The following is a 57,671-nucleotide window of genomic DNA, read 5'->3' as shown; positions in this document are numbered from 1 at the left end:
CAATGACGTCGAAGTGCTCGACGGTTTGTTCCCCGGCGATGAAGTCGCGACCACGGGAAACATTTTCTTGGCGGCCCTGTTCGAGAAGGAAGCGGCGCAGCATGCCGCACCCGCGACGGCGGAAAAGACGCCAACGCCCGCGCCCCCAGCGCCCGTCAAGTCGGCCTCCATTGTCGTACAAGGAATGGTCGAACTGCCGACATTCCGCAAGTTGTTCGCCTCGTCCCCCATCGCCGGCCGCGTAGCCGAGATCCTGGTCGAGCATGGTCAGCCGGTGAAAAAGGGAGACATCCTCGGTCGGGTGCAAAGCCTGGAGTTGCGGACGCTGGAACTCGACCTGCTGTTGGCCCGAGTGCGGCTTAAGCTCGCCAAGCAATCGCTCGACCGTTATCAGCAACTCGATCTGAACGGTTCGATCGCCGAGAAAGATCTCTGGCAGTCGCAGACCGACTACAACACCCTGCGCAACACAGTCGCCAGCTTGGAACACAAATTGGCCCTGGTTGGGCTGTCGGCCGACGACATCGCCGGCATGGAGCAAGTTGATCTGTCGAGTGAAGACGCCAAGCATGAGATCACCGGCATCATGCCGGTTCGCGCGCCGGCCGACGGCTGGATTGTCGACTTCACGCTGGTGCCTGGCCAGATGATTCACCCCAATGTGTCGTTGTTCGAGATTCACGACCTGGCCCGCGTCGAGGTGCAGGGTTTTGTCTACGAGAACGACGCGCCGCACCTTCGCGCCGGGCAAAATGTCACGGTCACCATTGCCGCCGACCCCAGCTACGTCGGCCACGGCCGCGTCTTGCGCACGGCGCCGGTGGTCTCGACCATTGAGCGCGTACTGACCGTCTGGACCGAATTGGACAATCCCCAGCGGCAGTTGAAGGACGGCATGCTCGCCCGGCTGTCGATTGAACTTTCGCCGCCGCCCCCTACCGCACCGCGATAAGCCATGTTGAACCATGTCATTGCGTTTTCGTTGAAGAACCGGCCGCTGGTCCTGGTGGCGGCCGTGGTGCTGATGATGTTTGGCGGCTACCAAGCCGTGCAATTGCCGATCGACGTATTCCCCGATTTGAATCGCCCCACGGTCACCATCTTGACCGAAGCGCCGGGGCTGGCCCCCGAGGAAGTCGAAACGCTGGTCACCTATCCGATCGAATCGGTGATGAACGGCGCAACCAATGTGCGGCGCGTTCGCTCGGCGTCGGGTGTGGGGCTGTCGGTCGTGTGGGTCGAGTTCGATTGGGAAACCAACATCTTCACCGATCGGCAAATCGTCAGCGAAAAGCTGCAAACGGTTCGCTCGCGCTTGCCGCGCGAGAGCACCACGATCATGACACCCATCAGCAGCATCATGGGCGAAATCATGCTGGTCGGCGTGCAAGCCACCGGCGAGACCACGCCCATCGACCTGCGCACGCTGGCCGACTGGACGATCCGGCCGCGGTTGCTCTCGCTGGGCTTGGCCCAGGTGATCGTGATGGGGGGCGAGCAGAAGCAATATCAGGTGCTGACGTCGCCGGAGCGGCTGGCCGAGTACAACGTCACGCTCGACGAACTGACCCGGGCCATCGAGAAATCAAACATCGTCACCGGCGGCGGGTTCCTAATGGGGCGCTCGCAAGAGGCGCTGATCCGCATTGTGGGGCGCGCCGCCACTCTGGAAAGCTTGGAAAACACGGTCGTTCGCCACGGGCACCCGGCCCCGATCACGGTGCGGCAGGTGGCTGAGGTTCGCTTTGGTGGGCCGGTCAAGCGTGGCGACGGGGGGGTGAATGGCAAGCCCTCGGTGATCCTCTCGATTCACAAGCAACCTGGCGCCGACACGCTTAAGCTGGACCAGGCGATCCGTGACACGCTGGCCGAGATTCAGCAGACCCTGCCGTCCGACGTGAAGATCGACACCGAAGTCTTTCGCCAGGCGAACTTCATTCGCACGGCCATCGGCAACGTCGAAGAAGCGGTTCGCGACGGCGCGCTGTGGGTGATTGTGGTCTTATTCTTGTTCTTGTGGAACTTCCGAACCAGCATCATCACGCTAACCGCCATTCCGCTGTCGGTGCTGATTACCGCCCTGCTGTTCCACTATTTTGGCGTGTCGATCAACACAATGACCCTCGGCGGGCTGGCGGTGGCGATCGGCGAGTTGGTCGACGACTCGATCGTCGATGTCGAGAACATTTACCGTCGCTTGAAAGAGAACCGGCACAAGTCGAAACCCGACAACCCACTGAAAGTCATCTTTCTAGCCTCGGCCGAAATTCGTAACAGCGTGGTCTATGCCACGTTGATCGTGGTCTGCGTCGTGTGTCCGTTGTTCGCGCTCGGCGGACTCGAAGGACGGATGTTCGCGCCGCTGGGGTTGTCGTACCTGGTCACGTTGTTAATGTCGCTGGTGGTGTCGCTGACCGTGACGCCGGTGTTGACCAGCTACTTGTTGCCCCAGGCCAAGATGCTGGAACATGCCCACGATCCGGTCCTGATTCGCTGGATGAAATGGGTCGACGAGAAACTGCTCCACTGGACGTTGCGGCACGCCTACTGGGTGCTGGGAGTGACGTCGGTGATGGTCGCCATCTCGGTCGGTTGCCTGACGCAGATGGGTGGCGACTTCATGCCGCCGTTCCAGGAAGGTTCGCTGACCATCGGCGCCACCGCCCCCACGGCGATCAATCTGGCCGAGGCGAATCGCCTGGGCGCGTTGATCGAAAACACGCTGCTCGATGTGCAGGGCGTGGTCAGCGTCTCGCGCCGCACCGGGCGCGCCGAGCTCGATGAACACGCCGAGAACGTCAACTATTCCGAACTCGACGTGGTGCTCGTTCCGTTCGAGACACCACGACCGGGGTTCTTATATGCGGCATTGCGCGCCGTACCGGGTTTGCATCGCTGGGGCGTGGATCATTTCGACCGTTCGCGTGATGAAGTCATGGCGGAGATACGGGATCGGCTTTCTGAATTCCCCGGCGTGTCATTCAACATCGGCCAGCCCATTTCGCACCGGCTCGATCACATCATGTCGGGCATCCGCTCGCAGATTGCCGTGAAGGTCTTCGGACCTAACCTGGACGTGCTGCGTGCCCAGGTCGTCCGAGTTGAACGGCTGATGAAAGACGTGCCGGGCGTGGTTGACTTGCAGGTCGAGCCCCAAGTCGAAGTTCCGCAGTTGCGCGTGACGGTCAAGCGCGAAGAAGCGGCTCGCTATGGCCTGGCCCCGGCCGACGTGGCCCAGGCGCTCGAAACCTCGCTGCAAGGCCGCACGATTTCCCAGGTGCTCGAAGGGCACCGGACGTTCGACCTGGTGCTATGGTTCACGGAAAAGGCCCGCAACGACATCGACACGATACGTTCGACGCTGATTAGCACCCCAACCGGCGCCCGCGTGTCGCTCGACAGCGTGGCCGAGGTGGTGAACACGACCGGTCCCAACACGATCAATCGCGAAAGCGCCTCGCGCAGGATCGTGGTCCAAGCCAACGTCTCGGGGCGCGACCTGGTCGGCGTGGTCGACGATATTCAGCGCGCGGTCAGCAAAGAGATCATCCCCACGCTGCCGCCGGGCTATTACATTCGCTACGACGGCCAATTCGAGGCCCAGCAAGAAGCCGACGTCCGCTTGAAAGTCCTCGGCACGCTCGCCCTGGGCGTTGTGATGCTGCTGCTCTATAAGTGCCTGGGAACCTGGCAGGCCGCGCTGCAGGTGATGGTGAACATTCCCTTGGCGGCCATTGGCTCGGTAATTGCCTTGCTGCTGACCCATTGGCCTTCGGCCGCAGCCTTGGCAGCCGCGGCGTGGTGGGAGTGGCCGTTGGTCTGGGTGCGTGGCTGTAGCTTGTCAATCGCCCACTGGGTCGGGTTCATCACCCTGGCCGGCATTGTCTCGCGCAACGGGATCATGATGATCTCGCATTACATCCATCTGATGCAGCACGAAGGGGAAAAGTTCGACGAGAAGATGATCATTCGCGGCAGCCTCGAACGACTGGCCCCGGTCTGGATGACGGCCCTCGCGACTGGCATCGGGCTGATTCCGCTGGTTCTCGGCGCTGGTCAGACGGGCAAGGAGATTCTCCACCCGCTGGCCGTGGTGGTGGTCGGCGGGTTGATCAGTTCGACGCTGTTGGACCAGATCGTCACGCCGGCCCTGTTCTGGAAGTTCGGCCAGAAGATCTACGAGCACCCGCCGGCCGAGGACGCCGCTCACAAGGCGCTCGAGACAGACCTGCACCAGTTGGCGGCCCAGTTCGAATAATCGGCCTGCGGCGGTGGCCGAGATGGCAACCGCTTGCGGAGCGCGCCGTGCCCGGCTAGGCTTCTGCGACCGAGATGATTTCAACCTGCTGAACTTTGGGGAGATTTATCGATGGCCAAGAAAGCCGCCGCCAAGCCCGCCGCCGCTCAAGCTGAAAGCTCGTTCGTGGACCTGATGCTCGTCGCCGCCGAGTTCGTGCAGCGCTGCGGCGGTCTGGAACACGCCAAGAAGGCCCTGAACGACGCCAGCGAATTCATCCGCCACGCCGGCAGCGCCGACCAGGCCAATAAGGCGCTGGAAGTCCTTGAGAGCCTGAAGGCGAAGATCGGCTAGACGGCTGCCGCGAACTGACGCCGGCTGTCTCCCAAAGCTCGAATGACGAAGTCCGAATGACGAATGGGGGCGCTGCCGCGCTCGGATCGTTCTCGTCGGTCGCCCGTCAATCACTTGAATAGGACGGCTTGTCGTGTGTTGGCGGCCAGAATGGGCGAGGCAAGTCATCCGCTGCAAGTTGAATTGCCGTCAACCTTTCGGCCACGCGGGCAATTGTCGCCCCACAAACGATTGCCTCTGGCAGGCGATCTGCCCAAAATGATGGGCAGACGCTCCCTATTGAATGCACCCTGGACGGAGTTTCATGCCATGATTACTCGCTTGGCCCTTGCCGTCGCCGTGGTCTTATCGTTGTCGCCGTTGGCCGTCGTCGAAGCCGCCTGTGATTGCGGCCAGCCGGCCGTGACGTATTCGCCCATCACGACCTACGCGCCGGTCGTTTCGTACTCGCCCGTCACGACAACCACGCCCGTGATCAGCTATTCGCCGGTCACCACCACTGCGCCGGTCGTCGCTTATTCACCGGTCACCACGACAACTCCCGTCGTCACCTACTCGCCCGTTTCGTCGAGCGCTCCGGTGGTGACCTACTCGCCGGTTACGACCAGCACTCCGGTAGTCACCTACTCCCCCGTGACCGAATCGACGCCGGTCGTGACTTACTCGCCCGTATCGACCAGCGCTCCCGTGGTCACGTACTCCCCAGTAACATCGACGACACCGGTGGTGACCTATTCGCCCGTCACGACGACCCCGGTGGTCACTTATTCGCCGATCGCAACTACAACCCGTGTCGTCACTTACTCGCCAGTGACAACCACCGTGCCAGTGGTTACGTATAGTCCTGTGACGACCTACACGCCGGTGACGACGTATTACGCGCCGGCCTACTACGTCGGTCCACGGTATATCCCTGGCGAGCCGGTGCGGAACTTCTTCCGCGCGATCGTGCAGTAAGCTGGGGGAACATCAACCACCTCGGCCCCCTGTTATGTTGTCTTCGACAAAACGATTCCTGCGAATGGGGGCCGGCGTCGTCTTCGTCGTGCTTGGCGTCATTGGGTTGATCGTCCCGATCATGCCCGGCTGGGCGTTTTTGATTCCCGGGTTGATGCTGCTGGGCATCGATCCGCGGCGAGTCAAGCACGGCGTCGACCGGATCATCGCCGGCAACGGCTGGCTCCGCCGCATTGCCGCCAAGCTCGGGTATCATCCCGCCAACCACGAGCACCCCGACCACTCGCCGCCGCTAACGATCAGCGAACGTCCGCAGTCATCGGCCTAAGCAGTGAAAATTGCACGTTGTCGGTCCCCCGCTTGATTCTCGCGGCAAATGCGGCCAAGCTAGGGGCGCTTACCCTGGCGTTGCCCCAGGCCCGCCGGCCCGAGTGACTGCGCCCCCACCTCACCGTTTCTCTCCCCCCTCGCTGAAAAAGGACTCTCCCATGCGTTCATGCGTCGTTGTCGCCACGTTGGCCGCCCTTAGCCTTGCCGCCACCGGCTTTGCCGCCGAGTTGAAGGTCGGCGATCCTTCCCCCGAGTTTTCGATGCAAGGTTCGGACGGCAAGCTGCACAAGTTGTCGGACTACCGCGGCAAGCAGGCCGTCGTGATTGCCTGGTATCCCAAGGCGTTCACCGGCGGTTGCACCAAGGAGTGCAAGTCAATGCGCGAGTTCGGCAATGATTTGCGCAAGTTCAAGGTCGCCTACTTCACCGCCAGCTGCGACACACCCGAAATGAACAAGGACTTTGCCAAGTCGTTGGAACTCGATTATCCGATCCTCAGCGACCCGACCAAGGCCAACGCCGAGGCGTTCGGCGTGTTGGGCAAGGGCGGCAACGCGGCCCGGGTGACGTTCTACATCGACAAGGACGGCAAGATTGCCGCCATCGACAAGGGCGTAAAGACGGAAACTCACGGCAAGGACATCGCCGCCAAGCTGGCCGAGTTGGGAACGTCGACGAACTAGGCGAGCGCGAGACGGAATAGCTTCTTACACCTCTCCCTCCCAGGGAGAGGTCGCGGAGCGAAGCGCAGCGGGTGAGGGTCGAGGCGTTGCAGGCCAGTAACGTCTCGACCCTCCCCCCTGCCCCTCCCTGAAAGGGAGGGGTGTTTGTTTTCTCATGGCGCGCTATTTAATCTAAATGCGCGCCTTAGTTATTTCGCGTTCACGAACTGGTCGATGAATTGCTGCTCGGTCAGCACCGTCACGCCGAGCTTTTGAGCCTTTTCGAGTTTGCTTCCCGCCTCGGCGCCGGCCACCACGAAGTCGGTCTTTTTCGACACGCTCGACGCCGCTCGGCCTCCAAACTCGGCAATCAGCGCCTCGATCTCCTGACGCGAATACTTTTCCAGCGTGCCAGTTACGACCAGGGTCTTGCCTGCCAGCGGCTGCGGCCCCTGCTGGGCCGGGCGATCGGCGGTCATCTTGACACCGGCGGCTTGCAGGGCGGCAATCTCGTCACGGCCAAAGTCGCTGTGCAAGAACTCATGGACGCTGCCGGCGATCACCGGTCCCACGTCCGGAACATTGCTCAACGTCTCGATGTCGGCCTTCTGCAAGGCGTCGATCGAGCCAAAGTGCTGGGCCAAGACCGTGGCCACGCGAGCGCCGACGTGACGAATGGCCAGGGCATTGAGCAGCCGGGCAAGCCCGCGCGATTTGCTCTCTTCGATCCCCGCCAACAGCCCCTCGGACGACTTTTGCCCCATCCGTTCGAGGCCCATCAGTTGCTCAAGCTTCAACTGGTACAAGTCTTCGTAGCTGGTAACCAGTTTGCTGGCCACCAATTGATCGACCAACTTGTCCCCCAGCCCCTCGATGTCCATGGCGTTGCGCGAGGCATAGTACCTAAGCCGTTCGCGCCACTGGGCCGGGCAGCTTCGGTTCGGGCAGCGGATATACACACCCCCTTCGTCCTTCACCAGCGGCGTTTCGCACTCGGGACAGCGCGTGGGAAATATGAATGGCTGCTCGTCGCCGGTGCGGAGATGCTTTTCCACGCGGACCACGTGGGGAATGATTTTGCCCGCCTTTTCGACCACCACCTGGTCGCCGACGCGGATGTCCTTACGCTCAAGCTCGTCGGCATTGTGCAGGCTGGCCCGGCTGACAATCGTGCCGGCCAGGCTGATCGGTTGCAACTCGGCCACCGGTGTCACGGCCCCCGTCTTGCCAACCTGGACGCGAATCTCGTTGAGCCGGGTCGTCCCCTCGTATTTCTCGAACTTGTAGGCCACGACCCAACGCGGGGCCTTACTGGTCGCCCCCAACCGATCGCGCTGTTCGAAACGATTGACCTTCAACACCAGGCCGTCGATTTCAAAGTCCAACTCGTGCAGCCGTTCGATCAGTTCTTCGCAGTGATCAATCGCCGCGTCGATCGACCGAAACGATTCAACCATCGGCGTCGGAGTGAGGCCATAACTGGCCACCTCGGCCAGGAATTCCATGTGGGTCGTCGCCTTCAACCCCTCGACAAACCCCACGCCGTGACAGAAGAACCGCATCCGCCGCTCGGCCGTTACCCGTGGATCGAGCATCCGGATGCTGCCCGCCACCAGGTTGCGCGTATTGGGATAAGCCGGCTTGTTCCGTTCGGCTTGCAACTGGTTCAAGCGCACCAGCTCGGAATTGGTCATGTAGACTTCGCCGCGCATTTCCAGCTCGCGCGGCGGCTTGCCCGACAGTCGCAGCGGCACGTCGATAACGGTCCGAATGTTGTGCGTGATGTCGTCGCCGACCTGGCCGTTGCCACGTGTGACGGCACGGACCAGCAAACCTTCTTCATAGATAATCGAAACCGCCACCCCGTCAATTTTCAGCTCGACGACCCATTCGATGTTCTCGTCGGGCAGGAGCTTCGCCACCCGCTGGCCGAATTTGCGCAGCTCGTCGACGTTGTAGGTGTTTTCGATCGAGAGCATCGGCACCCGATGGGGCACCTGTTCGAGCTCGGCCACCGGCTCGTCGCCGACACGTTGCGAGGGGCTGTCGGGCGTCACCAGCGCGGGATGCTGGGCCTCGAGCTCCTTGAGCCGATGCATCAGCTTGTCGTAGGCCGTGTCGCTGAGCTCGGGCTGGGCCTCGACGTAGTATTTGCGATCGTGATACCGGATTTCCTGGCGCAGTTTCTCGATTTCGTGCGAAGCGTCGCGCGTCATGGCTGGCAAAGTCGGTTCCGCGGGTCGGTACTCGGCCAAATCCGCCCAAATCGACTTGGGCCTGGCTGGCAAACCGTTGTATCACGCCGCCGGTGGGCAAAACAGCAGCCCGGCCTTGACGATTCTTGACGCGACTTGGCGCCAGAAACCGCGATTTCGCCGGCCGTGGCTAGGGCTGACGCCGTTGCCAAAAATTTTCCGTTCCAATGGCCAAAATCGTGGCCACGGCCAGGACCGCAAGCTCGATGCCGAGCAACAGGCCCCCGTGCTCGTTGAGAAATTGCCAGGCGCGCGAGGGCTCGGCCCCCACATCAACGCCCCGAATAGCGCGATACGTCAGCACGCCATAGGCGCACGCGGTCAACCCAAACGCCGCGCCCGAGAGGACCACCAAGGCGTAGAACGGATTCAGTCGGCGGCGTTCGCTGGACATGGCAAAAGACGCGGAAAATCGCGGGCGTAATTCGATGTTTTGCGCAGACACGATTACAGATCACGCGCTCTCTTTGTCCGCGCGTGCGCATGAAAAAACCTCGAGGGACGACTCCCAGCGCCGCCTTGATCTCCAACAAGGAGATCAAACAGCCGTCGTCCTCGAGGTCTTCATCGCCAGCCGAGCGGCAAGCCACTCAGCTAGCGTTTCTAAATCTAGTAAATCGATTTCAAAATGACAATACCTGCTTGGCTAACTGCGCGCACGATCCGTCGAAATCGTTGTGGCACCCATGCGTCTGGCAACCAGGGACGCGAAGTGCGATCCGCGCGCCTCGAAGTCGGTGAATTGATCGAAGCTCGTGCATGCCGGCGAGAACAAAATGGCGTCGCCTGACTTTGAATGGGCCCAGCACCAATCGAATGCCTCGTCCACGGTCGCGACTCGTTGATGCGGCGCGTTGGTTAGTAGCGATAACTGCTCGACGATCGTCTCGGCCGCTTCGCCATAGGCTACATATCCACGGCAATGCCGGTTAATCGCCGGAACAAGGGTGTCGAACGCCAGGCCTTTGTTGCGCCCACCCAGAATCAACCAGCCGGGCCAGTTCAAACCGTCCAGAGCTGCGACTGTCGCCGCCGGCGTGGTGCTTTTCGAGTCGTTAAACACCGCTCGCCCTTCGACGTCGGGCAACCGCTGCATCCGATGGGGCAAGCCCTCGAATTGGGCGAGCGCCGAGCGAGCCTTAGCGGGGTCGGCCCCCAAGCGCTCGGCTACCGCTCCGGCCAAAGCCGCGTTGCCACGCTGGAACCTGCCGGGTGTCCTCAGCTCTGGCACGTCGTCATCGGGCCAGGGGCTCAGATATTTGCCGCCTACTGCCTCACGCCACGCGGATAAAGCAGGATCGTCCAACGCAAACGACGCGAAACCATCGTCGGGTAGATGGTCTAGGAGTCGTCGCTTGGCGGCGTAATAGGCTCCGGTCGAGCGATGCCAATCGACGTGATTCGGGGCCAAGCTGGTGACGATCGCACCTTGCGGCCAGCGGGTCTGGTCGCCCAGCCAGGCCAGTTGAAAACTGCTTAGCTCCAGCACAACCAAGTCATCGGCCCCAATCGACGACAAGTCGCCAAGCAAGCTCCGTCCGATGTTCCCTCCCAGCCAAGCCCGGCGTCCGGCGTCCACCAGGGCCTGGTGCAGCATGGTACAGATCGAGCTCTTGCCGTTGGTGCCGGTCACACCCACGACGGTGGCCGGGCAGCGTTGGAGGAACAGCTCGATTTCCGATGTGATGGGAATGCCTCGTTTGCTGGCTTGGGCCAGCAAGGGCGTGTCGCGCGGCACGGCCGGATTGACGACAATTAGCTCCGTATCGTCGAGCAACGCTTCGTCATGCCCGCCCAAGGCATAACGCTCGACCGGCAACGCTCGCAGCCGGTCCAATGACTTTTCTAGCGTCGCGGCCGAGGCCAGATCGGTAATCGTCAGCCGCGCCCCCTGCCCCACCAGAAACTCTGCCGCAGCCAGCCCACCCCCGTGGGTTCCCAGCCCCCACAGCGTGACACGTCGTCCCGCAAGGTCCGTAATCTGGCTCACCGACGATTCCAATGCGCTACGAGTTTCGGTCAGTTTGTCGCGGCCCTGCCTGAATGCTGCCGCCGCTGATCGTAACCAAGTCCCCCTCACTCGCCAAACCAATCGCTAACAACGAATTATCCGGACAACAGGGCAAGTGAGCAGGTTGCGGTGGTCGAAAAGTTCGCTGGACACCTCGTTTGTCGGGATGAACAATTAAACGGTTGCGGTAGCCTGTATCGGCGTCGCCGCATCTACCAGGAGCTTCCGCGCCGTGGCCAAACTGCCATCGATCTTCGCTGTTTGGCTGCTGTTGAGTGGTGCGCTCGCGACGGGGGCCGAGCCGATGGCGCTCGATTGGGGCGTCATTCGCACCATCCCCCGCACCGAAGCCGAGATCATCGAGGCCCATCGGGCCGCCGAGGGGATGAGCTGCGAACAAGTAGCCTCGGGCGAGGCGTTGGAAATCAACGACTTCCGGCACAAGCCGGTCTATCGGCTGCAAATCGACCAGCAGGTCGTGCCGACCGAGTTCGACGCCTGTCGGCGGACGTTCATGAGCCTGGGAGCCAGCATGCTCCCACAAGATCAGGCCCGGCTGCCGTTCCTAAGCGGCAGCCGCATTCTGGACACGGTCAACGGCAACTATGTCAGCGTCCAGGTTCGAGTCCACCGGCACGGCCCAAACGGCGCGCCCCATCTGTACTACAAGACTTACGCCGCGGTGGCTCTGTATAGCAACGGCAACCGCGCCCAGGACTTCAACGACATGGTCCGCAACTCGGTGCGCGACGCCCGCAGCCTGGGGCTGTACGTCAAGCCGGGCGCCGAGGTCACGGCCGAGGCCCTGCGAACCCTGGTGATGGTCAATCGGAATCAGGTGGTGACCACGCCGATCGATGTTTCGCCGCCGCGCACGCGGCCGAACTACGAGATCGGTTTCTTGCGCGCGACGCCGACCGCCGACGGCGACTTGGCGATTCATACGTTTATCACCACCGAGCAACGCACGAACCTGAACTACATGGGCATTTACAAGACTCCCACGAACGTCGAAGAGTGCAGCATCAAGAGCTTTATCTGCTTCACCGACTTCGGCTTTGGCAACATCATGCCCACGGCCCGGGCGTCGCGCAGTTCGATCGTGCGGGCGACCCAGATTTGGCCAATGGCCGCGCTCGACGCCTACGCCAAGCAACGCTGGTCGGGTAGCGCGTTCGATCACCTGAACGAAACGCTCGACGCAATCATTGCCGGCGAGGTTCCGGCCGCCAAATAAGTTCCCCGATGCGAGCCGAATCCACCCCCACCGCTTTCCGCTGAGTTCTCCCGGCTCATGTCGTTGCCGACTCCCACCATTTCGACCGGTTCACCGCTGGGGCACCTGTCGCCACCATCGCCGCCGACGATTGACGTGGTATTCGTCGATCTGGACCAGACGCTAATCGCGTCCGATATCTCGGCCGAGGCGATTGTCTCGGGCCTGCGGCATCAACCGACGGCTCTGTTGGGACTGATCGAGACGTCTCGCCGTGGCCTGGCGCCGGCCAAGCGGTATATGTATCAGTTGGCGTCGATCGACGTTCGCAATCTCCCCTATCGCCAGGAAGTGATCGACTACCTGCGTCAGGCCCGCGAGAACGGCTGTCGCGTCGTTCTGGCCACGGCCAGTGACCAATTGTGGGCTAACCAGGTTGCCGAGCACCTCGATCTGTTCGACGACGTGATCGGCAGCGACGGCACCCGCAACATCAAGGGGCCGATCAAGCGCGACACTCTGTTGAAATACTGCCAAGAGCGAGGCTACGCGAACTTTGCCTACCTGGGAGACAGCCGGGCCGATCTGGCCGTTTGGGAACGGGCCGCGCTGGCCGTGACGGTGACCGCGTCCGATGCGGTGCTGGGCCAGTTGCTGACTCGCGCGACGCCGGTCCAGATTCTGCTGCCCCATCGCTCGTCGCGCCCGGCGCTGATCGAGCTATTGCGGCCGAAGCAGTGGATCAAGAACGTGTTGTTGTTCCTGCCGTTCTTGTTGGCTCACCAGATGGGTGTCCTCGACAAATGGCTGGCCGCGTTCTGGGGAGCGCTCAGTTTTTCGCTGTGCGCGTCGGCGGCTTATGTCCTGAACGATGCCTTCGACATTGAAGCCGACCGAGCCCACCCGCGCAAGCGCAACCGCCCGCTGGCCAGCGGGGCGTACCTGGTGGCCAAGGCGTTGCCACTGGCCGCCGGTTTGCTGGCGGTGGCATTTCTCATTGCGCTCGTTGCCCTGCCCGTCAGCTTCGCTGGAATGCTGGTCATCTACATGATTCTGGCGGCGGGATATTCGTTCTGGCTTAAGCGCAAGGTAATGATCGACGTCATCTTGCTGGCCAGCTTATACACCCTGCGGATCATTGCCGGCGGCGAAGCGACCAGCGTGCCAATCTCGGAATGGCTGCTGGCCTTGTCGCTGTTCCTGTTCACGTCGCTGGCGTTTGGCAAGCGTTACTGCGAGTTGTCACAACTGGGCGAGACCACCACGACCTCGGCTCGGGCACGCGGCTACTCGATTGGCGACCTGTCGCTGCTCGAAGTCCTGGGGCCTTGCAGCGGGTATCTCGCGGTGCTGGTGCTGGCCCTCTACCTGCAAAGCGACGTGGTCAAGGTGCTGTACCATCACCCGCGGCTCTTGTGGCTCGAATGCCCGCTGTTAATGTATTGGATCAGTCGCTTCTGGATTCTGGCCAAGCGGCAGCAATTGCACGACGACCCGATTGCCTTCGCATTGGGGGATCGTACCAGCCTGCTGGTCGGCGCCTTGATGGCCGCGGTCGCCGTAGCGGCGAGTTGGGGCGGCTAGACGTTGTTTGCGCTTGCGGGACGCGCCGCCGTACCGGGGATGTTAGATGGCCGAAACCTGGTTGATTGTCAGCGCCACGTCGGGCCTCGGCCGGGCACTTTGCCACGTAATGGCCGCCCGGGGCTGCGCGCTGGTCATCACCGGTCGCCAGGTGGACACCGTTGAAAAAATCGCCGCCGAGTTGCGCTCGGAGCACGGCGCGACCGTCTGGCCCGAGACATTCGACGCCGAGGATGATGGCCAACACGCCGGCCTGGTTGACCGCGCATGGCAACGCGGCCGGGGACGCCTGGACGGAGCGGTGATCTGCCACGGGCTGTTGCTCGATCAGCGCGAATGCGAACAGTCGAGCGACCTCCTCCGGCGTTCGATCGACGTCAATTTCACCTCGGCGGCGGTCCTGCTGGATCGGCTGGCCGAGCGAATGATCCCCCAGCGATCCGGCACCTTGGCCGCCATTTCATCGGTGGCCGGCGATTGCGGTCGGCAGAGCAACTATGCCTATGGCGCGGCCAAGGCCGGCCTGTCGGCCTATCTACAAGGGCTGCGCAATCGGCTGTTTCGCCACGGGATCCATGTCCTGACGATCAAGCCCGGGTTCGTCGACACGCCGATGATTCACGGCCGCGTCAACGTCAAGAGCCCGCTGGTGGCCTCGCCCGAGCGGGTGGCTCGCGATATCGACCGGGCCCTCCGCCGCCAGCGCGACGTCCTGTACACTCCTTGGTGGTGGCGAATCATCCTGGGTGTCATCTGTGCGTTGCCCGAGTCGATCTTCAAGCGGCTGCGATTCTGAGCGATGAGCGAGTTTGTCCAACAGCGTCATCAACCGTTCAGCCCGTTGGATCAGCCGCGCGAGCTGATCGTGGCCTGCGCGCCGCTGCGCAGCAATGTGAATCTGTCGCGCATCGTGCGAACCGCGGGGTGTTGCGGCGTCACGCGCGTCGTCTGCTGTGGCCAGGCCCGCGTGATCGGCAAGATTGCCCGCGACGCGGTCGACGACGGCAGCGACAGCCCTGATGACGCTTCGGGCGTCCAACTCGACGTTCATCGCACGCTGCTGCACCCGCTGCTGGAGCTGAAGCGCGAAGGTTACCGGCTGGTCGGGCTGGAACAGACCTCGGCGTCGAAGTCGATCCTGGAATATCAATTTCCGCGCCGGGCTGTGCTGGTCGTCGGGAACGAGCGACGGGGCATCGACCCCGAGATACTGAGCGTCCTGGACGATGTGGTCGAAATCCCGGTCTGGGGCCCGCCCCATGCGTTCAACGTCGCCACGGCCACGACGATCGCGCTGTACGAGTACTGCCGCCAGTATCCCCGCGGGTAATGCTGTCGGACGCCCTGGCGATGGTTCGCTCGGGGCGGTTCATCTGATACATTAAGCAGCGCATCGTCGCTTCGACATGGAACCCCTCACGCTGCGCCAGCCCGTCATGCCTTCGGAACATCGCGTTTTCTTCCGCCAGTTCGTTCGCAACTTTCAGACGACCGGCTCCTTGGCGCCGAGCAGCCGGACGCTGGCTCGGGCGCTGACGCGGTTCGTGGCCGAGCATCCGACGGACGGAACAAAGCGAGCCATTCTGGAAGTCGGTCCTGGCACCGGGGCGATCACCCGCGAGCTGGTGAAACGACTGGCGCCGAACGACCACCTGACCCTGGTCGAGCTGAACGACGAGTTCGTCGCTCATTTGCGGCATCGCTTCGACCACGAGTCAGCGTTTCAGGCGGTCAAGCACCAGGCCACGATCGTCCACGACCGGCTTGAAAACCTCCCCTCCGGCTCGGAGTTCGAGGTCATCGTCTCGGGGCTGCCGCTGAACAACTTCCCGGTCCAATTGGTGCGCGAGATTCTGACGGTCTATCGCCGGCTGTTGCGGCCGGGGGGAACCCTGTCTTTCTTCGAATACATGGCCATTCGCCCGCTGCGGGCCCGCGTGGGCAGCCGCCAGCAGCGCGAACGCCTCGCCGGAATCAGCGACGCCCTGCACGAGCTGTTCGCCGCCGGGCGAATCCGCTGTGAATGGGTCTGGGGGAACCTGCCGCCGGCCTGGGCCCATCACATCCGCCTGGGCTAACACGTGCTAGCGCCCTGATTTCTGGCCACGATTGTTGGCCCATTTTACCCGGGCCGACTATAATAAGCTGTCGGTCGCCGGCCCCTATCGGCAAAGCACTTACGACATTCCGCGCGAATTATGTCGCGACGGAGCCGAAGGCGAGTCGCGCACCGGTCTACCCCAAGAGAGCGCTGGAGGATGCGGCGATGACGCGTTGGTGGGCTGCCTGGACGTTATTGATCGTGGCCGCGCTCGCCCCCTTGGGCCTGCGTGCCGAAGACAAGCCCGCCGTCGGCGACAAGCAACCCGCCAAGGCCGCGCCAGCCGCCGCGGACGCCAAAGCGGACAAGAAGCTTGGCGAGAGCGAATACTACGAGCTGTACCGCATCCTGGCCGAGACGATGTTCCAGGTCGAACAGAACTACGTCAAGGAAGTCGATCGGCGCGAGTTGATCGAGGCCGCCATTCGCGGCGTGCTCGACAAGCTGGACCCGTACTCGAACTATATCAGCCCCGAAGAAATCAATCGCTTCAAGACATCCGTCGAAAGTCAGTTCGGCGGCATTGGCATTCAGGTCACCATGGAAGGGGGCCAGCTCAAGGTGCTGAGTCCGCTGGTCGGCAGCCCCGCCTATCGGGCCGGCCTGAACGCCGGGGACAGCATTCTGGAAATCAACGGCAAGTCGTCGGCCGGCATCACCATGGATGAGGCCGTCAAGCAGTTGAAGGGAGAGGCCGGCACCGAAGTCCGCTTGACCATCGGTCACGCGGGGGGCGGCAAACGCGAAAAAGTTAACATTCGCCGCGAGATGATTCGCGTCGAGACCGTACTTGGCGATCGTCGCGACGACCACGACCAGTGGGACTACATGTACGACCCGCAACAGCGGATCGGCTACATTCGCATCACCGCTTTCAGTCGGGAAACCGTGCAAGAAGTCGAGCGGGCGCTCGATCAGCTCAAGAAGCGGCACGTCCGCGGGCTGGTGCTTGACCTGCGGTTCAACCCCGGCGGGCTGTTGAAGGCCGCCACCGACATTGCCGACCTGTTCGTCGCCGATGGGTTGATCGTGACCACGCGGGGGCGCAACACCGCGCCGCGCGAGGTTCACGCCCACAAGGACGGCACCTACGACGGGTTTCCGATGGTCGTGCTGGTGAATCGCTATAGCGCCAGCGCCAGCGAAATCGTCTCGGCTTGCCTGCAGGATCACCACCGCGCCGTTGTGATGGGAGAACGGACCTGGGGCAAGGGGAGCGTGCAAAACGTGATCGACCTGGAAGGGGGCAAGAGCGCCCTGAAGCTGACGACGGCCAGTTACTGGCGTCCTAGCGGCAAGAACATCCACCGCTTCCCCGAGGCCAAGGAAAGCGACGAATGGGGCGTGCTGCCGGACAAGGGCTACGACCTGAAGCTCTCCGACACGGAGCTAAACTCGCTGGTCGCCTATCGCCGGCAGCGCGACATCCTGCTGGTGAATCATCATCAGGCCGACGATGACGAGCCGGCCGACAAGGCCAAGGACGATGCCAAGGACGCCGCGGCCGACGAGAAGAAACCGGACGATGCCAAGAAATCGACCGACGACAAGGAAGCCGATAAAAAGTCGGAAACCGAAACCAAGCCGGCCGTGAAGGAAGCTGAAAAGCCCGCCACGAAGAAGCCGGCCGAAGCGGCCCAGAAGCCCGCCAGCGACGGGGGCGGCAAGTTCATCGATCGGCAATTGGAAAAGGCGCTCGGCTACCTGTCGGATGAATTGGCCAAGGTCGACAAGTAAGCCGCCAATCTCCGCGGCTCGCCCCCTCATAAACGGCCGCACACTTGGGTAGCCCGGACAACTTGTTGTCCGGGTCGCGCAAGCGACAAGAGGGAACTGATTTCGCTTTCCTCGCCGCGTCGGGCCAACCCCCAAACCTCTTGTTGCGGCGCAACCCCGTCGCCTTATCCTGTTCTCATTCGCTTCCCATCCTTCTCGTTTCTCCGACTAATGTTCCTGCTGGCCCTCGAAACAACCTGCGACGAAACCGCCGCCGCGGTGATTACCGATCGGCTGGAAGTGCTGGGCTCGGCCGTCTCGTCCCAGGAGGCCCTGCACGCCCGGTTTGGCGGCGTGGTGCCAGAGCTTGCTTCGCGTGCCCACGTCGAAGGCCTGCTGCCGATCATCGACACCGCGCTGAAACGGGCCGCGGTCAGCTTGAATCAGATCGACTGCGTGGCCGTGGCCAATACGCCCGGCCTGGCGGGCTCGCTGCTCGTGGGGCTGACGGCGGCCAAGACGTTGGCCCTGGCCCTGGGCGTGCCGCTGGTGGCGGTGAATCACGTGCTGGCCCATATCTATGCCTGTCAGATCGCCGCCGGCCGCAGCGTGTTTCCGTGCGTTGGGCTGGTCGTCAGCGGCGGGCACACCAGCCTGTTCCGCTGCGACGCGCCGCTGGAATGGGAGTTGATCGGCTCGACCATTGACGACGCCGTGGGCGAGGCCTTCGACAAGGTGGCGAGCCTGCTTGGCCTGCCCTACCCGGGCGGGCCCTCGATCGAACGAGTGGCCACGGCGGGCGATCCGCGAGCGTTCCGCTTTCCCCGCTCGCGGGTCGATGACCGCGGCGGCTTCGACTTCAGCTTCAGCGGCCTGAAAACCGCCGTCCGCTACGCCGTGGCCGGGCCCAATCAGCCTTGGCCCGAGCGGCTGGAGCCGGCATTGGTGGCCGATTTGGCGGCCAGCTTCCAGCAAGCGGCCATCGAGGTGCTGGTCGATCGAGCGGTCGAGGCAATGGCCCGGACGGGCATTCGCCGCCTGTGCGTCGGCGGGGGCGTGGCGGCCAACAAGCTGCTGCGCGAGCTCTTGGCCCAGGCGTCTCGCGAGCAGGAGTTTGAATTGCACGTCGCCCCGCCTGCCCTGTGTACCGACAACGCGGTGATGGGGGCGATGGCTTGGGAACGGTATCGCGCCGGGCTATTCGAGAACCTGGACCTCGACGTCATCCCCGGCCTGATGCGGCCCCGGAAGCCGCCGGCGAAGAGCAGTTGAACTCTCCCCCCTGCCACTCTTCCAATCAGGCCGCGCAAGAAAAAACCCAGGGGGTGGAACCCCTGGGCTTGGAAATGTTGCTGACTGTACTGGCAGCAGCCCAATGGTTTACGAGCCGAAGCCTGACGTTGAGCCACCGCTGGTGCCGCCGGTGCCGGCGGCATAGTTGAACGTGTTGACGACCGGCACGCTCGAGAAGAACGGCACCGACGTAACACGCACGTAGCGGCGATCGGCCGACACGACCACCGTGGTGTTGAAGTTCGAGCCGGTCGGCAGCGTGATGATGACCGGCTGGTAACCGACCGCGCCACGCAGGCCGAACAAGCCCGTGCTCGCCCCGGCCAGGAAGTCCGTCAAGGCATTGTTGCTGCCGGCGGCGTTATTCACGTTGCCCAACTGCTGGGCCAAAATCGCCTTGCCAACAGCCACCTGGCCGGCGATGGCATTGGCGACTTGCTCTTGTTCGAGCGGGTCGGTGCGACGCCCTTGTTGCAATTCAAAGGCCGCGCTCGCTTCGCCATTGACCAGGCTGACCACCTTGCGCGAATGCTTTTCCTGGGGCGTGCCCCGATGCGTGTAGTAGTCAACCGTCACGCGATCGACCGTCGGTTTGCCCCACACGCGGCGGAGCATCATTTTGTACATGCCGTTGAAACCCTGCGGGCAGACGTAGGCTTCGCTCGACATCCCCTCGGTCGAGGCGCTGGCCGCGTCGTTCGCCGAGGCGCCGACCATCACACCGCCGCCGGTGGTGCGTGGATTGCGAAACGAACAGACCGCGCCGGTCGGTTCTTCGACCAGCAAGTCCATGTCCGCGTCGCCCGACCAACTGACCACCACCACGCAATCGCGGGCGGCGGCCTTCTCGACGTCGGCCTTGAAGGCCGCCGCGGCTTCGGTCTTCTTTTCAGCCCGCAGTTGTTCGTAAGCCGCCAGGGCCACGCGCTGGGCGAACTCGGGAATCTGCTGTTGCGACTTGGGCCAGGCCTGTGAAAGGATGCCGACCGTGCTCCAGCGAATGCCTTCGATGTCGTTCAAGCGTTGGGCCAATGCTAACCCCTGCACCAGCGGCTCCGAGCGTTGCGGCTCCAACTCCGACGCCTGGCGGAACAGCTTCAACGCCCGTTGCTCGATCGGGCGGTTGCCCGGCATGGTGCGGACCATGTATTCGGCCACGAACAGCAGGTCGCTGGGCCGATTGGCCAGATCGACGGCCGACATCAACGCCCGTTCAATATCTTGGGGCAACGCGCCGTTGGCTTGCATGGCCAGCCCCAGCGCTTCGTACATCCACGGCTGGGCCTGATTGTTTCGTAGGGCCGCATTGATAATCGCAATCACCTGGTCCGCGTGACCGGTGATCATCAGTCGGCGCACCGTTTCACGAACTACGGCCGGCGATTCCTCGTGCGAACTGAAGTACTCGTTCCAAATCTTGTCGATGTCAGTGCCTTTGACCAGGTTCAACTCGATCGGCTTCACGGGAGCCGCGGGGCCAGCGGCCGCTGGCTGGGCCGCGGGGGCCGGCTTGGCCTGGGGCAGAGCCGCGATCGGAGCTTGGGGCGCCGCGAGCTTGGCCGGAGCCGCAATGGGCTTCGCGGCCTTGGGGCCAAGCTTCAGATCGTCCTTGACGTCGAAGAAGCCACCACCGCCCCCCATGCCGCCCCCCATGCCGCCACCCATGCCGCCGCCCATGCCGCCACCCATGCCGCCGCCGGCGCCACCAATGCCGCCACCCATGCCACCGCCCAAACCACCCTGCAACGGGTTGGTCACGCGGATCGGAATCACCAGGTCGGCGACCGGGTACACCTTGGTCGTCAGCAGCGTATCGGCTTCGGTCTTGGTCGTGATCAGCAACACTTCGTCGCGGATCACGTAGGTCAATTCCAGTTCGCGCAACATCAATCGCAAGGCCGAGCGGAGCGAAATGCCGCGCAGGTTGCGAGTGATTGGCGTATCGGTGGCGACGCCGCCACCTTCCAGCGCCTTGCGATCGAGCTGAATTTCGATCTTGTGCTTGTTCTTCAAGAAGTCGATCACGTCGGTCAGCGGCGCTTCGATAAATTCGAGTTCGGTCGGCTCGTCGAGCGCGTTGATGATCTTGACTTCGTTCGGCTTGCTTTGCGCCAAGTCGACGTTCTTGTACTTCTTGCGGCGCTCGGTCAGCAGACGCCAGCTATCCGGATCGGGATAAATCACCGACGGCTCGTCCGGGGTCGGAATGCTCGATTCAACGATCGAGTTCAACATCGCGGCGGTTGCTTCACGGGATTCGTACTGAATGAACCAAGCGCGATTCGTGCTATTGATCCGACGCGCGGTCAATTGGGTTTGGCTCAGGAACGGCGGGCCGGCCTTCGGCTCGTTCTGGCGAATTTCGTCCGCCTGGGCCGAGGCTTCCTGATAGGCCCGCTCGTCCAACAGCGAATTGAACCGCTCCATCAACTGGCTCTTGCGGTTCTGAAAGTCGCGAATCTCGCGGTTCAGTTGCGCCCGCTGCTCGGCTTCGGCGTCGGCGGCGGCCCGTTGGATGTCGCGTTGATCCTTGGCTTCCTTTTGACGCCGCGTTTCACGCAGCGCCGATTCAAGTTGATCGTTCAACTGCATGCGCACTTCGGCCGGCAGCTCTTGCGCCCGGCGGACTTCCTCCAGCTTCAGCCGCAACATGTCGGCCGCCTGGTCGGGATTGGTTGCCATCACGCCACGTGCCGCGCGCAACGTCGCGGTTACTTCGGCTTGAACCTTGCCAGCGAACGCGGCCCGATTCTCGTTGACCTGCTTTAAGAACTCGGCGTCGACATCGGCCGCGGCGGCCGGAGCGTCAGCCACCGGGGCTTCGTCAGCCTTGGCAGCCCCCGGCTCGACCGCTTCGTCGGCGTTGAACTTCACCAGCCGCAAGTCGCGCTTGCCGCCGGTGGCGTCATTGCCACCGCGGTCGAGCGCCGCACGCACTGCGGCCGCCTCGGGCTCGTTGGCGTCCAGCCGCAACGCCTCGGCCGTCAGACGACGAGCTTGTTCGACATTGCCGGTCACCGCCGCTTGCTGGCCCAGCCGAGCCATCGCGTGGGCCTGGGCATGAACCAGGGTCCGCAGCGTACGCAGACCAGCAGTGCCAACCAGCGGCAAACTGAGCCCCGCGTCACGCTTGCCCAGGTTCGTTACTTCCGACAGGTACGAGTTCTCATCGCTCGAGGCCGAAGCCTTGATGTCCCACTTCATGTCGACGCGCTGACCCTGCACTTCAAACGTGCCCGAGACCGCTCCACTCGGCGCGGCCCCCGCATGCCCCACCAGGACCGACTCGCGGTCATAGCGAAGCGGCGACAGGTGTTGCGGCAACGTCTCGCCCAAGCCTGGGGCCAACTTGACGTCCACCGGCCAAACAACCGGCGCAGTGACTGATTCGGTCAAGAACGCGCCGACAGCGCGAGGAGCAATCGAGTCGTCATCAATGGCGATGTTGCCACCTGTTTGGGCAGCCAACGCGCCGAGCAGCCCGCTGTCGACGCGCGGCCCGACGGCGAACGAATGGATCGAAGTCCGCTGAGCAATCGAGCGATCGACCATCGACTTGAGCCGGCTTGAACCGACGATCATGGCGTTGCTGACGCCGTCGCCGATGTAGACGATCGAGCGTTCGCCCGAGGCGCTGGCCAGGTTGTCGAGGCCGCTCCTCAGGGCCGCTTCCATGTCGGTCGAACCGAGCGGGACGCGGGCCTTCAACTGGGCAATGGCGTCATTCATTTCCGCGCTGCGCGGCGCGACGAAACCTTTGGTGAGCGGATAGGCGTCGAGGTCGACCGCCGTCAATTGCACGCGCGTGTCAGCCGGCAGCGAGGCCAGCATGGCGTTCAGGCTGTCGAGCCCCTTGTCGCGGATGGCGCCGATCTGGCTGGCCGAGGTGTCGAACAACACAACCACGTTGGGGCTGATCGATTTGGGTCGCGCGCCGTTCGGCATGAAGGCGGCCGAGTAGTACACGTCGCCGTCGGCTTTGTTGTAGACGTCGGCCGGCGCGACGCCGTCGCCGTGGTAGGGAATCGTGACTTCCGCACGAGCAGGCTGCGCAAGAGGCGCGGCGCAAACGACGGCGACAAACAACGTGTGTGCCAAGCGATTCCAACGCCCGGTCCAAATCTTCATGGCTAGCTCCGCGCTTGAGAACACTCGAACAGCATGAGAATGCAAAATGCCAGCAGCCCGGCCAAGCGAGAGTGCGGCGCAATCCAACCATAGCTCAAGATCAATCGCCAACGCATGTTGCGCGGCGGCGAGCCTGGAGGACGTGCCTGAAACTCTTGGCCAGAACTGGCGAAAAAGGGCTGTAAACGCTTACAGTCTATTCACCTTCGTCGCGAATTATCAAGAAAAATCCCGTTGAATACGGCGTGCCAAAGGCCCGGCCGCTCGGCAATCGCTAGGGCCGTTTTGACCGGGTTTTAGTACATCCGCTTTGACCACTTCAACCCAACTGCCACCCACCCAAATTGGTGGCACGCAAGGCGATCAGAAGCGAAACACGTCTGACTTCACCCTTCCAGCCCTTTGGATGCCAGCCGACGTGACGAAGTTCCCAGCATCGGCCACAGATGGTGTAGGATGGAACCCGGTCAGCCTCGATGCTGGCTCCCTCCCTGCCCGATCGGCGCATTCCAGGTGAACCCCGGCGCGCTGATACCTGTCGTACTGCATATGACATCCGCCTCTTGTCCAACCCAGCCTGTGCGAACGCGGCGAAAACCGCGCGCGGCGGCCCCCGAGGCGCACGATCGCCCCCGGCTGGGGCGCGGTTTCTGGTACACCTACCTGGCAAACTTCGCCATGATGGTGGCCGTCAGCGTGCTGTACCGATACCACGATTTCGTAACGGCGGTCGGCGGCGACGAAATGCAGCTTGGCCTAATCGTCGGGGCCGGCATGGTCGGCGCGACGCTGATGCGATTGTGGCAAGGCTCGGCCATCGATATCTATGGCACCCGAGTGGTCTGGATTGTTTCGGCCGGCGCGTTCATCGCCTGTAGCCTGGGACACCTGCTGGTCGACGACGCCTCGGGCGTGGCCATTTTCGCACTGCGAATCGGCTGGCAAATGTCACTGGCCGGGTTCGTGGGGGCGAGCATTTCGTTCGTTTCGGGCCTGGTCTCGGCGCAGCACACGGTGGAAGTGGTCGCCACGCTCGGCACATCGGGCTTTCTGGGGACGATCGTCGGCAACACGCTGGGCGACTTTCTGACCGCCGCCCAGTTCAGCCACAACCATATGTTCGTCGTAGCGGCCGTGCTGGGAACGTGCATGTTGCTGCTCGGCTTGATGTCCGGTGGGGGTGAAGCGCACAGCGCGTCACGGCGGCGACCGCCGCTCTGGTGGCTGGTGCGCCGATATCATCCCGGCGCGACGATTGTGATGAGCGTGGCCTGCGGCTTTGGCCTGAGCGTGCCCACGATCTTCCTGCGGCCGTTCGCCAAATCGTTGGGAATCATCGAGATTTCGTGCTTTTTCTTGCCCTACATGTTCGTCGCGTTGGTGGCGAGGATCATCACGCGACGCTGGTCGGCGCGATGGGGAACGCGGCGGATCATCATTGCCGGTGGCGCATTGTTGGCCGTGGGCACTGCCTCGTTTGCCTTGGTCACCAGCCCGTGGCACATGTGGCTGCCGGCGACGCTGATGGGAGTGGCGCACGCCGTTTTGTTCCCCACCGTGGTGGCTGGCGGCAGTTCGTCGTTCCCCGCGCGCCATCGTGGAGTAGGGACCACGTTGATGTTGGCTGGGTTTGATCTGGGCGCGCTGCTCGCGTTTGTCAGCGTGGGGAGTATGATCGTGTCGGCGCGCGGCGCGGGACTACCCGAGTATTCGACCACGTTCATTGCCGTGGCCACGATTCTGGCGATCACGGCCGCGATCTACGCGGCCGAGCCGTGGTGGTCGCGCGCCGGTCGGGCCAAGGCAACACGCTAGGCGGACGCCGAGTTGTGGTCCGCCTAACGGCGAAGGCAACCATGACCGGCCTGGTTAGGCGGGGATAGCGTACCAGCAAAGTGAAGGCCGACAGGGAGCGGGCTGCAACCAGTAAGAGTGCGGCTACGAACTAGCCGTGACGCAGGCGGGCGAAGAGCTGCGCGTATTCTTGGCGACGAACCGAGGCGTTTTCAACGCGGCCGGCCCGCGGATCGTCTTCGATGATGATCACTTCGTCATCGCTGGCGAACTTGGGCTTGAAAATCGGTTCGGCCGGCTCGCTCGGCTCGCTCGAAAACCTGGCGAAGTCCGGCAGCATTTCCGACGCGAGCGCGGCCGCCACGGCTTCAACCGCCATCGCCTGGTCCTCGAACGTCTTGCTAAGAGCGCGCCTGACTTGCTCGTCGCCACGCCCCTCCGCCGCGACCTTTCGCGTCTCGCGCGCGGGCTGATCGGTGGGCTGGAGAGAGGATACTGCCAAATGCTTGACCTCAGTGGTGGCCGGCGCCGTAACAGGCGCAACGGCTGCCGGCTTGGTGAACGGATCGAGCAGGGCGGACAACAGCGAACTGTCGGCCGACTTGACTCGTTGCCGCGCACCAAGCAAAGCGTCAGCCGAGGCGTACTTGTCGAACACCACTTCTTCTTCGGCGAACGCTTCGGCCAGCGGATTGTTGACGGCGCCGAACAACAGCTCGGCCTCGGGCCGTGTCACGACGGCTGGGACAAAGTCGTCCTCGTCGTCCAACTCGAATTCGTGCGGAATGACCGCGCTGAGCGGTACCGTCGCTAGCCCCGGACCCGGCAACGTCGGTTCCAGGTCGAAGTCGTCGTCGGGCAAGGTGCCGAACTCGATCACGCTGTCCTTGCGCACAACGTCGTCCTTGCGGGCGATGGCGATTTCTTCCCGAGGCGTCGTTTCATTCCACGGGGTCGGCAACTGCTGCAAATCGGCCCAGGCTTCCTGGATTCCGTCCGAATCGATCGTCGAACGCCCGCCGGCAAAGGCCATCAACAGTGCGTGTTCACACAACTGATTGATCAACCGCGGCACGCCGCCGGTGGCGTGGTAGACCGCTCGCATGGCGTGTGTCCCAAAGACCGCACTGCCCAGGCCGCCCACCGCGGCCAACTGCGCGCTGATGTAAGCCTCGGTTTCCTGGGCATCGAGCGCTTGGAGGTACGCTCGGGCGGTAATGCGCTGGGACAACGACGCCAACGTCGGCGCGGCCAATCGCTCTTCGATCGCGGCATTGCCGGCCAGGATCAAACGCACCTGCGGGACGCCCCGGTGCGCCAGATTGGTGATCATCCGCACTTCTTCCAGCAATCGAACCGGCAGCGAGTGGGCTTCGTCGAGCAACAACAGCAAGCCGCGCCCGGCCCCTTTGGCCTCGGCCAGATGATCGACCAGCGCCAGTCGCAACTCGCCTTCGTCGAGGCCGCGATAGGGCAAGTTCAACTGAAACAAGATCGCCTGCAGCAACGCGCGTCGCGAGTTGAACTGGCCATTCGACAACAGCGCCACTGACATCGTCTTGGCGAACTGCTCGGCCAGTAAGGTCAGCAGCAGCGACTTGCCGGTGCCCGATGGACCTACAAGCAGCCCGACCCCTTCGGCCCGCTCGACACAGCGCGCGAGCTGCTGGCGGCACGACTCGATGGTCGCGGCCGGATAGTATCGGTCGACGCGCGGGGCCGACAGAAAGGGTCGATCGTTCAGGCGAAAACTGGCTTCGTACATGCGCAGATTCTCGAGCACTCGAAACTTCTCACCTTCACGGCGATCCACGGCTGACGTGCTGATTCACCGTGCCGCTGTCACACTAATCGCGCCAGCAGTGACAGCGTTCCAACCCTGCAACCCGTTTCTACCTTCGGCAGTCGGCAACGAGCGTCTGCAACCTGGGCGGCGAGAATCAATCTTCGTGACAGCAACTTAACCATGCCGCCGTCGCGGGCGAACGAGCGCGCGGGTGCGCCCCACGACCAGCGGCCGCAAATGTGGCTTGGGGACACCTTCATGCGCTGCGTGAACCGATCGCTCATGGCGCTGGTGCGGCGAGTCGACATACCAGACGACGCGCGGCCGTTTGGCCACGAGCCACGCCGCCAGGCAGCCCGAGCCAATCGCAACCAGCAGGACTACCTCCGTTAACTTCAGCGAGCGTAACGCCGCACTCAGCCATTGCGGCGCCGCCAGGCGTTCGACCACCGGCGACTCGGCGACCGGCACAGGGGCCTCGAGTCGCGCCACTTCGACCAACGCGGCTCGATGATCGGCGTCGTTCAATTCCACGTTTCGTTCGGCAACGGCAATGTCCGTGCGTAACCGGTCGAACTCCGCGCGTTCGTTATTCGATGGCGCGGTTCGAGCCAAAGGCCGCGTGATCTTGGGGCTGACCTTAGCCGGCTTGGTGGTGTGGCGAGGGGTATCGAGGCCCGCGATCTGACGCTCGATCGACTGCACGACAGGATGCGCCGGCGTCATCGTTTCGAGCAACCGCTCACGCTGTCGAATCAGGCCGGCCAGCGTGTCGACTTGCGAACCGGTGTCACTTTGCCCCTGTTCGGAAGTCGTAGCCACCATCGACGACGATTCGCCCGTGCGGGCGAGCACGTTTTCGGTGAATTGCTCCTGTCGATGCCGCAGATCGCTCAACCGGCGCTGGGCATCGCGGAGCAGTCGCTCGCACACGCGCAAACGCTCGCGGGCCAGCAGCAACTCAGAACCCGTCGCCGCGCGTGCCGGTTGCGAAACCTGAGTCGATGCTGGATCGTCAGTCGTCGCCAGGCGCAAAGCCCCCTGCCCGACCAGCCAAACCGCGCTGCCGACCGCAGCAAAGGCGATCAACCGGCGCAAGGCCGACGAACGACTGGTTTTGAGTAAGCGACGCGACATCACGAAATCCAGGCGGCTAGCTGGGCGCGCAAAACGTCTGTACCCAACGCAAATGCTGGGGCGCGAGCTTATGCTCCTCGGTCGTCATCGTCGTTAAAATCGTTGCGACTTGAGGAGAGAGGGCCGAGCTAGCTTGCGTTTACCGCTCGGCCAGCACACATTCAAGGCTGCCAGCACGCCCCGAACGCTGTTTACCCGCCGGAGCCCACGCCGATGCAAATCTGCTGCTTCTCCAAGAGCTTCCAGGATCTGCCCCTCGACAAGTTCTGCCGCCAGCTATACGAAATGGGCTTCGACGGCATCGACCTCACGGTTCGCAAAGGGGGTTCCATCGAGCCGGCCGACGTCGAGAAGAAGCTCCCCGAAGCAGTGAAGATCATTCACGAAGCTGGGCTGAAGTACCAATTCCTGACGACCGACATTGCCGACGGCAGCGCGCAGTCCGAGCGCACGCTCGCCACGGCGGCCAGCCTGGGCATCGATCGGGTGAAACTCGGCTACTTCCGTTATATCTCCAACGGCAAGCTCCGCGCGCAAATCGACGAGACTCGCAAGAAGCTGGCGGAGATTGCCGCGGTGGCGAACAAGCATCGCGTCATCCCGTGCGTTCACACTCACTCGGGCACGTACATTCCGTCGCACGGCACGCTGCTGTACGAACTGATTCGAGATTTCAAGCCCGGCGAGGTGGGTGCCTACGTCGACACGCTGCACATGGCGCTGGAAGGGGGCGGTAACGGCTGGCAACAGGGGCTCGATTTATTGGCCCCGTGGATCGCGCTGGTCGGCGTGAAGAACTTTGGCTGGAAGACCGGCGAACGGGACAAGTCTGGTCAACAGCGGTGGTTGAGCGAAGAATTGCCTTTGGCCGACGGCTTGTCGCCGTTGCCCGACTTTTTCGCCACCCTGCGGCGGCAAGGTTACGACGGTGTTTACTCGCTGCACAGCGAATACAAGGGAAAACACAGCTTCCGCGACATGTCGACCGAGGAATGCCTGGTGCAAACCGCGGCCGACATCAAGTATTTCAAGTCGCTGTTTGCTACTCGCTAAGATGAGCTCGCTGTTTCACATCAAAATCTGCGGCATCACCTCGGTCGGCGACGCCCAGCACGCCGCCCGCGCCGGGGCCGACGCGATTGGGCTCAATTTCTACCCCGGCAGCAAGCGCTTTGTATCGGCGACACAAGGCGCCGAAATTGTTGCCGCTTTGCCTGCTGGAGTGGCTAAGGTCGGCGTCTTTGTGAACGCGACGACAAGCGAAGTCGTATCTATTGTCAAGCAAGTTGGACTCAACCGAGTGCAGCTTCACGGCGATGAGCCACCGACGTTGATTCACGAACTGGCCGCACAGCTTCCAAACACTCCGATCATCAAGGCGTTTCGGATCGGTCCGACCGCGCTGCAACCCGTCGAGCAGTATTTAACTTGGAGTTGCACCCACGGCGATGCGTCTCCGCCTCACGCGGTGTTACTCGATGCGGCAGCCCCGGGCGAGTTTGGAGGCACGGGCGTGCGTTTCGATTGGCAACTGGCTCGTCAGTTCATCCGCAGGGTAGGCAGCGATGGGCCGCCGCTAATCCTGGCCGGCGGTCTCACGGCCGAGAACGTGGCCGAGGCGATTGCGGCCGTGAAACCTTGGGGGGTCGATACTGCCAGCGGCGTCGAGTCCTCGCCCGGTCACAAAGACCCGGACAAGGTCACACGATTCGTAGCCGCCGCGCGCCAGGCCTTCGAAAAAGCCGCGGCATCGTAGCACGCCGAGCCCCGGCAAACCCTTGCCAGCGTTGAACAAACGCCCTATCATCACAGCCAAATCACCGTCGGCACGGCGCGCCTTGAAAGCGCGCACTCTCAGCCCTCGGCGGCCAAGGAAGGCCGCAGCGCACAAATCACAAACCATTTCTAGCACGGAGTTTACCAGCGTGGCACAAGTCGAAACTCGTCTCCCCTACAAAGTTGCCGACCTGTCGCTGGCCGATTGGGGCCGCAAGGAAATCATCCTGGCCGAGAACGAAATGCCCGGCTTGATGGCACTGCGCAAGAAATACGGCCCGCAAAAGCCGCTGAAGGGCGCCCGCATTGCCGGCTGCCTGCACATGACCATTCAGACGGCCGTGCTCATCGAGACGCTCACCGAGTTGGGCGCCGAAGTCACTTGGAGCAGTTGCAACATCTTCTCGACCCAAAACCACGCGGCCGCGGCCATCGCCAAGACGGGCGTCCCGGTCTACGCCTGGAAGGGGATGAACAACGAAGAGTTCGACTGGTGCATCGAGCAAACCCTGTTCTTCAAGGACGGCAAGCCGCTGAACATGATCTTGGACGACGGCGGCGATTTGACCGCCATGGTCCACAACAAGTATCCCGAGCTGCTCGACGGCATTCGCGGCATTTCGGAAGAGACCACCACCGGCGTTCATCGCTTGTACCAAATGTTCGCTCGCGGCGAACTGAAGCTGCCGTGCATCAACGTCAACGACTCGGTCACCAAGAGCAAGTTCGACAACCTGTACGGCTGTCGCGAGTCGCTGGCCGACGGCATCAAGCGGGCCACCGACGTGATGATCGCCGGCAAGGTCGTCGTCGTGGCCGGCTATGGCGACGTCGGCAAGGGTTGCGCTCACTCGATGCAGCGCTACGGCGCTCGCGTGATTGTGACCGAGATCGACCCGATCAACGCCTTGCAAGCCGCCATGGAAGGCTTCCAGGTCACGACCATGGAAGAAGCGGCCTCGATCGGCAACATCTTCGTCACCACCACCGGCTGCTGTGACATCATTCGCGGCGAGCACATCGACCAGATGAAGAACGACGCCATTATCTGCAACATTGGCCACTTCGACATCGAGATCGACGTCGCTTGGCTGGAAAACCAGGTGAAGGCCGGCAAGGCGAAGAAGACCGTCATCAAGCCGCAGGTCGACCGCTATTCGCTCGCCAACGGCCGCAATGTGCTCCTGCTGGCCGAAGGCCGGCTGGTGAACCTGGGCTGTGCGACCGGGCACCCGTCGTTCGTGATGAGCAATTCGTTCACCAACCAGGTGATGGCGCAGATCGCCCTCTGGACCGAGACCGAAAAGTACTCGCTGGGCGTCCACATGCTGCCCAAGAAGCTGGACGAAGAAGTCGCCCGGCTCCACTTGGACCAACTGGGCGTGAAGCTGACCAAGCTCACCAAGAAGCAGGCCGACTACCTGGACATTCCAGCCGAAGGCCCGTACAAGCCGGAACACTACCGGTATTAAGCTGAGATTTGAGCTGCGGAAGCAGCCTAACTTACCCTCAAACAGCTCGGTTCGCTTCGCGCGGGCCGAGCTGTTATTTTACCCCTCGGGCGTGTCGAGCAAGTCTTGCAATCGCTGATCGAGTGGCGAGTCGAACCGCGCTGGCCATGACCCGTCAATAAGCCCGACGCCGATCAGATCGCGCAAATGAGTTCGATCCTTGTCTCGATTCGAGTTCAATTTCATTCGCACAAGCGCTTCGAGCCCCACGACATTGAACGCCTGATCTCGCTCAGATTCGTCAACGTCGGGCGAGGCATTCACATACGCTGGCTTGACCTTTTCGCTGGCGTACAGAATATGCACCGCTTCACTGGGGCGCGAGTTTGGCCCGTCCAAGAACATATCGACGTCCCTTGTTTGAACGTAAACGAAGCCGCAAGATTCCAAAATCTGACGGGCTGCCGCGAAGTCAGAGCGACGAATCAGGATGTCAACGTCGCGGGTATTCCGCGCCGCTCCTTCGTCGATTCTTGAGACCCAGGCCGCCACGGCGTTACCGCCAGCCACGGCATAGGGAACCCCAGCACGCTCGAGCGCAGCGGTGGCGCGCATAAGTCGTTCGCGTACCTTTTCCACGGCGCGAATCATCCTTTCCCACGAGATGGGTCCGAGCGGCTTCATAACCCAATGATAGCCTGAATCTTCGGGCTTCGCACGCGCGGGGGTTTGACAACGTCCCCGCCCGACCGTCATAACAGCGCTGCCGCTTTGGCTAAATCTTGTTTGCGGTACGAGCCACTTTGCATCGTATTTCCCTAGCCCCTAGTCCCTAACCTCTAGCCCCTCCACCACCATGCCCGACATGCAAGCGTTTCGCGCGTTACGTTACGACCTGGGGCACGTTGGCTCGTTGAGCGACGTGGTCTGCCCTCCCTACGACGTGATCGGGCCCGAGTTTCAACAGGCGCTCTACAAGCGACACCCGGCCAACTTTGTCCGCTTGGAACTGAATCGCGAGGAGCCAGGGGACGACGCCACGAACAATCGCTATGCGCGCGCGGCCCGCTTCCTGCGCAACTGGCGCCAGGAGGGCGTTTTGTTCCGCGAGGGCCAGCCGGCCTTCTACGTCTATCATCAGTCGTTCGAGCACGATGGCCAGACCGTCACGCGCCGCGGCTTCATGGGTCGCTGCCGGCTCGAACGCTTTGGGCAGGGCAAAATCTTCCCGCACGAAGAAACCCTCTCGGGGCCCAAGCAGGACCGGCTGCTGCTGACTCGCGCTTGCCAGGCGAACCTGACCCAGATTTTCGGCCTGTACCCCGACCCCCAGAACGAAGTGCAGGAGCTGCTCGAGCGCGCCGTCGCCGGCCAGCCGGCGATCGAAGCGGTCGACCACCTGGGCGTGGTCCATCGCATGTGGCCGGTCACCGATAGCGCGCTAATCGCCAAGGTCTCGGGCCTGATCGGCCCCAAGCCGCTGTTCATTGCCGACGGCCATCATCGCTACGAGACCGCTTGCAACTACCGGGACGAGCTAGCTGCTGGCGGCGAGCTCGACGCGGCTCATCCGGCCAATTTTGTCCTGATGATGTGCATCGGCATGACCGACCCCGGCTTGCTGGTACTGCCGACGCACCGGTTGTTCCGCGGCCTACCGAGCATGACCAGCGTCGAGTTGAAGGCCAAGCTCGGCGACTGCTTTGCCACCCGTGTCGTCGGCAAAGGCCCCGACCTGGCTGGGCAAGTTTGGGAAGAAATCGAGACGGCCGACGCCCAGGGGACGCTCGGGCTGTATACCCACAAGGACCAGACCTGGACCCTGGCCTCGATCACGCCGGCCGGCGAAAAGCGCATGGCCCAAGTAGCCGGCCAGCATAGCCGCGACTGGCAAGGGCTGGGCGTGGCGATCCTGCACCAGTTGCTGATCGAGACGCTGCTCGGCGCCAAGGATCTGCCCAAGCCGCTGTATGTGCATTCGGTCAGCGAAGTGGTCGAGGCGCTCAAGCGCGGCGACGTGGCGGGCCGCGACGCCACCGGCGTGATGAGCGCTGGGGGCGATTTCCCCCTGGCCGCCCTGGTCATGCCGGCCACGGTGGAACACATCCGTGTGATCAGCGAACACGCCGAGCGGATGCCCGCCAAGAGCACGTACTTCTACCCCAAGCTGCTCGGCGGGCTGGTCATCAACCCGCACGAGTAGTCCGCCGCTCGATCGTTCCAGGTTCCGACGCCATCAGGGGAGCGCCGTCTTGCGCGCCGCTGGGCGTTTCACGTGGCACATGTTTCACGTGAAACGGGGCAGTCCAGGCAAGCTATTTGTTTCACGTGAAACGCTCCTCAAGTACCGGGCCTGCTAGCTGAGCGGCTCGGTTTCCACGTGAGAAGTCACCTCTCTGCCGCGCTGCAATTCTGCCCTCGGTCGATTTTCGCGCCGTCGCTATACTCCTGCCGCTCGAAACTTGGGCGGAAAGGAATCGCCGGCGTGGGTCGAATACTGTGCGTGGCCAATCAAAAGGGTGGCGTCGGCAAGACGACCACCGCAGTGAATCTGGCAACATGCCTGGCCAAGGCAGGTTGCCGGACGCTGCTCATTGATTTGGACCCCCAGTGCAACGCCACCAGCGGAGTCGGCCACTCGCCCGCCGAGCGCCACCCCCTGGTCACGCGCCAGCCGCTGCGCGAGGCGATCGTCGCCACGGAAACACCGAACTTGGACCTGCTGCCCGGCGCCCGCCGGTTTGACGACGTCGATACCCTGGCCCGCTCGCACGAACCCGAGGCCACGCTACGTCACCACCTGGCCACCGGGCTGAGCGACTATGACTATGTGCTGATCGACTGCCCGCCGTCGCTGGGACAACTGACCCGCACCGCCCTGTCGAGCGCTACCGAGGTGCTGATGCCGATCCAGTGCGAGTATTTCGCCATGGAAGGGCTGGCGCAGATGATCGACGTGATCAAACAAGTGATGAACACCCCGCCTCGCCGACTGCAGTTCGGCGGCATCTTGCTGACGATGCACGACCCGACGCTGGAGTTGACCCACGAGGTCGACGACGAGGTGCGCGAGTTCTTTGGCGAGATTGTTTTCCGGACCAGCATCCCGCGCGACGTCGCGGTGGCCGAGGCGTCGAGCCACGGCCAGGCAGTGATTGATTTTGCTCCCCGTTCGCGCGGCACGCGCGCTTACATTGAATTGTGCATGGAGGTACTCGAACGTGACTAAAGAACGCCGCCTTGGCCGAGGTCTCGAAGCGCTGCTGGGCCGCTTGCCCGATGCCCCGATTGCCGACCACGGCGCCACGCACGCCGACAGTGCGCCGACGAGTTCGCCGCCGTCGCAGGGTCCGGCGCGCTTGCCGGTCGACCTGATCGACACCAATCCGTTCCAGCCCCGGTTCGACTTTGACGACGCCGAGTTGCAGAACTTGGCCCAAAGCATCCAGCAGCATGGCTTGCTGCAACCGATCACGGTGCGCCGCGCCGGCGACCGCTATCAACTGGTGGCGGGCGAGCGCCGCTTGCGCGCGGCCGCGTTGGCCGGCTGGCGTGACATTAGCGCCCAGGTCGTCGAAGCCGACGATCGCCAGATGGCCGAGTTGGGCATCGTCGAAAACTTGCAGCGTCAGGATCTGAACCCCCTGGAAAAGGCGACGTCGTTCCAGCAGTACCTGCAACGCTACCAATGCACGCAGGACGAGCTAGCAAGCCGACTGCAGCTCGACCGCTCGACTGTCGCGAACTTGATCCGGTTGCTCGAGCTGCCCGAGGAGGTGCAAGTCGCGCTGCGCAAAGGCCAGATCACCCAAGGGCACGCTCGGGCGATTTTGCCGTTGGGTGACGAGCGCGAGCAAGTGGCGCTCTGTCGCCAGATTCAAAGCGAAGGGTTGAGCGTGCGTGCCGTGGAGTCGTTGGTCCAAGCGACGGTCCACCAGGGGGAACGCGAAGAGTTGGGCGTGGCCGACGCGCCGGAAGAGTCGGCGCCTAAACGCTCGGCCGCCAAGCGGAACGAGCAACTGGCGGTGCTTGAACAAGAGTTGCGGACGGCGCTTGGGACCAAGGTTGAACTGCGCCACGGCGCGCGAGGACGCGGCAAGGTCATCGTCCACTTCTCGAACGCCGACGAGTTCGAGCGCCTGCGCCGCCACTTCCACGGCCAGCAACAAATGCGCCGCGCCGGCTAGCAAAATCTCGCCACAGAGGCACTGAGGCACGGAGGTTTGCACGGAGCATGGTCATTGGGATTTGGTCATTGGTTCGTTGTTTGCCCTGAGTTTTTTTCATTACACTAATCCCCCCCCCTCCGTGCTTAACTCAGTGCCTCAGTGTCTCCGTGGCAAATCCCTAGAATTGTGCTCGGCGGGCTAGTTGATATAGTAGTGCCATCCCCCCGGGGCGTAGCTCAGCCTGGCTAGAGCGTCTGGTTTGGGACCAGAAGGTCGCATGTTCAAATCATGTCGCCCCGATTTTTTCGACCCCAGGTCGAAAAAATAGAGCAGGAGAGTGGAGAAAGTAGAGAGGAGAGCCGACAGCTTTCCGCGTCAACTTTCTCCACTCTCCTGCGGTCTACTCTCTCCTCTCCCCTTTCTTTTTGGTGTTCTGGACGCGGAGAGTATTCGGCGAAGGATTCGCTTTCTTGATTCACCTTCAACGGATTGAAAGGCACTTACAAGTGGCTGCAAAAATCATCTACTGGCTCGCGACCGGCTTGTTGTCGTTTGCTTACCTGTCGGGGGGTTATTTCGACGTGGCCCAGCCCGATCAGGTGATCCTGGCGGCCACGCACCTGGGCTATCCGCTCTACTTCTTCACGATCCTCGGCTTTTGGAAATTGCTGGCGGTGTTTGCGATCCTCATGCCTGGTCTGCTGCGATTAAAGGAATGGGCCTATGCCGGCATTTTCTTCAACCTGACCGGCGCCGCCGCGACGCACGTGTTCGTGAAAGACGGAGTTGGCGAAGTAATGACGCCGCTCATTGTCTTGGCCATTGCGATGACGTCTTGGGCCTTGCGGCCGGCGAGTCGCAAGCTGCCCGGGCCGGTGCTTTAGTCGTTCTTCCCACTTTCACGTTTCACGCGCCCAGGGCTCTCGTCATGATCGATCCGCCGCAAATCGTGAACACCGAGGAACGATTGACCGCGGTCATTCGCCTGTGCGTGCCGGCTAGCGAGATTCGCCAGGTGATGATGCCCGGGCTGCAGGAGCTGATGGCCGCGGTCGCGGCGCAGGGGGTGGCGAAGACCGGCCCCTGGTTCACCCATCATTTCAAAGTGCCGGACCACGAGTTCGATTTCGAACTCGGCGTGCCGGTCGCGTCGGCCGTGAAGCCGACCGGGCGTGTGACGATGAGTACGCTGCCGGCCACGCGCGTCGCGCGGACGATCTACCGCGGGCCGTACGAGGAATTGCCGAATGGCTGGCGCGAGTTCTCAGCCTGGGTCGACCAGCAAGGGCACCGACAAGGAGCCGGCTGCTGGGAGTATTACGCCGTCGGCCCCGAGTCTGGTCTCGATCCGTCCCAATGGCAAACCGAGCTGAACCGCCCGCTGGTCGACTAGCCGCTTGAATCGCGGCTGCATCGTACACCGCCACTGCTATCGCGGTGACTCGAAGAGAACTCGCGGTGGCGCTGGCGCGAGCGAAAGTGTCCCTTCCTCAAGGCTATCGGTCGCATCTGCGGCAATTACCTCACTCGGCTCGGAAGGCTCGCGACTTTCACGCGCCTCGGCCAACATCGATTCGAGCGCTTTGCTGCGCCGCGCGCGGAGCATCGAGCGTCGCGCCGCGACGGTGCGCCCGGTGGCGTGTCCGACCAGTGAGCCCCCGACGCCGATGGCGGCCCCTTCCCACCAGACCGGCGCCACGATCGCGCCGCTGTTGGCGACGTCGGCGCCGACCCGCGGGAATAGGACGTGATACGCCTCTTTTTCCAGTTCCCAATCCTCGTGCGCTTCGGCATAGGCCAACACATCCGAAACGCTGCGCGTGTCATGCCACAGTCCGACGAACGGCAATTGATTGATCGCCACGTAGGTGCCCGGCAATTTGCGGCCATGCACGTCCTTGGCATAGGCCGCCTCGCGGAGCACCACGGCTGGCACGTCGGAGTTCAGGTTCAGCGTGTTGGTGAACGGGTTGTAGCGATCGCCGCCAAACACGCGACCCGGCAGGACCGTGTAGCCGATCACGCTCAGACTGCCGAGCGTGTAGCGCCAACCGGGGCCAATGCGGTCATTTTCGCGCAGCAGTCGCCACTGTTCCGACGGCTCGTAGCAATTGATGTGTACCTGAACGTCAGCCAGATCGTTCTGACACATATACGCGACCAGCACCGCTTGCGTCTCGGGCGACAGCTCGTGTCGATTCACCTTGCGATTCAGGTGCAACACCCGCTGGGGCGTGGCCGCGATCTTGGCCACACGGTCGAGCTTGGGCCGCGGCTGGCCGTGAACGATGTGGATGTCGCTGGGTGCCGGCTTCTGGTTCGAGGCGTGGAATTGGCTGTATTGGTACGGACCGCGAACGCAGCCGGCGGCGATCGCGCAGCAAATCAACAACCCCAGACGTCGAATCCACGACGACGCCGACATGACAGTGAATTACCCGATGGAAAGATTCCGGGGCGCTACCGTCGACTACTTGCGCCAGAGATTGGAGCCCTGGGCGGTAAAAGGCGGAATGCGCGCAACCTGCATTCAGTACCAGGGGGTGAAAATCGCGGCAAGGCCGACCGCTGCCAGCATCGACGCGATAGCAGCCGCACCGCCCGAAGCGCCCCAGCAATGTTCATCGACGGCCGAATGCCAGGCGGCCAGTAAGATGCGCCCGGGTCAGCGATATTCTCTTCGCCAAGACAAAAAGCCGAGGACCAGCGACCCTCGGCTTGAATGTTGGCGACGAATTGACCGCTGGCGTTAGCCGCGGCCCTGGCGGCGGACCATCGTGCCGTAGATATGCAACGGGCGGTTTGGCCGGCTGTGAATGTCCATGGCGCGGATCGCCTGGGCGCGAGGCGTGCCCGGCAGGGCGACGGTCCAACTGGCCTGGGCCGAGATAACTTCCAAGGCCATCCACACACCGGCGGCGGCCAACAACAAGGCAATGCGTTTCATGATTTCGATTCCTCTGCGGTGCAGGTCCAGATTTCTCGTTCAGGTCATATCAAGTGCGATCAGCTCTCACCTACGTTCCTGCGGTGGGCCAAACGCCAAGCGACTCTACCTCGCAAAAACTGGCCCCTCTGGCCAGGATTACAGTAATTCAATGTTCATGCCGATGGCGCAATAAAGCAGCATTTTTTCTGACCTCTCGCCAGCCACGGTGGAACTTGCCAAAGCAATGATCGAGCGCGGGAAGGCTAGTTTTTGACCAGCTCAAGGCCCGTTTCAACTGGGGGCGAAAAACGGGCGGCGCGATCGTGGGTAATTTCCGCTCGATCCGATCGAAGCGCACGACCAACCTTCGGCGGCGCAATCGATACAGCCGTCACCTGCCGCGCCGTAGTCTGTCAAACGTGAATCAATGGGCGATGCGAATCACTCGGACGACCGGAATGCGATCCGAGTTCTCTTCGACGGTCAGATCGAGCGTCTTGCCAGGCTGCAACTGCTTGGCCTGCAATCCCTCTTTCAGCTCGCGACCTTGTGAGTCGAGCACCTGGACATCGGCCACGAAGCGAATCCTGGTGTCGCTGCCACCGACCGAAACGACCAACATTTGCCGCTGCTGGTTGAGCTGGACCAAGCGCCCGTGAACTTCGAAGGCCCGCGCGCAATCGCACGCCAGCCAGGCGACAACAGCACCCAGCGCGGCGAGCGCGCGACGCCGAGTGTTGCGATTCGGTTTGGCTTCGGTTTGCGAGTTCATCAATCAAAACCTAGCACACGCCCCGCGTGCGGCGCGGCGGCAGGGGTGATCGAGCTATCCCAGGCTCCGCTGCCCGAGGGCGCGCTCGGCGTCGAACACCTTGGGAGCCCGGCGGTGATCTTGCTGCTGCCAGGTCTGTGGGCCGTGATCTTCCTGTTCAGCGGGAGGAGCGAAGTCATCACATCCGACATCTCGATTCATGGATTGCACGAACCGGTCTAGTTTCGTCAGTTAGGTTGCGGCGGCGTTACAATCGTCGCGCTCGTCATCTATGGAATACCACTCCGAAGTCGACAAGCTTTTTGTCGCTTGCCCGATTTGACCGCCGCGCCTCGTAAGCTATGGTTGCTGGGGATCGTTCCACCCACCGCAACGGACGCGGGAAGCTTGGCTCATGAAGCGGCTTGTGTCGGCTGGCCTGTTGGCGGCTAGCCTTTCAATTTGTGCAGGGAAACCGGACGCTGCATTCGCGGCGACGCCGTCGACAACCACTCCGACGCGCGCGCCCACCGCGGCATCCACCTCTGCCGGCGCAACATTGGCAAGCGCCGCGCCCAAGCAGCCGGCGAATTGGGGGCTCCCCTACGTCAGCAAGACGCCCATCGCCTGGCGCGTGGCGGGACAAAGCCTGGAAGGTCGACCGATTCTGGTCGCCACGTTCGGGGCTGGAACGCGACGCGTGCTCGTTGTCGGACCATTCTCTGGCTTGGAACCCGACGGAGTCGCTGCCGCCGAGCTGCTGGCCGCCCACTTGCAGCAGCGGCCGTCGAACCACGTGCAAATTACGGTGGTTCGCGACCTGAATCCGGACGGACACGTACGGATGATGCGCGGCAATGGCCGCGGCGTCGACCTGGAACATGATTTCGCGCCGCCAAGCGGCGGCCAGCCGGCCACGATGATCAACGGTCGGATCGTGCCCGCCATCGCCCCTCGCGCGCGACAGCCCGAGACGGAACTGTTGCTGGGCATGCTCGAAGCGATTCGTCCCGATCGGATCGTGCTGTTGGGGACCGCGCCGGCACAAAGCAAAGCGACCGTTGCATTTGGCGGTAGCGCGGAAGACCTGGCCCGGCAGGTCACGCTCGAAGCCAACGCGCGACTGCTAGGCGTTGATGCCGACCCGACTTCGCTGCTGGGCTATTGCGCACAAACCTTCGGCGCGCCGAGCGTGCGGTTGGCGATTCTGCCCGGTGCGAGCGCCGAGGGAATTTGGGAACAGAATAAAGCGGCGATTCTCACCGCGACGGGCGTGGGGACGGCGATGCCATTGGAAGCCGTCGCCTGGCCGATCAAGTCGCGCGATCTGACGATCGACCTGCAGGCCGCCGGCTTGTCGCAACCGACCGCCACTGGCCCCACCGGGACGCTTGCGCCGGCCTCGGCCGACGTATATCAGCGCGGAGGAACCAACGACGACGGAGCGCCGCCACTTCGGTTCCGCGATTTGCAACACGGGCTGCCGGCGGTGCGCGTCGAGCGCGTAGTGCCGAGCGCTGTGCCGCAGCAACCGATGGGCAATGCGGCATCGTATGTGCCGGCCCCAGTGCCACCTCAGCCGGCGATCCCATTGAATCCGGCAGCGACGCCTGTTCCGCCGATTAACGCGTATCGCGCTGGGAGGTAGTGAAGCCCTCGGGTTTTCGAGGCGATTCGACAATTCACAAGCGAGCTACGGTACGGCGCGTCCCGCGGCGGCCGATTGGCGAATCGCTTCGATCACGCGCATGTTCGCCACGGCGTCCTCGATGGGAGTCGGCACCGGCGTATCGTTGAGCACCGCCTGCGAGAACAGTTCCCCCTGAATCGTGTACTGGTCACAGACCGGGAACGTGATCTCTTCAATGCCACTTTCACTCCGATACCAGAGCCGGCACACGCGATCGGGCGGGGCGTTGAAGGGAATCTCGATTTCTATCCGCCCCGTCGTGCCGCAGATATGCACGCGCTGATACGGCGCCAGTTGCGTGCTGCACGTGAATGTTGCACTACCGGCCGGAAACTCTAGCAGGGCCGACGCCTGCCGATCGGTTTTGAAGTCGGGGTCGATCTCAACCTGACCCCAGACGCGCGTCGGCTCAGCGCCGAAGATGAATCGCGACAGCGAGATCGGATAGCAGCCGATGTCCATCAGCCCGCCGCCGCCGATGGCCGACTGGTTACGAACGTCATCCGCGTTGCGGTTGTAGTAGGTGAACAGGGACTGAATCGTCCGCAGCGCGCCGATCTTGCCCTCGTTTACCATCCGCCGGGCCGTGACCCATTGCGGATGATGCCGGTACATGAAGGCTTCCATCAGCTTCAAGCGGGGGAACTTGCGGCCGGCGGCCACCAGGGTTTCGGCCTCGGCGACGCTGAGCGCGATCGGCTTTTCGCACAGCACGTGTTTGCCGGCTTCGAGCGCGCGTATCGACCAGGGGACGTGCAGATGGTTGGGAAGTGGATTGTAAACAGCGTCGATCTCGGGATCGGCCAGCAAAGCTTCGTACGAGCCGTACGCTTTCGCAATGCCAAGCTGTTCGGCGGCCGCCTGGGCGCGATCGAGCGAGCGCGATGCGATGCCGACGATTTCGATTCCCTGGCCGCGCTGCATGGCGGGAATGACCTTGAGGGTGGCGATCTTGGCCACACCGAGCACGCCCCATCTGACTTTACGCATGACGATTTTCCTGGCTGACTAGGTTTGCAGCGCCGTATCATACGTGCTGCTGATTTGAACGATCGCGAGCGATCATCAACGAAACACTCCTCCCTTTCAGGGAGGGGCAGGGGGGAGGGTAAAGACGGTCAATGCCAACCAGGATTGCGCCCTGGCATTCCCGTACTTGACGCAATGTCGGTTGGCCTACAATGCGTTTACCCTCACCCGCTTCGGTACGCTCGCGACCTCTCCCTGAGAGGGAGAGGTGTTGGGTCTTACGACCCAAGCGCGCCTGGGGCCATTGTATTTGGGAAATGCTGCTTGACCACCGTCGGGGCGGGAAGATGAGTTCGGACGAGACATTCAACCCATACGCCAGTCCGACCAGCACCGAGGTGTTGACGATTCCGGGCGGTCCAGTTCGGTTCGAGCGGCGCATGGGGGGCGCGGCAACCGTCTTCTTGGGCACCTTCGCCGGAATCGGCATCGGGGCAATGGCCAGCAGCGTCGGCGCGGCCCTGTTGGGGCTGCTGGTCGGCATTGCAGTTGCCCCTGAAGCAGTTCTTAGTCTGGCGATGGCAGGCGGCGTGTTCGGTGGCCTGGTCGGAAGTGTCGTGGGAGTTGTTCCGGGGCTCGTTGCCAGCGCCGTTCACGCCAATCTCAACCAGCCCAGCGAGAAAGCTCGTTTGGCTGTCACCGTGAGTTGCGGCATCATCGGTGCGCTGGTGGGCGTCTGGGGAGGCTATCTGGTCAGCGGCATACATAACGCCTCGCGAATGCTGGAAATCTGCTTCGGCGTTGCCAGCGGCGCGGGTTCCGGAGCCGTGGGCGGTTACTTTCTGGACCGCGCGATTCGGAATATCGCCTGGCGCGAAATCCCCCAGTCTGCGCGAACCTCGGCAACCGACATTGACTCCTCAGCAAGCTTCGAGAATACTTCGGGGTGAGTCTTTCCGCTCGATTTCGCCTGTCTGCGCGCCGGATCGATTGATGGCCATTGCTGAATCCAAGTCGTTGTCAGATTATTGCTTACAGCTCGGGCAACAGGCCGCCGCTGCCGCCTCGGCCCTGGCCCAGACCAGCCCCGCGGTCAAGCAGGCCTGGCTCCGTTTGGCCGCCCAGAAGCTGCGGGCGAATCAGGCCCGTTTGATCGCGGCCAACGAACGCGATGTGGAAGCGGCGCCGACTTACGGACTGACGCCGGCTGAGATCGACCGCCTGCGGCTGACGCCCAAGGTGCTCGAATCGATGGCCGTCGGCTTGGAACAAGTCGCGGCCCTGCCGGATCCGATCGGCGAGATCATCGAAAGCTCGATCCGCCCGAACGGCCTCGAGCTGCAAAAGGTCCGCGTTCCGCTGGGCGTGGTGCTGTTCATCTATGAATCGCGTCCAAACGTCACCTCGGACGCGGCGGCCATTTGCGTGAAGAGCGGCAACGCCGTGATTCTGCGCGGCGGCAAGGAAGCGCTCCACTCCAATCAAGCCGTCGCCGCCCTGTTGTCCGAAGCGGCCGCCGAAACCGGGCTGCCGGCGAATGCCGTGCAAATGGTTTCGACGACCGATCGCGAGGCGGTTGGCCATCTGCTGAAACTCGATCGATACATCAACCTGGCAATTCCGCGCGGCGGCGAAGGCCTGATTCGCCGCGTGGCTGCCGAAGCGCGAATGCCGGTCATCAAGCATTACACCGGCAATTGCCACGTCTATGTCGACGCCTCGGCCGATCTGGACATGGCCGAGACGATTCTGGTCAATTCCAAGTGCCATCGGCTCGGCGTCTGCAACGCCGCCGAATCATTGGTCGTTCATAGCAACGTCGCCAAGCGGTTCCTGCCGCGCGCGGCCAAGGCGCTGACCGAGCGCGGCATTGAAATCCGCGGTGACGCGCAGACTTGCCTGCTCGTTCCCGGGGCCAAGCCGGCGACCGACGACGATTATCGAACCGAATACCTGGGGCCGATCATTTCGAGCGTGGTCGTCGATTCGCTCGACGAGGCGATCGAGCACATCAACCAGTACAGTTCGCAACACACCGAAGCGATCGTCACGAACGACCTGGCGGCGGCCCGGGCTTTCGCGGCGCGGATCGACAGCTCGGCGGTGATGGTCAACGCCAGCACCCGATTTAACGATGGATTCGAATTCGGGCTGGGTGCCGAAATCGGTATCAGCACCGACAAGTTTCACGCCCGCGGACCGTGCGGGATCAACGAACTGACCAGCTACAAGTACGTGGTCTACGGCAACGGCCAGATACGCAGTTAGCGCCGGCAGGACGCCGGATTGATTGAACAACGCGACTTTTCCAGGCAAGGAAGCCAAACGATGAGCGGCGACGTTCTCAGCCAGGCCGAAGTTGAAAGTCTGCTGACGGCCATGGACGCCAGTCAGCGTCCCACTCCCCAGGCCGCCACCAAACGGACGGCGCCGACCGGCGCTCCCACGCGCCCGCGCGAAAAAGTCACGCCCTACGATTTCCGCCGCCCCGAGCGCGTGGGCAAAGAACAAATGCGCGCGTTGCAGACCCTGCACGAAGGGTTCGGTCGCAATTTCGGCGCGGCGCTGTCGGGACTGTTGCGAGCGATTGTCGACGTCAAACTGACCAGCGTCGACCAGCTAACCTACAGCGAGTTCGTCTTCAGCCTGGAAAACCCTACCTGTTTCAATCTGATCAAGGCCGAGCCGCTGGAAGGGAACCTGATCCTCGACATCAACCCCGCAGTTCTCTATCCGATCATTGATCGCTTGCTCGGCGGTGGTCGCGAGACCACGGCCCCCACGCGCCGGCCGTTGACGGAAATCGAACTGCGATTGGTGAGCAAGATCGTCGGGCTGTTCCTCGACGAGTTGCACCGCGCCTGGGAAAACGTGCTGGTCCTCGATCTAAGCGTGGCCCGCGTGGAAAGTAATCCGCAGCTCGTGCAGATCGTCCCGCCGAACGAAGTCGTGGTGCTGATCAGTTTTGAAATCACGCTCGGCGACATTCGCGGGATGACGAACCTGTGCATCCCGTACAACTCGATCGAGCGAATCGGCAACAAACTCTCGACCAATAACTGGACCTCGTACGGTCGCAAGACGTCAACGCCCGAGACGGTGGCTAACATCTCTAGCAACCTGCGCGGCTCGCTGGTCGAGATGGTGGTCGAGCTGGCCTCGACGCGGATTTCGACCAGCGAGCTGATCGGGCTGCGCGTCGGGGACATCATCGCCACCGACAAGGACGTGAAATCGCCGCTGACGGTTCACGTGCAGGGAGTGCCGAAGCTGCTGTGCAAGGCCGGCGCGTTCAAGGGCCGCGCCGCCGTGTGCATTGAACAGCATGTCGAGGGAGCGAAGAAGTAGGCGAGACTCGCCCGAGAGTGTTTCGGGACCCTCATCCGGCCTTCGGCCACCTTCTCCCGGGGGGAGAAGGGTTCGCACAAAGCCTGTGATGAGTTAAAGCACTTCGCGAATTGCTTCGCGCAGAATCTGCATCGCCGTGTTGATCTGCTCGGCGGTCACGCACAGCGCTGGACAGAATCGCAGCCCAACGCTGCCACAGCCTAGCATCAGCAGCCCGCGGCGGAATGTGGCCTGAATGATCGCGTCGCGCCGCACTCGGTCGTCACCTTGCGGGCCGACCACGTCGACGGCTTGCATCAACCCCAGCCCACGTGGCCGCACGATGCAGGAAAACTCGGCGGCCAATCCTTCCAAAGCGGCGCGCAGCTGCGCCCCTCGGACAGCCGCGGCGGTCAGGAACTCGTGCTCGATTAACTCAATCGTCTTGAGCGATGCGGCACAGCTCACCGGGTTGCCGCCAAATGTCGAGGCGTGAGCCCCCGGCGGCCAGTCCATGATTTCGGCTTTAGCGATCAAAGCTCCCAGCGGCAGTCCGCTGGCGATTCCCTTGGCCGAACTGATCATATCGGGGACGATGTTCCAGTGCTGAAAGGCAAACCAGCGGCCGGTGCGCCCCATGCCCGATTGCACCTCGTCGACCACCAGCATGATCCCGTGTTGGTCGCACACCTCGCGGAGCATCGGCAAGAACTCGGGCGAAGCAGGCCGATACCCCCCTTCCCCTTGCATCGGTTCGACAAAGATTGCCGCCACTTCCTCGGCCGGCGCCGACGTGGCCAGCAATTGATTCAACTCGGCCCGCGTGCAATCGAACGGCAAGCGATGCACACCGGCCAAAAGCGGCCCAAACCCGCGCGAATGGACCGCCTTGGACCCCGAGATCGACAGCGCGCCACATGTCCGCCCGTGAAACGCGCCGTTGAACGCGATGATCCGCTGGCGGCCCGTGTGCCACCGGGCCAGCTTGAGGGCCGCCTCGTTGGTCTCGGCGCCGCTGTTCGTGAAGAAGACGCGCCACTCGCAGCCTGCCGGCGCGAGCCCCGCCAGCCGCTCGGCCAGTTCAATTTCGGGGGCGTAGTAGAAATCGGTCCCGGACATGTGGATCAGCCGCTCGGCCTGCTGCGCAATGGCCCCGACCACCTCGGGATGGCAATGACCGGTCGAGGTCACGGCAATGCCGGCGGTGAAGTCGAGGAACCGGTTCCCGTCGACGTCTTCGATGGTGCAGCCCGAGCCGCTGGCCGCGACCAGCGGATAGTCGCGAGTGTACGAAGGGCTAAGCCGCTGCCGATCGCGAGCCACCCAGGCCTGGGCCTTGGGGCCGGGCAACTCGGTCACCAGGACCGGCGCCGAGGGATTGAATGTGAGTTGGCTGGCGCGTTTCATGCTGCTCTCCCTTCGTGAGAGTCACCCGCCGCCGGCACGGTGCGCATCCCTGCTCGGGTTGGGGACTAATGGTTCATTTCTTCTCGCTTGGCTTGCCGTTGTGCTGCTTCGCGTCGGCCACGGCGGAACTCATGCCTTGGGCCATCGTGATGCCGTGGGCGTGGTTCACCGTGAACGAAATCTTGTGCGTCACCGAGTCGACCAGGGCCGCGGCCGACGGCTGGCCGTTGCCGCTGCGCTTGACGCCGCCAAAGGGCAAGTGAACCTCGGCGCCGATGCACGGCAGGTTGACGTACCCCATGCCGTACTCGCATTCGTCGCGAAACATGCGCCAGCGGCGGTAATCTTCGGTAATCACGGCCATCGACAGCCCGTAGCGCGTGTCATTGTAAATCTTGACCGCTTCCTCGTCGGTGTCGTAAGGAATGATAGCCAGATGCGGGCCGAAGACCTCTTCGCGAATCGTGCGCAAGCCCGGCTTGTATTCCTGGCGATAGACAAACGGTTCCATGAACCAGCCGGCGTGATGCTCGGCGTCGGTCATCCGCTCGCCGTCCAACAGCACATCCGCCCCTTCCTGGTGGGCCAACTCGTTGTATTTCTCGACTTTCTTCAGCGCCGATTGGTTGATCAGCGGGCCGGCAAACGCCCCTTGCTCGAACGGATCGGCAAATCGCAATTGCTGCACGCGCGAGACGAATTCGTTCTCGAACGAGTGCAGCAAGCTCCGATGAACAATCACCCGGCCAGCCGACACGCAGCGCTGGCCCGTGGTCTTGAAGGCGCTCAGCACGGCGGCAGGCACCGCCAGATCGAGCCTCGCGTCCTGGCAGATGATGACCGCGCTTTTCGAGCCCATCTCGCAGGCGCACGTCTTGTGATCGCTCTTGGCGGCGACTTGGCGAATGTGCGCGCCGACATCGTAACTGCCGGTGAAGCAGATCACGTCGACTTCGTCGTGCTGGATGATCGCCTCGCCGACTTCTTCCCCCAGGCCATGCACCAGGTTCAGCACGCCGGCCGGGATGCCCGCCTCGTGACACAAGTGGGCCAGTCGCTGGCCGATCTCGGGCGTTTCTTCCGAAGGCTTGAACACCACGGTGTTCCCTTCGATCAGACTCGGCCCGATCATCCACAACGGGACCGCGAAGGGAAAGTTCCAAGGCGTGATTACCGCCACCACACCACGCGGCTTGCGGCGAATGTACAGGTCCTTGGCCTCGATCTCCGATTCGACGACCGAACCGGTCGGCTGGCGCGCGGTACCGATGACGTACTGGACCATGTGCAGTCCTTCGATCACCTCGGCTTTGGCCTCGTCGAAGATCTTGCCACTTTCGCGGGCCAGTACGGCGGCCAGTTCAGGCACATTGCGCTCGATCAAGTCGGCCAGCTTGGCCAGGCACTCGCCGCGCTTGATCCGGCTGGTGCGTCGCCAGCCAGGCAACGCCGCGCGGGCGGCCTCGATGGCGGCGGCGGCTTCGCTGCCCTTGCAGCGCGGATAGACGCCCAGCACCTCGTCGGCCTGGGCCGGGTTGCGATTCTCGAAGGTCGAACCATTGCCGCCGGCTTGCCAGTGGCCGCCGATCAACACACGTCCGATCCACGGAGCTTGAGTGGTTGACGCCATAGCAAAGGCTCCTCTGGCTGAAATGGCACGACGAGCGGCGGCGCGGGCAGCATGACCTGGGGCTGAACATAACCCGAGCCCGCGAAAACTGACAACGTGGCTTTACGCCGAGAATTGCGCGCGGCTCTGTTATCTGAACAGTACGCAACCGGGCCCGTGGCGGCCATTTAGCCGTGGCATCGGCGTGCAACTCATGCGCTGGCCATGACTTGGGGCGGCGGCCAACGTGGCGAAATGGCAACACCCAGCGGACAGCGGGACCGGCGTGCTATCGCGCGGCGGCGATGTCACACGTGCCGGTGGACGAGGAACCTTGCAGCCCTATAATTTTCGATTCACCGAGCGTCGGTGGTTCGTCCACAGGACGCGCCGCCCTGCAAATGACAAAGCCGCACTATGAAGGGAAGCACCGTTGCCTGAAAACGTCGTGATTATCGGGAGCGGCCCGGCCGCCTGGTCAGCCGCCATCTATGCCGCGCGTGCCGAGTTGCAACCGTTGGTCTATGAAGGGACGATCAAGCCCGACATGGTGCCGCTGGGGCAATTGGCATTCACGACCGAGGTGGAGAACTACCCCGGCTTCCCGGTGGGCAATGTTCGCGCGCTGGTCGAAACGGCTATCGCTGCGGAGCGGCAATACGTCCTGCCGCCGGCCCCCAAGGGTCACGAAAAGAATGGCCAGCCTCACTACGCGGTCCAAGGGACCGAACTGGTCGCGCTGATGAAGGAACAGGCGATCAACTTTGGCACCCGAGTGGTCGGCGACGACATCGAGCGCGTCGACTTCAGCCGGCGGCCGTTCAAGCTGTCTGCCGCGGCGGGCGAAACGGTCGAAGCCTTGTCCGTCATTATCGCCACGGGGGCCAAGGCGAACTACCTGGGCCTGCCCAGCGAAGAAGCGTACAAGAATCGGGGCGTCAGCGCCTGTGCCGTATGCGACGGCGCATTGCCGCGCTTTCGCAACAAGCCGTTGGTGGTGGTCGGCGGTGGCGACTCGGCCGTGGAAGAGGCGTCGTATCTGACGAAGTTCGCCAGCAAGGTGGTCATGGTCCACCGGCGTGATCAATTGCGTGCGTCCAAGATCATGGCCGAGCGGGCCAAGAACAACCCCAAGATCGAATTCGCCTGGAACAGCGTGCTGGAAGAAGTCTGCGGCAATGACAAGGAAGGGGTCACGTCGGTCACCCTCGGCAATGTGAACACCAAGAAGTCGAGCGATTACCCGGCCAGCGGTGTGTTCCTGGCCATCGGCCACACGCCGAATACCGAGTTCCTGGGCGGTCAGTTGGAGATGAACGACAAGCAGTACATCAAGCTCACCACCGCTCAGCGAACCTACACCAGCGTGCCGGGGGTGTTTGCCGCTGGGGACGTTGCCGACGACTACTATCGCCAGGCGATCACCAGCGCGGGCAGCGGCTGTATGGCGGCTCTGGATGCTGAACGTTTCCTGGCCGAGCATCACTAAGCAGGGCAATTGCTAGCGAAAGTCGGCAGCCGAGCCGAACAGTAGTGCTAGCAAGCGCGACTCGCTCCGCCGACTGACATTGACGCTCACTGGCCGTCGGCCGAGACTAAGCGATTGATTTCCGCTGTTTTGTCCCCTGCCGTAACAGATGACGTTCAAGGAGGAACGTGTCATGTCGCGTGCCGCTATGATCGTATTGCTCTGCTCGTGCGCCGCTCCTTCATTGGCGCAGCAACCTGCTCCGGCCAAAGAGCCGCAAGTCGCCATCAAGTTCGAGATCATCGAAGTCCCGGCCGGCACCGTGAAGGGGCTGACGCAGTACCTGCCCGCGAACACAGCCCAGTCCGAGCAGTTGGAAGGGGACACCGTGTTGAGCGCCATCGGCGTCGTCGAGAACTCGTCGCCGCTGTTCACGGAAATCGATACGTTGCGCCGCAAGCAAACAATCAAGGTGTTGGCTGCGCCGCAGGTTTTGACCCGATCGGGGCGCACCGCGGTGGTTCGGTCAGGGGGCGAAATTCCCGTGCCACAGGCGGGCCCCAACAAGAGCTTCACCTTCGAGAACAAGCCCGTCGGCCTGGAAGCCAAGGTGACCCCCGAAGTGAAGCCCGGTGGCGAGATCGCGCTGGCGGTTCACCTGGAAAACAACGAAGCTCGCTACGATGCAGGGCTGCGCGTCAACGGGATCAGCGTCCCCAAGCTGCACAAAATGGCGGTGAACGCCAATTGCGAACTGCCGCCGGGCAAAACACTTGTCCTGGCCGGCGTTTCGCGGCAAAGTATCGAGCAAGCCGAGAAGCCCAAGCTGCTGGGCAAGCTGTTGCCGCGCAAGGGGGCGAAGGACGTCGAGACGATCGTGCTGGTCCGGGCACACGTCGAACCCAATCGTTAAGCCGGGCCAGGCGTTCGCCACAAGGACGGTCCGAATGGAAAAGCTGAGCGTGCGCGAAGCGCGGCAAGCCGAAGCGGTCGACAAGCAAGTGCTCCTGCAGGGTTGGGTCCGTACGCGGCGCGACAGCAAGGCCGGTTTCAGCTTCATCGAGCTGAACGACGGAAGCTGTCTGGGCAACATCCAGGTCGTCGCCGACGGCAATCTGTCGAACTACGAATCCGAGCTTAAGCACCTGGGCGCTGGCTACAGCATCAGCGTTGAAGGGCTGGTCAAGGCGTCACCAGCCAAGGGGCAAGCCACCGAGGTCCACGCCTCGGCCGTGCGGGTGCATGGCACCGCGGACCAGGAAACCTACCCGCTGCAAAAGAAACAGCACTCGTGGGAGTTTCTGCGGACGATTGCTCATTTGCGGCCGCGCACCAACACGTTCGGCGCGATCGCCCGTGTACGCAACCAGGTTTGCCAGTCGATCCACGCATTCTTTCAGGAACAGGGCTTTCTGTACATTCACACGCCGATCATCACGGCCAGCGACTGTGAAGGGGCCGGCGAAATGTTCCGCGTCACGACGATGGACCTGGGCAAAGTGCCCAAGGCCAACGGCGCGGTCGACTACACGCACGATTTCTTCCACAAGCCGGCGTACTTGACCGTCAGCGGTCAACTACAAGGCGAAATCTTCGCCTGCGCTTTGGGCAAGATTTACACGTTTGGCCCGACGTTCCGGGCCGAGAACTCGAACACGTCGCGGCATCTGGCCGAGTTCTGGATGGTCGAGCCGGAGATGGCTTTCTTCGAGCTGACCGACAACATGGACATTGCCGAGAAGTTCCTGAAGCGAATCTTCGCCGATGTGCTCGCCCGCTGCGGCGAGGACATGCAACTGTTCAACACCCGCATCGACAACACGGTGATCGCCACGCTCGAAGGGATTGTGAACAGCCAGTTCGAGCGACTGTCATACACCGAGGCCGTTTCGCTGTTGGAGAAGTCAGGCGAGAAGTTTGAGTACCCGGTCGAATGGGGCCGCGACCTGCAGGCTGAACACGAACGCTACCTGGCCGAAAAGAAGTTTGGCCGGCCGGTGATCCTGTATGACTATCCGCGGACGATCAAACCGTTTTACATGCGCGTGAACGACGACGGCCGCACGGTCCGGGCGATGGACATCCTGGTCCCGAAGGTGGGCGAGATCATCGGCGGCAGCCAGCGCGAAGAACGGCTCGACGTGCTGGAACAGCGGATGGCCGAGCAAGGGCTCGAGGCAGCGAACTACTGGTGGTATTCCGACCTGCGGCGCTACGGCACGGTGCCCCACGCGGGCTTCGGCCTGGGACTGGAACGGGCCATTCAGTTCATCAGCGGCATGGGGAACATCCGCGACGTGATCCCCTTCCCCCGCACGCCGGGTAGTGCCGAGTTTTAACGAGTGCTCCGTCAGATTAGCCACGGAGGCACTGAGACCCGGAGATTTGCACGGAGGAAAATGCGCAGTGGGGCTGGGGCGAGTGGGGACGTCAGAGAGGAATTAAAAGAGTCGAAAGGAGGCGGAACCTTATATCGTGTTCCCGATTAGCCGCAGGGCCAAAGGCCCGCGCGCTCCGCTTCCTTTTCTCATTCCCCTCCGTGCTGCCCTCCGCGCCTCAGTGCCTCCGTGGCGAGTCTTTTACCGCAGCTGTCCCGTCATCGCTTCGCGGAACTCGTTGAACAGGTAGCTGCTGTCGTGCGGGCCGGCTGAGGCTTCGGGGTGGTACTGCACGCTGAAGGCCGGCAATTCTTTGTGCCGAATCCCTTCAATCGTGCCGTCGTTCAGATTGCGGTGGGTCACTTCGACGAACGGCGGCAGCGAATCCTCGGCCACGGCAAAGCCGTGATTCTGCGAGGTGATTTCAACCGTGCCGGTCAGCTCGTTGAACACGGGCTGGTTCGCGCCCCGGTGGCCGAACTTGAGCTTGAACGTGTGGGCCCCCAGCGCCAGGCTCAGCAGTTGATGCCCCAGGCAAATGCCAAAGATCGGCTTCTTGCCCACCAGATCGCGGATCGTATCGACGGCATAGGTCAACGGCTCGGGGTCGCCGGGGCCGTTCGACAGGAAAACGCCGTCCGGATTCTGGGCCAGCACCTGCTCGGCGGTCGAGCGGCCGGGCATAACGGTCACACGGCAACCCATGTCGGCCAGGTGGCGTGCGATGTTCCACTTCATGCCATAGTCGAGCGCCACGACGTGGAAGTGCTCGTCTCCCGGCGTCGTCGGACTCAACACGGCCAGCGGATGGAGCGGCTCTTCCCACTCGCACGATTGCTCAGGCATCACCTCGCGCACCAGATCGCGACCGACCAGGCCGGGACTCTTTCGCGCTTTGTGTACCAGGCTGGCATCGTCCAGATCCTTGGTGCTGAGAATCCCCTTCATGGCGCCACGGCTGCGAATGGTTCGCACCAGCGCCCGGGTGTCGATGCCCGAGATGCCGACGATGCCATGCCGTGCCAGGTACTCATCGAGCGCCCCTTCCGCGCGGAAGTTACTGACCCGGCGACTGAGGTTTCGCACCACAAAGCCGGCCAAGTGGGGCTTGCCGCTTTCGACGTCGTCGGGATTGATGCCGTAGTTGCCGATTTCCGGATAGGTCATCGTGACAATTTGTCCGCGATAACTCGGATCGGTGAGGATTTCCTGGTAGCCGGTCATCGAGGTATTGAAGCAGACCTCACCGTCAACTTCCCCCTGAGCGCCAAAGCCCTCGCCGGTAAAAACGCTGCCGTCTTCCAAGGCCAGTTTCGCGAGCCAGGTCATGAAGATTCCTCAGTCGCTTTGGGGTTTTTGTTCGCGTGTTTCAACGGGCGGCGAGAGCACTTCAGAGCTTTGACGCATAGCCTTCCTGTTAAGCTTTGCTGTCCACGACGGGCGGTGACGGCACGCGCGGTCGGCGCAGAGCATCAACCAGCGATAACCTAAAGTCTGTGCGCAAGGCGTTCGATAGCTGAATACGGCTGTGGGTCTCTGGATCGACTTGGTGCTCGCGCGCCACGTATATCCGGACAGCCTGTGAGGGTCCTTGTCCCGGCGAACAAGGGCCCTCTTTTTTTGCGCTGCTGAAGGTCGGATTATAGCAGCGTCGTGAGGGTCTCGCTAGCACCCAGTTGGCGCTGCGCTTAAGCCACAATGTCCAAGCACCAATGACCAATTCCGTCAGGACTTGGTCATTGCGATTTGGTCATTGGTCATTCTGCCTGCCGCATCAGGCTCGTCACGCGCTCTGCAACGCTTGACTGACGCCTGCGAACGCCCGTTGTGCTTTCAGGCAGGTTTGCCGAAAGGTTTCCGGCCGTAGCACCCCTTCCAGGCGCAGCGTCTCGGTCGGACCCTTGCGAAAGATCAGATCGCCAGCCGGGTACCACTCCTGGCCCGGGCGAACGACGACTTCGATGGCGTCGAAGTTCGACAATTCGACCCAGCGTTCTGCACGCGGCGGCAAGCCCCGTTCGACGACGACACGCTTGTTGGTCAAGCGATAGCGGCGCGTGAACCAGGGGAAAATCCGCACCAGGTAGATCGTCATGGTCAGCGGAATGGTCGCCAGGGCCAGCAAGTTGCCCACGGTCAGCACGCTGCCGACGCCGAAACGAATCTGAAACAAGCCCCCCAGGAAGCGACCAATCGCGGTCGAGGCCATGCTGGGCCAGGTAACCATCGTGGTCACTTCACCAAGGGTCGGCGGGGCAACTCCGGCAATGGCTTGCTTCATGGTGATTGCTCGGCGAGGATGTATTAACCTTGGTAGGCTGCGGCTTGCTGATCGATTGGCCCGCCCGCTGACTCCAACTCAAAGCCAAGCGGCGACCGAAGCCCAGGCGGCAGCAGCCATTTGCGGCCGCCGCTAGCAGCAGCAAGCTGAGGCCAGATACAATAAAACAGTAGCAAAGCCCAGGCGGAAACTCTAGCCCCCGAAACGCCCTGCGAATTGTTATCACCCTGAGCAGCTTTTCACTATGGATGCGCTGTCACCGACCCCAGCCCCCACGCCCGCCGAGCCCAAAGGTCCGCACTTGGGCCACAAAGTCTGGGAACACAGCAAGCCGACGCTCGAACGCGTTTGGCTCCACCTGCGGGTCTGGATGCAGTGGATGGCCACGCCCGAATTCCGCAACCGGCTGGTGACCTACCAGTCCAAGCCTTACTGCGACGAAGGCCAGTGGAAAGTTGCGCTGCCCAAACAATGCGTCGTCTGTGGCAAGGAAGAAGGGCTTCAACCCAAGGCCTACGACCGGACGATCCGGCACTTCGAGACGCCGGCGAGTTTTGTCGGGGCGAGCCTGGGTGGCTTCTTCTTGTTCTTTTTTCTGTCGATTTTCCTATGGGGGCCGTTGTTCTGGGTTGCCCTACTGTGCCTGGCCGGCAATATCGCGTTGTATTTCAAAAGTTGGCCCGAGGAGGTTGATTTGTCGACCTACGCCTGTGCCGAGCATGCCGAGTCGATGGTCTGCCCCGAGCTGATCGCCAGCGATGAAAAACTGTGCGTTGTCCTGCCGTCAGCCAAAGTGGCCGAAGCGGCGCGACTGGAAATTCGTGCGCAGCGTGCGGCGCGCCAGCCCGGCGGACCCCAGCGACAAGCCGATGCGCGCGAAACCCGCGACCCCATCCAGCGCAAACCACCGGGGTCGGTTCCGCTCGATTCAGGCACCGGCGCGTCGAGCGGCAACAGCAGCGAACAATTGCCGCGCCGCGGCGAGCTGCCGCCAATCAAGCTCGATTGACGAGTCGCCCACTTATTGAGCGGCTCGATCACTCGGCAGCGCGCGTTTTTTCGTGGACATCTTCGGTGACGGTCCATGTCGACGTGATTTCCGCGTCGTCCAGCTTGCCAACACCCCAGACGTAGTAGTGGAAGGACTGCAGCTCGTCGAGTTTCTTGCGTCCTTGGCGTGGCACGTCGACTTCCAGATCGTAGTCGAGGTGCATGGTGAAAAAATCGGCCCCGGACCAGCCAAAGTATTCCAAGCCGTGCTCGGAATGGTCGCGCTGCACCCCGCTCGACACGTCGACGGGAATCCAGCCGACGTCGACGACAAAGAACTCGGCTTTGACGTGCTGTTGGTTGTAGACTTTGCCATCCATCAGAACCTTCGCGTCAGTCGATTTGGCCCAGTGGCCGGCAATCATTCGCGCCGGCACTTTGTTGGCCCGCAGGCACGCGACAAACAGGGCGCTCATCCCGGCGCAGTCGGAAACACCCGCCTGGCAAACGTGCTGCGCCGAGCGGTCCATCTTGGTGTGATACTCGTACGTCAGCGACTTGCGCAGATGGAGAAAGACGCGACGGGCGAAGCCGATCGTGTCTTCGCCGGCGTGACGCGTGAGCCCATGCTTTACTTGCCAGTGGCGAAACTCTTCGCGCGTGAAATCGACCGTCGGCGTCGCAGCCAGCGAATGCTCAAGTTCCGAGCCCGACAGTTCGCCGGGGGCGTAATACTTCACCTCGGGCTTCCGCTGGACCAGTCGCCGGCCGCGAAGTTGGGCCGTCACGACCACCTCACCCCGGAACCGGTGTTGGCGTTCACCTGATTTGACGATGGCATCACTCTGCAGCAAATGGCGGTGCCGATCGCTGAAATCTTCGGCCGTCTTTCCCTCGGGGAGTAGTTGCGTCGTCGCGTTGTATTGCCAGGTGAACCGGGGCGCCTCGGCCGCGAAGATTGTCCAGCGCTCGACGGTCATGTGCTGGGTCGAAATTTCAAAGCTGTAAGTCCCAGTCATGTGCCGCGGCGCGGTGAGTTCCAGCGCGTAATGCGGCTCGGCAGCACAAACAGCGAGAGGCTTGGCAACAAGTGCCAGGGCCACCATTACGGCTATGCACGCAACTCGCGATGGGCAATGCGTCAGCCTGCGTTGCCGCTGAGTTTCAATCGCGATTGGTCGGCTGATACGGCTCATGCAAAAGCAAAGCGTTCGTAAAGTTTGGCGAAAGCGACTTCTCATGTCCGCGCATGATAACATCTGGCGACACACCCCTGGCATTTGCCTGGGTACAACCATGTCGCATCCATGCGATTGCTTGCGCTGGTAGGGGGCCGGCGACGACGTGCCCCAACTCGTGCAGCGCAATTTGCGCAACCAGCGACGGCCAAATCGCCAGCCAGAGTCAGATGAGATCAGGCAGTGCGTTCATATTCCCACTGACCAACTACCCATGCTGCCGGAAAGATCCGCAAACAAATCCGGTGCCACGCTTAGCGTCCAAGAAGACCGCACTCAGTACGTCGTTTGGCCAACCTTTTGGGCCACGATGCCGTAACTCATGCCGCAAGCAGTCGCGTCGCGGCGTTCGATCCAACGACACATCGCGGCGAATATCCACCGCGCGGGGTACCGCCAGTTAAACGGCGCACCGGGCCAGGCCGTGCGGCCATCCAAAGTGACATACTGCTCGACCGCAAAGCCGGCGTCGGTCAACAGCCATTCGACAATATGTGGCCAAGGGGTGAACACGTGGTGATTGTTCTCCAAGTCGGCCTGCGTAAAGCAACTGGGCCAACCCGACGCCAAGGCGAAGAAGCGGCTGCGACTCCAGCGCGGATTGGGCATGGTCAGCAGCAGGTATCCACCAGGCAGAAGAGACCTCGCCACGTTCTTGAGCCCGAGCCCTGGATTGTCCAGGTGCTCAAGCACGTCGAGCATTAGCGCCACGCCCGCCGACACCGTTTCCTCGGGACAAGCCTGATCGAGATCCCAGCGAACCACCTCGGGCGAATGGGGGACCAGATCGAAGCCATGCCAGGCGCCACCCGAGTTTTGCACCGGAGCGCGCATCATTTCGGCCCCGGCGCCAATGTCAAACACCAAGCGTGAAGGCGCGCTCGCCAACAACGCGGGCAAACGAGTTGTCGCCCAGCCATAGCGTGAATCGGAAAGATTGACGGAAAGCCGCATTGCCTGACACCGAGAAAAAACTACCGCCCCAGACAGGCCAAGACCTGACCAAGTGGCTAAGAGCGAGCGTCGCCGAGTTGGCCACGGCAACACCGTATTGAAGCCTGCCGGCCACAAGCCGCCGGGCGGGCAAATTGCCGACACTATTTCCCCTAAGCGACTATAGCACGGGAAGCCTTGATCTCAGGCGGCATCAGCGGCTCGAAAACGCCTGATTAAGGCCCCCCACGCGCGGCGGATCAAGGGTGCGCGATTCAAACTCGTCTGCCAGGCGGGCGACGCTCCACCAGCGCCAGAGAGAACCGACGCCATGACGGTCCACGCGCATAAAAAAAGCCCGTTGGAGCTGGCTCGCTCCAACGGGCTTCGTTCATGACGTGATCTGGTAGCTGTTGCCCTGCTTTCGCAGGTCAACCGACCCCAAGTGCCAACACAAGTTCATCTCCACAATCCATCGAACGACTTGCGTCGCACGATGTATCCGACAGGTCCGAAGACCTGCCAGAAGAATCCTTAGAAAGGAGGTGATCCAGCCGCAGGTTCCCCTACGGCTACCTTGTTACGACTTAGTCCCAATCGCGGAGTTCATCTTAGGCGCTTAGCTCCTTGCGGTTACAAAGGCGCTTTCGGATGCCCCCCACTTTCGTGGCTTGACGGGCGGTGTGTACAAGGCTCAGGAACACATTCACCGCGGTATGCTGACCCGCGATTACTAGCGATTCC

At 62.5% G+C, this 57,671-nt stretch carries 48 protein-coding genes, 1 tRNA gene and 1 rRNA gene (1 of these 50 running past the window's edge); 32 read left to right on the top strand and 18 right to left on the bottom strand.

Annotation, left to right across the window (positions count from 1 at the left end; translation table 11 throughout):
- From JSS27_20810 to JSS27_20785, 6 genes are all read left to right on the top strand, one after another.
- On the top strand, nucleotides 1-952 hold the final stretch of the coding sequence (locus JSS27_20810) for an efflux RND transporter periplasmic adaptor subunit (protein ID MBS0211391.1). Its footprint begins 1,073 nt before the window's first position; only the last 952 of its 2,025 coding nucleotides appear in the window; its start codon lies beyond the left edge, outside the window; it ends in the stop codon at nucleotides 950-952.
- A gap of 3 nt (nucleotides 953-955) precedes the next feature.
- On the top strand, nucleotides 956-4,258 hold the full coding sequence (locus JSS27_20805) for an efflux RND transporter permease subunit (protein ID MBS0211390.1): 3,303 nt from the start codon (nucleotides 956-958) through the stop codon (nucleotides 4,256-4,258).
- Nucleotides 4,259-4,369: 111 nt separating this feature from the next.
- Nucleotides 4,370-4,591, top strand: coding sequence for a hypothetical protein (locus tag JSS27_20800; GenBank protein ID MBS0211389.1), 222 nt, complete (start codon nucleotides 4,370-4,372; stop codon nucleotides 4,589-4,591).
- Between the two features lie 309 nt (nucleotides 4,592-4,900).
- The gene (locus tag JSS27_20795; GenBank protein MBS0211388.1) at nucleotides 4,901-5,548 is read left to right on the top strand and encodes a hypothetical protein; all 648 of its coding nucleotides are present in this window, start codon (nucleotides 4,901-4,903) and stop codon (nucleotides 5,546-5,548) included.
- 34 nt (nucleotides 5,549-5,582) lie between these two features.
- Entirely contained in the window at nucleotides 5,583-5,876 is a 294-nt protein-coding gene (locus JSS27_20790; GenBank protein ID MBS0211387.1) for a hypothetical protein, read from the top strand.
- Nucleotides 5,877-6,036: 160 nt separating this feature from the next.
- A complete protein-coding gene (locus tag JSS27_20785; protein ID MBS0211386.1) occupies nucleotides 6,037-6,561 on the top strand; it encodes a peroxiredoxin in 525 nt (174 codons plus the stop codon).
- Between the two features lie 188 nt (nucleotides 6,562-6,749).
- Here the strand turns inward: JSS27_20785 and ligA are convergent, their stop codons facing one another.
- From ligA to JSS27_20770, 3 genes are all read right to left on the bottom strand, one after another.
- Nucleotides 6,750-8,756, bottom strand: coding sequence for an NAD-dependent DNA ligase LigA (ligA, locus tag JSS27_20780; GenBank protein ID MBS0211385.1), 2,007 nt, complete (start codon nucleotides 8,754-8,756; stop codon nucleotides 6,750-6,752).
- A 169-nt stretch (nucleotides 8,757-8,925) separates the two neighbouring features.
- On the bottom strand, nucleotides 8,926-9,189 hold the full coding sequence (locus JSS27_20775; protein MBS0211384.1) for a hypothetical protein: 264 nt from the start codon (nucleotides 9,187-9,189) through the stop codon (nucleotides 8,926-8,928).
- Nucleotides 9,190-9,441: 252 nt separating this feature from the next.
- Nucleotides 9,442-10,785, bottom strand: a complete 1,344-nt coding sequence (locus JSS27_20770; protein ID MBS0211383.1) for a hypothetical protein — start codon at nucleotides 10,783-10,785, stop codon at nucleotides 9,442-9,444.
- Nucleotides 10,786-11,038: 253 nt separating this feature from the next.
- Here JSS27_20770 and JSS27_20765 point away from each other — a divergent pair, with 253 nt between their 5' ends.
- From JSS27_20765 to tsaD, 7 genes are all read left to right on the top strand, one after another.
- The gene (locus tag JSS27_20765; protein MBS0211382.1) at nucleotides 11,039-12,043 is read left to right on the top strand and encodes a hypothetical protein; all 1,005 of its coding nucleotides are present in this window, start codon (nucleotides 11,039-11,041) and stop codon (nucleotides 12,041-12,043) included.
- 57 nt (nucleotides 12,044-12,100) lie between these two features.
- Nucleotides 12,101-13,606, top strand: coding sequence for a UbiA family prenyltransferase (locus JSS27_20760; GenBank protein ID MBS0211381.1), 1,506 nt, complete (start codon nucleotides 12,101-12,103; stop codon nucleotides 13,604-13,606).
- 46 nt (nucleotides 13,607-13,652) lie between these two features.
- Complete coding sequence (locus tag JSS27_20755) at nucleotides 13,653-14,402, top strand: SDR family NAD(P)-dependent oxidoreductase (protein ID MBS0211380.1); 750 nt, start codon at nucleotides 13,653-13,655, stop codon at nucleotides 14,400-14,402.
- A 3-nt stretch (nucleotides 14,403-14,405) separates the two neighbouring features.
- Nucleotides 14,406-14,936 (top strand): TrmH family RNA methyltransferase, encoded by a 531-nt coding sequence (locus JSS27_20750; GenBank protein MBS0211379.1) that lies wholly within the window; start codon nucleotides 14,406-14,408, stop codon nucleotides 14,934-14,936.
- A 106-nt stretch (nucleotides 14,937-15,042) separates the two neighbouring features.
- Nucleotides 15,043-15,684: a methyltransferase domain-containing protein gene (locus tag JSS27_20745; GenBank protein ID MBS0211378.1), complete on the top strand. Its 642-nt coding sequence runs from the start codon at nucleotides 15,043-15,045 to the stop codon at nucleotides 15,682-15,684.
- A 188-nt stretch (nucleotides 15,685-15,872) separates the two neighbouring features.
- Nucleotides 15,873-17,444, top strand: a complete 1,572-nt coding sequence (locus tag JSS27_20740; GenBank protein MBS0211377.1) for a S41 family peptidase — start codon at nucleotides 15,873-15,875, stop codon at nucleotides 17,442-17,444.
- A 210-nt stretch (nucleotides 17,445-17,654) separates the two neighbouring features.
- The gene (gene tsaD, locus JSS27_20735; GenBank protein ID MBS0211376.1) at nucleotides 17,655-18,695 is read left to right on the top strand and encodes a tRNA (adenosine(37)-N6)-threonylcarbamoyltransferase complex transferase subunit TsaD; all 1,041 of its coding nucleotides are present in this window, start codon (nucleotides 17,655-17,657) and stop codon (nucleotides 18,693-18,695) included.
- 108 nt (nucleotides 18,696-18,803) lie between these two features.
- On the opposite strand, the gene JSS27_20730 is transcribed toward tsaD, so the two are convergent.
- A complete protein-coding gene (locus JSS27_20730) occupies nucleotides 18,804-22,844 on the bottom strand; it encodes a hypothetical protein (protein ID MBS0211375.1) in 4,041 nt (1,346 codons plus the stop codon).
- A 579-nt stretch (nucleotides 22,845-23,423) separates the two neighbouring features.
- On the opposite strand from JSS27_20730, the gene JSS27_20725 reads away from it, so the two are divergent.
- A complete protein-coding gene (locus JSS27_20725) occupies nucleotides 23,424-24,659 on the top strand; it encodes an MFS transporter (GenBank protein ID MBS0211374.1) in 1,236 nt (411 codons plus the stop codon).
- Between the two features lie 130 nt (nucleotides 24,660-24,789).
- Here the strand turns inward: JSS27_20725 and JSS27_20720 are convergent, their stop codons facing one another.
- Both JSS27_20720 and JSS27_20715 read right to left on the bottom strand, forming a co-directional pair.
- The gene (locus JSS27_20720) at nucleotides 24,790-26,451 is read right to left on the bottom strand and encodes an AAA family ATPase (protein ID MBS0211373.1); all 1,662 of its coding nucleotides are present in this window, start codon (nucleotides 26,449-26,451) and stop codon (nucleotides 24,790-24,792) included.
- A 147-nt stretch (nucleotides 26,452-26,598) separates the two neighbouring features.
- Entirely contained in the window at nucleotides 26,599-27,561 is a 963-nt protein-coding gene (locus JSS27_20715; protein ID MBS0211372.1) for a hypothetical protein, read from the bottom strand.
- A 213-nt stretch (nucleotides 27,562-27,774) separates the two neighbouring features.
- On the opposite strand from JSS27_20715, the gene JSS27_20710 reads away from it, so the two are divergent.
- From JSS27_20710 to JSS27_20700, 3 genes are all read left to right on the top strand, one after another.
- Complete coding sequence (locus tag JSS27_20710; GenBank protein MBS0211371.1) at nucleotides 27,775-28,614, top strand: sugar phosphate isomerase/epimerase; 840 nt, start codon at nucleotides 27,775-27,777, stop codon at nucleotides 28,612-28,614.
- 1 nt (nucleotide 28,615) lies between these two features.
- Nucleotides 28,616-29,317, top strand: coding sequence for a phosphoribosylanthranilate isomerase (locus tag JSS27_20705; protein ID MBS0211370.1), 702 nt, complete (start codon nucleotides 28,616-28,618; stop codon nucleotides 29,315-29,317).
- Between the two features lie 169 nt (nucleotides 29,318-29,486).
- Complete coding sequence (locus JSS27_20700) at nucleotides 29,487-30,809, top strand: adenosylhomocysteinase (protein ID MBS0211369.1); 1,323 nt, start codon at nucleotides 29,487-29,489, stop codon at nucleotides 30,807-30,809.
- 78 nt (nucleotides 30,810-30,887) lie between these two features.
- On the opposite strand, the gene JSS27_20695 is transcribed toward JSS27_20700, so the two are convergent.
- Nucleotides 30,888-31,472: a nucleotidyltransferase family protein gene (locus JSS27_20695; protein ID MBS0211368.1), complete on the bottom strand. Its 585-nt coding sequence runs from the start codon at nucleotides 31,470-31,472 to the stop codon at nucleotides 30,888-30,890.
- Between the two features lie 172 nt (nucleotides 31,473-31,644).
- On the opposite strand from JSS27_20695, the gene JSS27_20690 reads away from it, so the two are divergent.
- The 6 genes from JSS27_20690 to JSS27_20665 all read left to right on the top strand — a co-directional run bounded on the left by JSS27_20690 (nucleotide 31,645) and on the right by JSS27_20665 (nucleotide 36,350).
- Nucleotides 31,645-32,991, top strand: a complete 1,347-nt coding sequence (locus tag JSS27_20690; protein MBS0211367.1) for a DUF1015 domain-containing protein — start codon at nucleotides 31,645-31,647, stop codon at nucleotides 32,989-32,991.
- Nucleotides 32,992-33,273: 282 nt separating this feature from the next.
- Entirely contained in the window at nucleotides 33,274-34,017 is a 744-nt protein-coding gene (locus JSS27_20685; GenBank protein MBS0211366.1) for a ParA family protein, read from the top strand.
- Nucleotides 34,010-34,975 (top strand): ParB/RepB/Spo0J family partition protein, encoded by a 966-nt coding sequence (locus JSS27_20680; GenBank protein ID MBS0211365.1) that lies wholly within the window; start codon nucleotides 34,010-34,012, stop codon nucleotides 34,973-34,975. The genes JSS27_20685 and JSS27_20680 overlap by 8 nt, the downstream gene beginning before the upstream one ends.
- A gap of 207 nt (nucleotides 34,976-35,182) precedes the next feature.
- Nucleotides 35,183-35,257 (top strand) — tRNA-Pro (locus JSS27_20675).
- A gap of 206 nt (nucleotides 35,258-35,463) precedes the next feature.
- A complete protein-coding gene (locus JSS27_20670) occupies nucleotides 35,464-35,841 on the top strand; it encodes a DoxX family protein (protein MBS0211364.1) in 378 nt (125 codons plus the stop codon).
- 44 nt (nucleotides 35,842-35,885) lie between these two features.
- Nucleotides 35,886-36,350 (top strand): GyrI-like domain-containing protein, encoded by a 465-nt coding sequence (locus tag JSS27_20665; protein ID MBS0211363.1) that lies wholly within the window; start codon nucleotides 35,886-35,888, stop codon nucleotides 36,348-36,350.
- A 36-nt stretch (nucleotides 36,351-36,386) separates the two neighbouring features.
- Here the strand turns inward: JSS27_20665 and JSS27_20660 are convergent, their stop codons facing one another.
- The 3 genes from JSS27_20660 to JSS27_20650 all read right to left on the bottom strand — a co-directional run bounded on the left by JSS27_20660 (nucleotide 36,387) and on the right by JSS27_20650 (nucleotide 38,658).
- Nucleotides 36,387-37,382 carry a hypothetical protein gene (locus JSS27_20660; GenBank protein MBS0211362.1) on the bottom strand — a complete coding sequence of 332 codons (996 nt, stop codon included), beginning with the start codon at nucleotides 37,380-37,382 and terminating at the stop codon, nucleotides 36,387-36,389.
- A gap of 324 nt (nucleotides 37,383-37,706) precedes the next feature.
- Nucleotides 37,707-37,904, bottom strand: coding sequence for a hypothetical protein (locus JSS27_20655; GenBank protein MBS0211361.1), 198 nt, complete (start codon nucleotides 37,902-37,904; stop codon nucleotides 37,707-37,709).
- 406 nt (nucleotides 37,905-38,310) lie between these two features.
- The gene (locus JSS27_20650) at nucleotides 38,311-38,658 is read right to left on the bottom strand and encodes a hypothetical protein (protein ID MBS0211360.1); all 348 of its coding nucleotides are present in this window, start codon (nucleotides 38,656-38,658) and stop codon (nucleotides 38,311-38,313) included.
- Between the two features lie 45 nt (nucleotides 38,659-38,703).
- On the opposite strand from JSS27_20650, the gene JSS27_20645 reads away from it, so the two are divergent.
- Together JSS27_20645 and JSS27_20640 are read left to right on the top strand one after the other, a co-directional pair.
- Entirely contained in the window at nucleotides 38,704-38,880 is a 177-nt protein-coding gene (locus tag JSS27_20645) for a hypothetical protein (GenBank protein ID MBS0211359.1), read from the top strand.
- A gap of 316 nt (nucleotides 38,881-39,196) precedes the next feature.
- Nucleotides 39,197-40,285 (top strand): hypothetical protein, encoded by a 1,089-nt coding sequence (locus tag JSS27_20640; protein MBS0211358.1) that lies wholly within the window; start codon nucleotides 39,197-39,199, stop codon nucleotides 40,283-40,285.
- Nucleotides 40,286-40,330: 45 nt separating this feature from the next.
- Here JSS27_20640 and JSS27_20635 read toward each other — a convergent pair whose 3' ends face one another.
- Nucleotides 40,331-41,317, bottom strand: a complete 987-nt coding sequence (locus JSS27_20635; GenBank protein ID MBS0211357.1) for a Gfo/Idh/MocA family oxidoreductase — start codon at nucleotides 41,315-41,317, stop codon at nucleotides 40,331-40,333.
- A gap of 326 nt (nucleotides 41,318-41,643) precedes the next feature.
- Between JSS27_20635 and JSS27_20630 the strand changes: the two genes are divergently transcribed.
- From JSS27_20630 to fliM, 3 genes are read left to right on the top strand one after another with little or no spacing between them, the layout of a single operon-like run.
- The gene (locus tag JSS27_20630; protein MBS0211356.1) at nucleotides 41,644-42,246 is read left to right on the top strand and encodes a hypothetical protein; all 603 of its coding nucleotides are present in this window, start codon (nucleotides 41,644-41,646) and stop codon (nucleotides 42,244-42,246) included.
- Between the two features lie 43 nt (nucleotides 42,247-42,289).
- Nucleotides 42,290-43,564, top strand: coding sequence for a glutamate-5-semialdehyde dehydrogenase (locus JSS27_20625; protein MBS0211355.1), 1,275 nt, complete (start codon nucleotides 42,290-42,292; stop codon nucleotides 43,562-43,564).
- Nucleotides 43,565-43,624: 60 nt separating this feature from the next.
- The gene (gene fliM / locus JSS27_20620; GenBank protein MBS0211354.1) at nucleotides 43,625-44,644 is read left to right on the top strand and encodes a flagellar motor switch protein FliM; all 1,020 of its coding nucleotides are present in this window, start codon (nucleotides 43,625-43,627) and stop codon (nucleotides 44,642-44,644) included.
- Nucleotides 44,645-44,737: 93 nt separating this feature from the next.
- On the opposite strand, the gene JSS27_20615 is transcribed toward fliM, so the two are convergent.
- Together JSS27_20615 and JSS27_20610 are read right to left on the bottom strand one after the other, a co-directional pair.
- Nucleotides 44,738-46,030 carry an aminotransferase class III-fold pyridoxal phosphate-dependent enzyme gene (locus JSS27_20615; GenBank protein MBS0211353.1) on the bottom strand — a complete coding sequence of 431 codons (1,293 nt, stop codon included), beginning with the start codon at nucleotides 46,028-46,030 and terminating at the stop codon, nucleotides 44,738-44,740.
- A gap of 73 nt (nucleotides 46,031-46,103) precedes the next feature.
- The gene (locus tag JSS27_20610; GenBank protein ID MBS0211352.1) at nucleotides 46,104-47,660 is read right to left on the bottom strand and encodes an aldehyde dehydrogenase family protein; all 1,557 of its coding nucleotides are present in this window, start codon (nucleotides 47,658-47,660) and stop codon (nucleotides 46,104-46,106) included.
- 412 nt (nucleotides 47,661-48,072) lie between these two features.
- On the opposite strand from JSS27_20610, the gene JSS27_20605 reads away from it, so the two are divergent.
- From JSS27_20605 to asnS, 3 genes are all read left to right on the top strand, one after another.
- Nucleotides 48,073-49,128 carry an FAD-dependent oxidoreductase gene (locus JSS27_20605; protein ID MBS0211351.1) on the top strand — a complete coding sequence of 352 codons (1,056 nt, stop codon included), beginning with the start codon at nucleotides 48,073-48,075 and terminating at the stop codon, nucleotides 49,126-49,128.
- A gap of 172 nt (nucleotides 49,129-49,300) precedes the next feature.
- Nucleotides 49,301-50,020: a hypothetical protein gene (locus tag JSS27_20600; GenBank protein MBS0211350.1), complete on the top strand. Its 720-nt coding sequence runs from the start codon at nucleotides 49,301-49,303 to the stop codon at nucleotides 50,018-50,020.
- A gap of 34 nt (nucleotides 50,021-50,054) precedes the next feature.
- Nucleotides 50,055-51,446, top strand: coding sequence for an asparagine--tRNA ligase (gene asnS, locus JSS27_20595; GenBank protein MBS0211349.1), 1,392 nt, complete (start codon nucleotides 50,055-50,057; stop codon nucleotides 51,444-51,446).
- 240 nt (nucleotides 51,447-51,686) lie between these two features.
- Here asnS and carA read toward each other — a convergent pair whose 3' ends face one another.
- Both carA and JSS27_20585 read right to left on the bottom strand, forming a co-directional pair.
- Nucleotides 51,687-52,814, bottom strand: coding sequence for a glutamine-hydrolyzing carbamoyl-phosphate synthase small subunit (carA, locus tag JSS27_20590; GenBank protein MBS0211348.1), 1,128 nt, complete (start codon nucleotides 52,812-52,814; stop codon nucleotides 51,687-51,689).
- A gap of 454 nt (nucleotides 52,815-53,268) precedes the next feature.
- On the bottom strand, nucleotides 53,269-53,766 hold the full coding sequence (locus JSS27_20585; protein ID MBS0211347.1) for a PH domain-containing protein: 498 nt from the start codon (nucleotides 53,764-53,766) through the stop codon (nucleotides 53,269-53,271).
- 244 nt (nucleotides 53,767-54,010) lie between these two features.
- Here JSS27_20585 and JSS27_20580 point away from each other — a divergent pair, with 244 nt between their 5' ends.
- On the top strand, nucleotides 54,011-54,775 hold the full coding sequence (locus JSS27_20580; protein MBS0211346.1) for a hypothetical protein: 765 nt from the start codon (nucleotides 54,011-54,013) through the stop codon (nucleotides 54,773-54,775).
- A 28-nt stretch (nucleotides 54,776-54,803) separates the two neighbouring features.
- Here the strand turns inward: JSS27_20580 and JSS27_20575 are convergent, their stop codons facing one another.
- The 3 genes from JSS27_20575 to JSS27_20565 form a co-directional block, all read right to left on the bottom strand.
- The gene (locus JSS27_20575) at nucleotides 54,804-55,775 is read right to left on the bottom strand and encodes a transglutaminase domain-containing protein (protein MBS0211345.1); all 972 of its coding nucleotides are present in this window, start codon (nucleotides 55,773-55,775) and stop codon (nucleotides 54,804-54,806) included.
- Between the two features lie 495 nt (nucleotides 55,776-56,270).
- Nucleotides 56,271-56,948: a methyltransferase domain-containing protein gene (locus tag JSS27_20570; GenBank protein ID MBS0211344.1), complete on the bottom strand. Its 678-nt coding sequence runs from the start codon at nucleotides 56,946-56,948 to the stop codon at nucleotides 56,271-56,273.
- A 517-nt stretch (nucleotides 56,949-57,465) separates the two neighbouring features.
- Nucleotides 57,466-57,671, bottom strand: a 16S ribosomal RNA gene (locus JSS27_20565); the annotation flags it as partial.

The organism is Planctomycetota bacterium, from assembly GCA_018242585.1.
Lineage (GTDB): Bacteria > Planctomycetota > Planctomycetia > Pirellulales > PNKZ01 > JAFEBQ01.
The sequence above is the reverse complement of the archived record's forward strand: the minus strand, read 5'-3'. Positions and strand labels throughout refer to the sequence as shown.

What these genes read in the sequence shown, in the direction of transcription:
- JSS27_20805 (MBS0211390.1), top strand. Translation starts at nt 956, where the DNA reads ATGTTGAACCATGTCATTGCGTTTTCGTTGAAGAACCGGCCGCTGGTC.
- JSS27_20800 (MBS0211389.1), top strand. Translation starts at nt 4,370, where the DNA reads ATGGCCAAGAAAGCCGCCGCCAAGCCCGCCGCCGCTCAAGCTGAAAGC.
- JSS27_20795 (MBS0211388.1), top strand. Translation starts at nt 4,901, where the DNA reads ATGATTACTCGCTTGGCCCTTGCCGTCGCCGTGGTCTTATCGTTGTCG.
- JSS27_20790 (MBS0211387.1), top strand. Translation starts at nt 5,583, where the DNA reads ATGTTGTCTTCGACAAAACGATTCCTGCGAATGGGGGCCGGCGTCGTC.
- JSS27_20785 (MBS0211386.1), top strand. Translation starts at nt 6,037, where the DNA reads ATGCGTTCATGCGTCGTTGTCGCCACGTTGGCCGCCCTTAGCCTTGCC.
- ligA (MBS0211385.1), bottom strand. Translation starts at nt 8,756, where the DNA reads ATGACGCGCGACGCTTCGCACGAAATCGAGAAACTGCGCCAGGAAATC.
- JSS27_20775 (MBS0211384.1), bottom strand. Translation starts at nt 9,189, where the DNA reads ATGTCCAGCGAACGCCGCCGACTGAATCCGTTCTACGCCTTGGTGGTC.
- JSS27_20760 (MBS0211381.1), top strand. Translation starts at nt 12,101, where the DNA reads ATGTCGTTGCCGACTCCCACCATTTCGACCGGTTCACCGCTGGGGCAC.
- JSS27_20755 (MBS0211380.1), top strand. Translation starts at nt 13,653, where the DNA reads ATGGCCGAAACCTGGTTGATTGTCAGCGCCACGTCGGGCCTCGGCCGG.
- JSS27_20750 (MBS0211379.1), top strand. Translation starts at nt 14,406, where the DNA reads ATGAGCGAGTTTGTCCAACAGCGTCATCAACCGTTCAGCCCGTTGGAT.
- JSS27_20745 (MBS0211378.1), top strand. Translation starts at nt 15,043, where the DNA reads ATGCCTTCGGAACATCGCGTTTTCTTCCGCCAGTTCGTTCGCAACTTT.
- JSS27_20740 (MBS0211377.1), top strand. Translation starts at nt 15,873, where the DNA reads ATGACGCGTTGGTGGGCTGCCTGGACGTTATTGATCGTGGCCGCGCTC.
- tsaD (MBS0211376.1), top strand. Translation starts at nt 17,655, where the DNA reads ATGTTCCTGCTGGCCCTCGAAACAACCTGCGACGAAACCGCCGCCGCG.
- JSS27_20730 (MBS0211375.1), bottom strand. Translation starts at nt 22,844, where the DNA reads ATGAAGATTTGGACCGGGCGTTGGAATCGCTTGGCACACACGTTGTTT.
- JSS27_20715 (MBS0211372.1), bottom strand. Translation starts at nt 27,561, where the DNA reads ATGTCGCGTCGCTTACTCAAAACCAGTCGTTCGTCGGCCTTGCGCCGG.
- JSS27_20710 (MBS0211371.1), top strand. Translation starts at nt 27,775, where the DNA reads ATGCAAATCTGCTGCTTCTCCAAGAGCTTCCAGGATCTGCCCCTCGAC.
- JSS27_20705 (MBS0211370.1), top strand. Translation starts at nt 28,616, where the DNA reads ATGAGCTCGCTGTTTCACATCAAAATCTGCGGCATCACCTCGGTCGGC.
- JSS27_20695 (MBS0211368.1), bottom strand. Translation starts at nt 31,472, where the DNA reads ATGAAGCCGCTCGGACCCATCTCGTGGGAAAGGATGATTCGCGCCGTG.
- JSS27_20690 (MBS0211367.1), top strand. Translation starts at nt 31,645, where the DNA reads ATGCCCGACATGCAAGCGTTTCGCGCGTTACGTTACGACCTGGGGCAC.
- JSS27_20665 (MBS0211363.1), top strand. Translation starts at nt 35,886, where the DNA reads ATGATCGATCCGCCGCAAATCGTGAACACCGAGGAACGATTGACCGCG.
- JSS27_20660 (MBS0211362.1), bottom strand. Translation starts at nt 37,382, where the DNA reads ATGTCGGCGTCGTCGTGGATTCGACGTCTGGGGTTGTTGATTTGCTGC.
- JSS27_20655 (MBS0211361.1), bottom strand. Translation starts at nt 37,904, where the DNA reads ATGAAACGCATTGCCTTGTTGTTGGCCGCCGCCGGTGTGTGGATGGCC.
- JSS27_20650 (MBS0211360.1), bottom strand. Translation starts at nt 38,658, where the DNA reads ATGAACTCGCAAACCGAAGCCAAACCGAATCGCAACACTCGGCGTCGC.
- JSS27_20635 (MBS0211357.1), bottom strand. Translation starts at nt 41,317, where the DNA reads ATGCGTAAAGTCAGATGGGGCGTGCTCGGTGTGGCCAAGATCGCCACC.
- JSS27_20630 (MBS0211356.1), top strand. Translation starts at nt 41,644, where the DNA reads ATGAGTTCGGACGAGACATTCAACCCATACGCCAGTCCGACCAGCACC.
- JSS27_20625 (MBS0211355.1), top strand. Translation starts at nt 42,290, where the DNA reads ATGGCCATTGCTGAATCCAAGTCGTTGTCAGATTATTGCTTACAGCTC.
- fliM (MBS0211354.1), top strand. Translation starts at nt 43,625, where the DNA reads ATGAGCGGCGACGTTCTCAGCCAGGCCGAAGTTGAAAGTCTGCTGACG.
- JSS27_20615 (MBS0211353.1), bottom strand. Translation starts at nt 46,030, where the DNA reads ATGAAACGCGCCAGCCAACTCACATTCAATCCCTCGGCGCCGGTCCTG.
- JSS27_20610 (MBS0211352.1), bottom strand. Translation starts at nt 47,660, where the DNA reads ATGGCGTCAACCACTCAAGCTCCGTGGATCGGACGTGTGTTGATCGGC.
- JSS27_20600 (MBS0211350.1), top strand. Translation starts at nt 49,301, where the DNA reads ATGTCGCGTGCCGCTATGATCGTATTGCTCTGCTCGTGCGCCGCTCCT.
- asnS (MBS0211349.1), top strand. Translation starts at nt 50,055, where the DNA reads ATGGAAAAGCTGAGCGTGCGCGAAGCGCGGCAAGCCGAAGCGGTCGAC.
- carA (MBS0211348.1), bottom strand. Translation starts at nt 52,814, where the DNA reads ATGACCTGGCTCGCGAAACTGGCCTTGGAAGACGGCAGCGTTTTTACC.
- JSS27_20585 (MBS0211347.1), bottom strand. Translation starts at nt 53,766, where the DNA reads ATGAAGCAAGCCATTGCCGGAGTTGCCCCGCCGACCCTTGGTGAAGTG.
- JSS27_20580 (MBS0211346.1), top strand. Translation starts at nt 54,011, where the DNA reads ATGGATGCGCTGTCACCGACCCCAGCCCCCACGCCCGCCGAGCCCAAA.
- JSS27_20575 (MBS0211345.1), bottom strand. Translation starts at nt 55,775, where the DNA reads ATGACTGGGACTTACAGCTTTGAAATTTCGACCCAGCACATGACCGTC.
- JSS27_20570 (MBS0211344.1), bottom strand. Translation starts at nt 56,948, where the DNA reads ATGCGGCTTTCCGTCAATCTTTCCGATTCACGCTATGGCTGGGCGACA.